The 57,671-nt window shown below is 48.1% G+C and carries 32 protein-coding genes (2 of these 32 cut by a window edge); 21 read left to right on the top strand and 11 right to left on the bottom strand.

Annotated elements, in window-relative coordinates:
- Window positions 1-4,834: the 5' portion of a hypothetical protein gene (locus GK108_RS26385; RefSeq protein ID WP_246225187.1), read on the bottom strand. It extends 200 nt beyond the left edge of the window; only the first 4,834 of its 5,034 coding nucleotides appear in the window; the start codon lies at window positions 4,832-4,834; its stop codon lies beyond the left edge, outside the window.
- A 39-nt stretch (window positions 4,835-4,873) separates the two neighbouring features.
- Window positions 4,874-5,716: a 50S ribosomal protein L11 methyltransferase gene (gene prmA / locus GK108_RS26380; protein WP_163954583.1), complete on the bottom strand. Its 843-nt coding sequence runs from the start codon at window positions 5,714-5,716 to the stop codon at window positions 4,874-4,876.
- A gap of 150 nt (window positions 5,717-5,866) precedes the next feature.
- Here prmA and GK108_RS26375 point away from each other — a divergent pair, with 150 nt between their 5' ends.
- The 3 genes from GK108_RS26375 (at window position 5,867) to GK108_RS26365 (ending at window position 8,563) form a co-directional block, all read left to right on the top strand.
- A complete protein-coding gene (locus GK108_RS26375; protein WP_163954582.1) occupies window positions 5,867-6,319 on the top strand; it encodes an ABA4-like family protein in 453 nt (150 codons plus the stop codon).
- A 106-nt stretch (window positions 6,320-6,425) separates the two neighbouring features.
- Window positions 6,426-7,937 (top strand): S41 family peptidase, encoded by a 1,512-nt coding sequence (locus GK108_RS26370; protein WP_163954581.1) that lies wholly within the window; start codon window positions 6,426-6,428, stop codon window positions 7,935-7,937.
- Window positions 7,938-8,020: 83 nt separating this feature from the next.
- Window positions 8,021-8,563 (top strand): 3'-5' exonuclease, encoded by a 543-nt coding sequence (locus GK108_RS26365; protein WP_163954580.1) that lies wholly within the window; start codon window positions 8,021-8,023, stop codon window positions 8,561-8,563.
- 61 nt (window positions 8,564-8,624) lie between these two features.
- Here the strand turns inward: GK108_RS26365 and GK108_RS26360 are convergent, their stop codons facing one another.
- A complete protein-coding gene (locus GK108_RS26360) occupies window positions 8,625-10,928 on the bottom strand; it encodes a PQQ-dependent sugar dehydrogenase (RefSeq protein ID WP_163954579.1) in 2,304 nt (767 codons plus the stop codon).
- A gap of 307 nt (window positions 10,929-11,235) precedes the next feature.
- Between GK108_RS26360 and GK108_RS26355 the strand changes: the two genes are divergently transcribed.
- The 4 genes from GK108_RS26355 to GK108_RS26340 are packed head-to-tail and all read left to right on the top strand — an operon-like array spanning window position 11,236 to window position 14,315.
- Entirely contained in the window at window positions 11,236-11,781 is a 546-nt protein-coding gene (locus GK108_RS26355) for an RNA polymerase sigma factor (RefSeq protein WP_163954578.1), read from the top strand.
- On the top strand, window positions 11,771-12,592 hold the full coding sequence (locus tag GK108_RS26350; RefSeq protein WP_163954577.1) for a HEAT repeat domain-containing protein: 822 nt from the start codon (window positions 11,771-11,773) through the stop codon (window positions 12,590-12,592). The genes GK108_RS26355 and GK108_RS26350 overlap by 11 nt, the downstream gene beginning before the upstream one ends.
- Window positions 12,593-12,624: 32 nt before the next feature.
- Window positions 12,625-13,473 carry a DUF4097 family beta strand repeat-containing protein gene (locus GK108_RS26345; protein ID WP_163954576.1) on the top strand — a complete coding sequence of 283 codons (849 nt, stop codon included), beginning with the start codon at window positions 12,625-12,627 and terminating at the stop codon, window positions 13,471-13,473.
- Window positions 13,474-13,478: 5 nt separating this feature from the next.
- On the top strand, window positions 13,479-14,315 hold the full coding sequence (locus GK108_RS26340) for a DUF4097 family beta strand repeat-containing protein (RefSeq protein WP_163954575.1): 837 nt from the start codon (window positions 13,479-13,481) through the stop codon (window positions 14,313-14,315).
- Between the two features lie 211 nt (window positions 14,316-14,526).
- Here GK108_RS26340 and GK108_RS26335 read toward each other — a convergent pair whose 3' ends face one another.
- Complete coding sequence (locus GK108_RS26335; RefSeq protein ID WP_163954574.1) at window positions 14,527-15,342, bottom strand: sialate O-acetylesterase; 816 nt, start codon at window positions 15,340-15,342, stop codon at window positions 14,527-14,529.
- A gap of 52 nt (window positions 15,343-15,394) precedes the next feature.
- Window positions 15,395-16,276, bottom strand: coding sequence for a PPK2 family polyphosphate kinase (locus GK108_RS26330; protein WP_163954573.1), 882 nt, complete (start codon window positions 16,274-16,276; stop codon window positions 15,395-15,397).
- A gap of 179 nt (window positions 16,277-16,455) precedes the next feature.
- On the opposite strand from GK108_RS26330, the gene msrA reads away from it, so the two are divergent.
- Window positions 16,456-17,025 (top strand): peptide-methionine (S)-S-oxide reductase MsrA, encoded by a 570-nt coding sequence (gene msrA / locus GK108_RS26325; RefSeq protein WP_163954572.1) that lies wholly within the window; start codon window positions 16,456-16,458, stop codon window positions 17,023-17,025.
- 240 nt (window positions 17,026-17,265) lie between these two features.
- Here msrA and GK108_RS26320 read toward each other — a convergent pair whose 3' ends face one another.
- From GK108_RS26320 to GK108_RS26310, 3 genes are all read right to left on the bottom strand, one after another.
- Window positions 17,266-29,931: a putative Ig domain-containing protein gene (locus GK108_RS26320; protein WP_163954571.1), complete on the bottom strand. Its 12,666-nt coding sequence runs from the start codon at window positions 29,929-29,931 to the stop codon at window positions 17,266-17,268.
- 112 nt (window positions 29,932-30,043) lie between these two features.
- A complete protein-coding gene (locus GK108_RS26315) occupies window positions 30,044-30,799 on the bottom strand; it encodes a DUF5602 domain-containing protein (protein WP_163954570.1) in 756 nt (251 codons plus the stop codon).
- A 205-nt stretch (window positions 30,800-31,004) separates the two neighbouring features.
- Entirely contained in the window at window positions 31,005-35,141 is a 4,137-nt protein-coding gene (locus GK108_RS26310) for a hybrid sensor histidine kinase/response regulator transcription factor (protein ID WP_163954569.1), read from the bottom strand.
- A gap of 470 nt (window positions 35,142-35,611) precedes the next feature.
- Between GK108_RS26310 and GK108_RS26305 the strand changes: the two genes are divergently transcribed.
- From GK108_RS26305 to GK108_RS26295, 3 genes are all read left to right on the top strand, one after another.
- The gene (locus tag GK108_RS26305; RefSeq protein WP_163954568.1) at window positions 35,612-36,583 is read left to right on the top strand and encodes an aldo/keto reductase; all 972 of its coding nucleotides are present in this window, start codon (window positions 35,612-35,614) and stop codon (window positions 36,581-36,583) included.
- On the top strand, window positions 36,584-37,411 hold the full coding sequence (locus GK108_RS26300; protein ID WP_163954567.1) for a helix-turn-helix domain-containing protein: 828 nt from the start codon (window positions 36,584-36,586) through the stop codon (window positions 37,409-37,411). It abuts the gene before it with no gap.
- Between the two features lie 415 nt (window positions 37,412-37,826).
- On the top strand, window positions 37,827-42,128 hold the full coding sequence (locus GK108_RS26295) for a T9SS type A sorting domain-containing protein (protein ID WP_163954566.1): 4,302 nt from the start codon (window positions 37,827-37,829) through the stop codon (window positions 42,126-42,128).
- A gap of 128 nt (window positions 42,129-42,256) precedes the next feature.
- On the opposite strand, the gene GK108_RS26290 is transcribed toward GK108_RS26295, so the two are convergent.
- Window positions 42,257-42,448 carry a cold-shock protein gene (locus tag GK108_RS26290; RefSeq protein WP_163954565.1) on the bottom strand — a complete coding sequence of 64 codons (192 nt, stop codon included), beginning with the start codon at window positions 42,446-42,448 and terminating at the stop codon, window positions 42,257-42,259.
- A gap of 322 nt (window positions 42,449-42,770) precedes the next feature.
- On the opposite strand from GK108_RS26290, the gene GK108_RS26285 reads away from it, so the two are divergent.
- The 5 genes from GK108_RS26285 (at window position 42,771) to GK108_RS26265 (ending at window position 46,398) form a co-directional block, all read left to right on the top strand.
- Window positions 42,771-43,223: a cold-shock protein gene (locus tag GK108_RS26285; protein WP_163954564.1), complete on the top strand. Its 453-nt coding sequence runs from the start codon at window positions 42,771-42,773 to the stop codon at window positions 43,221-43,223.
- A 453-nt stretch (window positions 43,224-43,676) separates the two neighbouring features.
- Window positions 43,677-43,856, top strand: a complete 180-nt coding sequence (locus tag GK108_RS26280; RefSeq protein ID WP_163954563.1) for a hypothetical protein — start codon at window positions 43,677-43,679, stop codon at window positions 43,854-43,856.
- Between the two features lie 50 nt (window positions 43,857-43,906).
- A complete protein-coding gene (locus tag GK108_RS26275; RefSeq protein ID WP_212592890.1) occupies window positions 43,907-44,281 on the top strand; it encodes a hypothetical protein in 375 nt (124 codons plus the stop codon).
- 43 nt (window positions 44,282-44,324) lie between these two features.
- On the top strand, window positions 44,325-45,347 hold the full coding sequence (locus GK108_RS26270) for a fatty acid desaturase (RefSeq protein WP_163954562.1): 1,023 nt from the start codon (window positions 44,325-44,327) through the stop codon (window positions 45,345-45,347).
- Between the two features lie 847 nt (window positions 45,348-46,194).
- Entirely contained in the window at window positions 46,195-46,398 is a 204-nt protein-coding gene (locus tag GK108_RS26265) for a hypothetical protein (RefSeq protein WP_163954561.1), read from the top strand.
- A 385-nt stretch (window positions 46,399-46,783) separates the two neighbouring features.
- Here the strand turns inward: GK108_RS26265 and GK108_RS26260 are convergent, their stop codons facing one another.
- The gene (locus GK108_RS26260; RefSeq protein WP_163954560.1) at window positions 46,784-48,184 is read right to left on the bottom strand and encodes an alpha/beta hydrolase family protein; all 1,401 of its coding nucleotides are present in this window, start codon (window positions 48,182-48,184) and stop codon (window positions 46,784-46,786) included.
- 278 nt (window positions 48,185-48,462) lie between these two features.
- Between GK108_RS26260 and GK108_RS26255 the strand changes: the two genes are divergently transcribed.
- From GK108_RS26255 to GK108_RS26245, 3 genes are all read left to right on the top strand, one after another.
- The gene (locus GK108_RS26255; RefSeq protein ID WP_163954559.1) at window positions 48,463-49,038 is read left to right on the top strand and encodes a DUF4468 domain-containing protein; all 576 of its coding nucleotides are present in this window, start codon (window positions 48,463-48,465) and stop codon (window positions 49,036-49,038) included.
- A 203-nt stretch (window positions 49,039-49,241) separates the two neighbouring features.
- Window positions 49,242-49,787, top strand: coding sequence for an RNA polymerase sigma factor (locus tag GK108_RS26250; RefSeq protein WP_163954558.1), 546 nt, complete (start codon window positions 49,242-49,244; stop codon window positions 49,785-49,787).
- A gap of 514 nt (window positions 49,788-50,301) precedes the next feature.
- Window positions 50,302-50,811: a hypothetical protein gene (locus GK108_RS26245; RefSeq protein WP_163954557.1), complete on the top strand. Its 510-nt coding sequence runs from the start codon at window positions 50,302-50,304 to the stop codon at window positions 50,809-50,811.
- A gap of 67 nt (window positions 50,812-50,878) precedes the next feature.
- Here GK108_RS26245 and GK108_RS26240 read toward each other — a convergent pair whose 3' ends face one another.
- Window positions 50,879-52,984 (bottom strand): prolyl oligopeptidase family serine peptidase, encoded by a 2,106-nt coding sequence (locus tag GK108_RS26240; RefSeq protein WP_246225185.1) that lies wholly within the window; start codon window positions 52,982-52,984, stop codon window positions 50,879-50,881.
- Between the two features lie 273 nt (window positions 52,985-53,257).
- On the opposite strand from GK108_RS26240, the gene GK108_RS26235 reads away from it, so the two are divergent.
- Entirely contained in the window at window positions 53,258-56,530 is a 3,273-nt protein-coding gene (locus GK108_RS26235; protein WP_163954555.1) for a ligand-binding sensor domain-containing protein, read from the top strand.
- Between the two features lie 78 nt (window positions 56,531-56,608).
- On the top strand, window positions 56,609-57,671 hold the 5' portion of the coding sequence (locus GK108_RS26230; RefSeq protein WP_163954554.1) for a sialate O-acetylesterase. It continues 1,325 nt past the right edge of the window; only the first 1,063 of its 2,388 coding nucleotides appear in the window; its start codon is at window positions 56,609-56,611; the stop codon falls past the right edge of the window.

Below are 57,671 nucleotides of genomic sequence, written 5' to 3'. Positions count from 1 at the left end.
TCGAACCTGCCAGTAGCCGATCATTAATGTCCTGATCGGACGTAATAATAGCGAGCTGCCCTATCGCACCGGGTGAATTACCAGGTTTGTAATCGTAAAACGCCCATACATCGGATGAGGCCTCCAGATAGATAGTAACTTCATCACCGTTTGTTGTTTTACGAATCTCGACGAAGCCATCCATTTGCGCATTAACATCCGTTGCGGCAATATTGGAGACGCCCAACTGCCCCGTACTGTAGAAGGAGCTGAATTTTTCAGACCAGCGCAGGTTCGCATTGGCCAAAACAAGCATTGCGTTTAATTTCGGCGATGCCTGATTTAACGGTACGTGCTGGTTTTGTGCTTTTATTCGATACGCATCAACTGCTTGTTGACCAATCAGAGGCAGTAATTTGTCCGATAGCCGATTTAGATCATCGTCTGCGGCTTCGTCATTTTTCTCTTCCAGATTCGTCTTAACAATTTTGTCGGCAATGATACTGTTAATCTGATCGGGGACGGGGAAAGTAAAGGCCAGCAGGGTATTAAGTCGATACTGGCTGCTGTCAATATTGATTCGGGCTGCCCCTGATGCCAGCAGATACTCATTGGGGGCTGAATTTAACAGGTTCAACTTGCCTTTGAAGGTCATCAGACCCCGCGTATCGTTAAATGTAAATGCATTTTCAACCTCATCCGTGCTGGCTATGGCCGTACTATCTGATCGACCTGAGCTATCTGCGGTTGCAACGATGGCTGGATCGGCGGGTAACTCTCCGCTTTTCGAGGCAATTCGGTACACTTTATCCTTTTCATCGTAGCTCATAATGCCGGTAGCCGAAAAAAGATCTTCGTCTTTGGGATCTTCTTTAGGAGAAAGGAAAGTCGGATATAAACCGGCATTGCCAAGTCGGAAATGAATACCGGCAACTAATGGTTGCCCCCCCTCATTTTTCAGATTCTTGTCTACTTTTATTTCAAGTCGTTCCGCAATTTTTTCCTTGAACGGTATCCAGCCACTTATCAGGTCAGGCCGCTTTTTGAGCGCTGGTTTAATGGCACCATCCAGCGCTAAGTCACGATCGGGCGCCTGCATCGATATAGAACCCTTAAAGAGCATTTTAGGAGCCAGCTGAAGATTGTCATCTTCGTCGACCTCAGCGCGCGCAACCGTGAAATACGTAGTGACGGGCTTGTTCGACGAGCCGCGACGACTCCTGGACGATTTTTTAGCATCGGCCGTCAGGTTAGCGGCTGCAACTGCAGGGGCTTCTTTCAGCTCAAAACTGCCCATTTTAATGCTGGCTGTATCGCCTTTGGCCGTAGCAAACTGATACGTAGCGTCGCCCGCAAACTTGGTTCTGGAGAGAACCTGTATATTTCCGTTTTTGAGTCGGTGGAATAAATTGATCGTATCTAGTTCCAGTTTGGCATTTTTCAGCGGAAGCATTTCGCCATTCCGCCGAACCGCAACCAGACCTTTATCGGGATAGATACGCGCATCGGCCGACGTAACGTAAGGTACTCCGCTAATGTTAAGCATCATTTTCTCTACGTCATACACAGCCGCCGATCCGTTAAACGTCAGCCCTTCCTGCTCTTCGGCCGTGGCTGTAAACGTAGAGCTTTTAACATCACCTTTCATGGCGATTGTTTTTGCATTGATGTTCCACTGCGCCCGGTTGATATTTGTCTTATAGGCTGCAAATGGAAACTCCATATTGGCTCCCCCCAACGTATCGTCGATGGTCGTATTCTGATTGATAGCTAGCCCAACAATACCTTTTGTCTGGTTAAAATCAACTGTAAGGCCTTTTCCGAGCAACATCGGGCGGTTAGCGTCTTTGTCGGATATGACCTTAAACTGAGCATTGTCGGCAACGAAGCCTTCTTTATTAAACTTGATACTTTTCGAGATGGCTTCTGAATCGCGCCGACGTAGCGTACCGTTCCCAAACAGGCCTGCTGAACGTAGCACCAGGCTACCTTCCAGGTTGGCCGTCGCATTATAAAAATTGAAATTGTTTTTCGACGTAGTGATGACCATACTGTCGGCTTTGGGCCACCATTTCAGGCTGTAGTTATTCAGTTGAACCTGTGGGAAATAGCCTTTGCCAACGAGCCCTTCTTTAATTTCGCCTTTATCGCCCGAGGCCAGTAACGAATCGGTCATGAATAGGATGCCTTTCGTATCGAGGCTGGCTGTTAAATGATTTAGAACGCCCTCTGCCCGTAAACCCGTTTTATCCATTGTCAGCTCGCCCGTAAATTTTACGTTCGATGGCGAGCTGCCTTTTTTATTACTGTAAATAGGATAACCGGTGGCGGGCGCTTTATGAACAAAACCTAACGTATTGTCGGGCATGGTTTTTAGCTCCGCTTTAAACGGCGGGAAAATACCGTCGGAGTGGAACGTACCAATAAACGAAATATCGCCTTTGCCTAAGCTGTCGTTGTCAATAGCCGGTATCTTGAAGTAAACTTTCTGATTATAGGTAATATTCCCGCGAATAGGCTGGTTAAAATAAACCGTCATTCCTTCCGGCATAACTAGTCGCTGAGTGGTTTTCTTACCCGCAATTCGGCCGGATTTGTTGTCGGCACTGCCAAAATAAACTGTTCCCGGATTCTCGTATTTTATATCGCCCCCAACTTCACCTTCCTTCCCCTGCGAGGCCAGTTTAGAGGATGAAAAGGTAATCGAGTCGATCTTGTTCAGGTTCATCGAAAACTTATCGTAATCGAACTTAAGATCGCGCCCAGCGTAACGTAGCGTTCCGGCTTTAAACTGACCATTCAACGTAAAGGCTCTTCCCTTACCGATACGTAGCGTTTTGTCGGAAGGAACGCCGAAAATCTTCAGCGAATCGGAAAGGGTAAACCGATCTACGCCCCGAATGGTCAGCATTTTATCGTCCAGATTAATGCTTGCATTCTTAATGCTGTCGTTGGAAGCAAAAAGTGATTGAACCTGGAAGTTATCGTAGTCGCGTTTGCCCGTATATGCCAGCACATACAAATAGCCTTTCCGGCTTAAACGCATAACGGCTGTGTTTACATCCCGGTCGAGGTAGCCTTCTACCACCATTCGGTTGAGCGCACCACGTAGTGCTGCCGGATTAACTTTACTGGCGAACTGGGTTATATCGTCGTCCAGAAACGTTTGCTGCTTTTTAGTCGCAATGTAGTTAGCAACGATCTGGAGCGGATGAAAACCGTAATCGAGCGTTAAATCTGAATAGCGTTGTGGCTGAAAATAATCGAACGATTCAAACCGGACGGGAACCTCGCGCTTAGCGCCTACCTGATAGAAATCGATCTTGCGACGGGGAAGGTCCCAGCGTACTATTTCGGGCTGGATGTAAAACTTATGATACGAGTCGGCATACGGAACGCGGGCGTATTCGGTGCGGAGTTCGCGATCAAGCCAGGCGATACGTTGTTTTTTGTCGTACCTGAACTTTACGTAAGGGTGCGAGATGGAATCCGTATCGATATAACCAACAAAAGCCGCTGAACCTGCCGAAATCAACTGCTTCGATGAGGTTGCCGCCACACTATCGAAACCGAAACCGGTTGTGTCGCTGACGCTGAAATCGAATCGGCGGCTACTGACTTTGAACGCTGTTTTGCCGTTATATTTTACGGTCAGTAGCGATGGCCGGCCACTGGCCGATGCACCAACCATTTGCGTTCCTGATAAGGCAATGCCACCCAAATATTCTATATCAGGGCCTAAGTCGATTAACTTCACATCGTTTTGCCAGGACATGAAACGCGGATACGTAACGGGGCCACCTTTTTTCTTGCTGACATACTCAAAAACACCTTTTATGGTTTTCGTTTTGTCGTACGTGAGCGTTACGTCGTCAGCCATCAGTTTCGGGCTCATTGTGGCTAACGAATAGTCCGTCAACGTAACGAAAATGTCGGGTCTACCAGCGGTTTCCCAGGTAAATTTGCCCCCTTGCCCAACCCAGGTCCCGTCTTTTAGCATCAAATCACCGTTCGTATTGCTCAGCAGGGCCGAATCGCCATTGGCGACCATAGCTAACGATACATCTTTCAACGTAAGTACAGCCCCTGAAACAGACGGTATGGGCCGACGTTGGGGAATAAATTTAGGCCCAAGCGGGCGGGTCGGTGCCGAATCCGATGAAGCAGGGGTGTCCCAGCCGTCAAAGCGAGAACGGTCTGCCGACGCTTTGGCTGATGCCGCCGAGTCCTGCGCAGTCTGGTTACTGCCAGACGTAGCAACCGGACCACTGTCTACGTAACGAAATTGAAAAGAACCGCCCTGAGCGTACAGTTTATTATAGTTGCTGGTATACAGTTCTCGTCGTTCGAGAAACCGCCGGGCTGTTTCCAGACTACGAGCAAAGGCTTTAGGGTCGTTGGCGTCGAACAGTTTCTCGGCTACCGTCAAAATACCATCTACGTCGGCCGATGCTGTTGCCTGCTTCTGCGTATTAACAGCATGATATATGGATTCGTAGAACGGAACGAAATACGTAGCCGGTTGCCAGCGCTTCTGGTTCATCTTCCGGCTCAGTGTCATAATACGTTCCTGCTGCTGAGGACTTAGCCTATTTTCTGACCATAACGACTGCAGGTTGGTTCCTGCCCGAACCGCCACTCCGCCACCCGTGGCCATGAGCTTTTGCACATCAGCTACAAACTGATCTGGTTTATCGGATATTCTGACGGCCTGGCCAAATGTGTTCGATAGGGTAAGAACAGACAGAAGTATAGCTAAAGCCTGAGCAGTCTTTAATTGCCCCAAAAACCACGTAGCGTAAAAATGGGTGCCATCCGACAAACCATATCGATAGCTGGAGTAGATGCGGTTCATGTAGTTGTTGCGAAAAGTATAACCTAACGTTTGATCGTCTTATTTCTTAAATGCGAGCGAAGTCCAGTCCCGTAACGACATTGTTTTAGCTGGGAAAAGCCCGGAATCAATGGCTTTTTGCTGAATATCAGTAGCATCGTGATCATAAAAACCACTCACCAGCAAATGGCCTCCTTCGTTTAGTAAATGTGTATAGATGGGAATTTCTGCCAGTAATACGTTGCGATTTATATTGGCCAGAATAATATCGTATTGAATCGGGTTCAGTTCATGCCGAGAACTAATATCATTAATCGTGCCCTGAAATACCGAAATCTGAGGACAATCATTCAGGGCTGCATTTTCAATAGCATTTTCGACAGCCCATTCTTCAATATCAAACGCTTCTACTGTTTTTGCGCCCATTTTCGCGGCCAGAATCGCCAAAATGCCGGTTCCGCTACCCACGTCGAGCACAGTTTTACCGTCAAAATCAAGGGCTAATTGCTGTTCCAGCATCATGGCCGTTGTTTCGTGATGGCCCGTACCAAACGACATCTTCGGATTAATGATGATATCGTAACGAAACCGGGCGTCCGGTTGATGAAAGGACGCCCGGACCCGGACACTGTTTGCCACTTCTATCGACTCGTAATCGCGCTCCCACTCGGCGTTCCAGTTTCGTTTTTCTAACGAATTCACCTGGTAGGCTATTGCAGTTTGGGCGTCGTATTTAGCAACAAGTTCGTGTAAAAGCGTTTCGTCGAAGTCCGATTCAATAATGTAAGCGTTCAATCCCTCATCGGTTTCGATAAATGATTCAAAGCCAAGTTCGGCCAGTTCAGCCGTGAGTATGTCTGTGTAATCGGGCGAAATGTGTAGCTGTAGTTCAATATAATTCATACCTCTAAAGTAATGAAAAAGGGGACGCCGTCGTGTAGATCAGATTATGCCAGGCCAGATGCCAGTATTCGGAAATGGATAGATTGCAAAAATAATAGTATCTTAAGTGATTGAAATGAAGTTCTTTGCCTCACCTTTTCATAACCTCTTATGACGCCGGAAACCGCCTTCTCCTACGCTAACCTTCTTGTGTTGCCTCAGTGGATTTTTATGATTGTGGCACCTCGCTGGCGAGTTACTCAAATGCTGGCCGCTATGCTGCCAATTCCCATGATCCTGGGCGGAATGTACATCTACTATCTGTTCGTGGCTCCAGTGCTTCTGGGTGGGCCTGCTGTTGATTTAGCTTCGTTCGGGTCGTTGGCGGGTGTACAGGAATTATTTAAAGGTCCCAAAGAAATTGTGCTTGGTGCGTGGATTCATTATCTGGCGTTCGACCTGGTGGCAGGAAGCTATGTGCTACGTGACGGCCAGACGCGCGGCATAGCCCATGCCTGGCTGATTCCCTGTCTGTTTTTGTGTTTTATGCTTGGGCCTATCGGGCTATTGTTATATGGACTGATACGTTTATTTCTGTCTAACCAATCTGAAACAAAATTTTAATAAGATATTAAACATTTTTGGTTGTTTATAGTTGCGCGAAATCCTATCTTCACGGTAGGATTTATAGTTAGATGCAAGTGCCTGACTGCTACCGTAACTAGTACTGATGACGATTTGCCGAACTCTGTTTTTTCTGGGACTATTGATTGGGCTGGGCCGTTCAATCACAACTGCGCAAAAAATTACTCCCGAACAGGCCCGTACGGATTTTTCTTATTTAAAGCGTAAACTCGATTTGTTGCATCCTGGTATGGGCTACTATACCCCCAAACCTCAGATGGAGCAGCTCTACGATTCGCTTTATAATGGGCTAACGGCATCGATGGACTATCTGACGTTTTTTCGTCATATTAGCCCCCTGGTTACATCCCTCAAGGACGGCCATACCAATCTAAATCATAAGAAGAGCTTTATCGGCAAAAACACTCGATTCATTCCGTTCTATATTCGTCCGGTTGAAGGGCAGTATTACATCAGTCATAACGTATCAGCTGATACGAGTCTGCACCGTGGCACAGAGCTTCTAACAATCAATGGACGTACTGTTTCTGCTCTCCATACCGAATTGATGGAGGCCGATCGGTCGGGTTCTGATGGCGATAACCTGACGGGCCGTCGCCAATGGAGTCTGGTGCAGTTCGCTGATTATTACGCAGCCTGGTACGGCTGGGCCGATTCGATCACCATTACGTACCGTCAGCCTGCCGACACACTTATCCGCCGGGCGAGAGTAGGCTGTCTGACGCTCAATAATTTCCGGGCCAACATGCAGCGCCGATACCGTAACGAAATCGATTACCGCCCGAATCTGTCAGTACGCGTTATTGATACACTCACACACACGGCCATTCTGCGCGTATCCACGTTCATGAGTCATAAAAAGAAAGATCCATTTCAGTGGGCATTCAATCGACGACTCAAGCGGGCTTTTCGGGAAATACGTAACGAAAATGTACAGAATTTGATTGTCGATATGCAGGGTAACGGGGGCGGTGTCGTGCTGAACTCGGCGCATTTGCTTCAGTACTGGATGCCTAAGCCGTTTACCATTATGGAGCAGGAAGAAATGAAGAAGGCTGCCCGGAACGAACTCATTTCTCGCTGGAATCCGTTTTCAGCACTCAATTTTAGCCTGCAATATAAATCGAATGGAAAAGGCGGTTTTGCCAACCGGTCATCCCGCCGTCGCTTTCATCCTCGCAATCGGACCGCATTCAAGGGAAATCTTTATTTTATGATGAACGGCGCTTCGTTTTCGGCAGCTACGTCGGTACTGGCCAAAACGCTGGACGCTGGTTTAGGAACATTTGTCGGGGAAGCCTGCGGAAGTGCTTACTGGGGCGACTTTGCCGGTCATTTTAAAACTATTACGTTGCCTAACTCGCGTATTCAGGTACGTATCCCACTTAAAAAGTTAACGCATGCGGTAGTTGCTGATCGGGCAAACGGATTCACCGTCGAACCAGATTTTACCGTTACGCGTTCTTACGATGATCTGATGACGAATCGGGATTATGTGCTGGAGTATACGCTTCGGCTTATTCGCGAGGGAATCGTGGCACGACCTGGTATCAATTGGCCTGCAACTAAAACCAGACCATTGCAGGCGTCGCGCTAAAGCCGTACTTTTATCGGTGTACAGTTCGTAATTGGCTGACGTGTAGCTATCGCGATCAGCAGAGTACCGTAAATCGCTCGTTTGTGTATTGTATTGTCGACGTTGAAACTACCGGCGGTGTAAATGGCTCCGCTCGCCTTACTGAAATCGCAATCTTTCGCCATGATGGGCGGCAAGTCGTTGACTCCTTTCATTCGCTGGTGAATCCAGAATGTCCTATTCCGCCTTTTATTCGTCATTTAACGGGCATTTCTGACGAAATGGTGCAGGACGCACCCTTGTTTGCTGAAGTCGCTGAGCGCGTTATCGATATTACGCAGGATGCCATTTTTGTAGCGCACAACGTTAGTTTCGACTTTAATTTTATCAAAAAAGAACTGGGCTGGCTTGGGCATGACTACCTGCGCCGAACGGTTTGCACGGTTCGGACGAGCCGAAAGGTTTTTCCTGGGTTTCCTTCGTATAGTTTGGGAAAGCTCTGTAAGTCATTGAATATTCCGCTCAATAATCGTCACCGCGCCCAGGGCGATGCGGCTGCTACCGTCCAGCTCTTCGAAATGCTACTTCAACACGATTCGCATGGCTTAATTCCGCGAGTTGGGGAAGAAGTTGCGTTACGTGCCTAAGACAAGCGCTACGTCGCCATCATTGGAACCTAACAATGGCGACGTAGTGAACTCGATCAGATTAAGGCTTACTAATTTTTACAACCTCCCTTTGGGTTGACGTAGTAGCCTGCAGAAAATACATTCCCGATGATTTTCCTAAGGGCATAGTCAATCGTTCGATTGCGCCCGCTTCCTGAATGTTTCGTTCGCTAACAGGTCTGCCTTGCTGATCCAGCATTTGCAGACGTAGTGATTCGCCTGTTGCTCCCTGAATATCAATCTCTACTGTTTCATTAACAGCGGGATTGCCAAGAACGACAATACGTAGCAAAGAACTGCTTTCGATTCCCTGACGTGCCGCTCCACTACAGGCAGTTAGCCAATTGTAGCTGAAGCTAGCTTCGCCGGGTGTACCCGATTGCACTGCTTTTAGCGTAATAGTAGGATTGTCTGTGTAGAGTGTTAGCGTATAAGGGCCAGGATTCGTTGTTGGCAGCATCTCATTAGTGACGGAGAACGAAATGGGCTGACCCGTGATGCCAGAATATTGCGGGGTTAAGCTCACCGATCGTTTTCCGGGCGAAATGGTAGCACAATTGACCAATGTTGCACCAGTAATAGCAAACGTACCAGGATTAGGAGTCGAGCCAGGATTGACGGTGATTGTAAAGGTTGTGCTGGCCGATAAATTGCCTGGATCTTTGGCCGTGACAGTAACCGTCGACACGCCCGATGCACTTGGCACACCTGTGATGGTTGAGGGAGCGGAGAAAGCCAGTCCAGCCGGGAGCCCACTGACTGAATAGGTTAGATTGTTTGGCGTTTCTGCATCCGTGAACGTACCAGCCGGAATGGAAAAGCTAACGTTTTGCCCAACAGTAGCTGATTGATTGGCTATGGAAGCGGCCACCGTTGGCGGAGTGTTTGGGGTTGACCCGCCTGTACAGGCGGCTAGCCAGTTGTAGGTGAAACTAGCCGTTCCCGACGTACCCCTTTGCGTTGCCTTGAGGGTAATGGTCGGGTTATCTGTATACAGCGTCAGTGTATAAGGCCCTGGATTCGTCGTCGCCGGAAATTCATTGGCTATAGAGAATGAGACAGGTTGCCCGGTTAATCCGGCATATTGCGGGTTCAGGCTTACCGATCGCTGGCCAGCGGATACTGTAGCGCAGTTAACTATTGTTACGCCCGTAATGGCAAACGTTCCCGGATCGGGATTGGGCGAATTATAAATGATTTTGTAAAGCGCTCCTGTTGCAATGCTTAGATAATAGAGATTACCATCGGGCCCGGTCAGGATGCTAAGGGCGTTAGCGGGCAGTCCAGTAGCAAACGAGGCTCTGGTTGCAGGGGTCGTCGATAGATCCAGAACGTTGATCCAGTTACTACAAAAGTCCTGATAAAAATATTTTCCAATGAAACTGGCGGGGTAATTTGTGTTGGCTGGATTGAAAAAGGTTCCTCCCGTTATAGCGCAGCCAATGCCATCGCCACTACCATGTCCATAGGCGTAAACCGGATTGGTAAATGCTGAGTTAGAGCTGTTCCCTTCGGCAGAAGGCCAGCCAAAATTTAAGCCCCCCGTTGTGGCGTCATTGATTTCTTCCCAGGTGCCAGCACCAACATCATTCACAAAAAGCCGACCTGTTCCCGGTTGAACCGTAATTGTATACGGATTACGTAGCCCATAAGCCCATATACTTCTCTTGGCAACTGATCCTGTCTGGAAAGGATTGTCGGCAGGTATGCTTCCATCTGAGTTGATACGTAGTATTTTTCCTAAATAGTTGTCGAGGATCTGAGAATTAGCCGCATTAGCGTTTTCGCCAACTCCAATATATAACTTGCCATCTTTACCGAAGGCCATAGATCCTCCATTATGATTCGTTGCCGAGCTTAGGTTATCAAGTTCTAAAAGGATAGTCTCACTATTGGCCAGTGCTACGTCGCCATTTGCTGTGAGTCGACTAACGCGGTTATGAGCGGGTGTGCCCGGAACCGTATAATACACGTATACGTAGTGGTTGTTGTTAAAATTAGGGTCGAAAACGAAGCCAATTAGCCCACGCTCACCCGATGGGTCTACCGATAGCTGCACGAAAGGTGTAGGAAGCAGATTGCCATTTTTTATGACACGTAGCGCACCAGCCTGTTCGGCTACGAAAATCCGACCATCTGGCGCAAAAGCAGCAACGGTAGGGCTGGAAAGTCCATTGACTACCTGAACCTGGCTGAAACTAGCCGGAAACGTTTGTGCGTAACCAAGTTCACCAATAAGGCTGACCAGGAATAGACAGAACAGAGCCCAGTGTGGAATAGGCTGAGACGTAGCACATCTGTGCTTCTCCGATCTGATCAGAAGAAATCCGTAAAAAGTAGTCATAAAACGTCGATATAAAAGAGAGATAAATACTTAATTGTTAGATCGTTAAACTGTAATTTACCGAGATTGTTTATTCTTATACTATGATGAAGTTTGTGTGTAATAAACGAAAGAATAGTTATACGTAGCGAAATAGATTAACCGACTGAAGAAATAAGCTACCGTCGACAGTAAAGTGCTGATTGCAGCAACGAAACAAAAAAAATTACGTCTTTCTGTAACCTTGCGAAATTCCCGCAGTTTCCAGTCCAAAATACAGTAAATCAACTCCCGTATCTGATTGAACGCGCTAGCCGATAATTCACTCATGCTTCAAGTAAAAGCAGGCAATCTGGATAAGATGGGCTTACTTTTCGAGCGCTATCATCGCCCCTTGTTCGGGTTCCTGTTTCATATGACGGGCCAGACGGAAACAAGTGAAGATATGGTCCAGACGGTGTTTTATCGGATGCTGAAATATCGGCATACATTCACGGGCGATGGTGAGTTCAGAACCTGGATGTATCATCTGGCCCGGAACGTACTGGCTGATGTAGCGAAACAAAACAAGCGCTCAGCTAACCATGCCGACGTAACGGAGTTGGCTGAACGTATCGGTGGAGGGTTGATGGCCGATGAAGAGTTACAGCGGGAACAGGAAAAGGATTTGCTTCGCAAAGCTATGTCGAGATTAAGCGATGATCATCGCGAAGTGTTGATTCTAAGCCGGTTCCAGGAGTTGAAGTACGACGAAATTGCCCAGGTTCTGAACACAACCGAAGGCGCTATAAAAGTTCGGGTTCATCGGGCTATGAACGAATTGAAACGAATCTATACAACCATTGAATCGAGTCGAAAAGCGCATGAACTGTGAAAATGCCAACGAGCAATTTACCGAATGGCTCAGTAACCGCCTTCCCGATGCCGAACGGCTGGAAATGGATGCGCACATGGCCGGGTGCCCTGATTGCCAGCAGGAAGCTGACGATATGGAAAATCTTTGGTTGCGTATGGATACACTGGCAGCACCTGAGCCCAGTAAGATGATGCGCGTCCGTTTCGACGCCATGCTTGATACGTATCAAGAGTCGATTAAAGCGGAAGAAAAGAAAACGGTAGCTGATTTTATCGCGAAAATCAAATCATTCCTGATTCGCCAGCCTGCATTACGTCTGGCTTATAGCCTGGCGCTACTGGTTGCTGGAGTAGGAGTGGGCTACTGGCTACATAACCAGAGTAAGCCCGTGGTGGCCTATCAACAGCAGATTGATACGTTGTCGGCTCAGGTGCAGGAAATGCGGCAGATGATGTTGCTTTCTTTGATTGATAATCCGTCGGCATCCGAACGGCTTCGGGCGGTTAGTTATACCGAAGAGATAGGCAAGGCTAACAATCGCGTGGTCGAAGCATTACTGACAACACTTAACAATGATCCCAACGTAAATGTGCGCCTGGTCACGCTGGAAGCGCTCGCTAAGCTGGCTGATGACCCCAACGTACGCGAGGGATTGGTGCAGGCTCTTGTGTATCAGGATTCGCCCCTGGTGCAGGTTGCGCTGGCCGATCTGATGGTGAAGTTGCAGGAAAAACGATCCATAAAGCCGCTGCGTCAACTGCTTCGGCAGGAAAATCTCAACGATTTAGTAAAGAGTAAAATTCAGGAGAGCCTTAAAGCGCTGTCGTAGAACGAATCAGTAACCCGAAATCAAAACACATTATGAACCGATTAATTATCCCCTGTTTAGTGGGGTTGGTGCTCGCTTGTGCCCAATCGCCAGTCCGGGCTCAGGACTTTAAAGAACATATTGCCAAAGAATTTACAGCAACGAATGGTACACTGGCGATCTATAATATCAACGGCTCTATCAAAGTGGAAGGATATTCGGGCGACAAAGTTGTGCTCAGTGTGGATAAAACCATAACCGCAAAAGATAAAGATGCGCTGGAAACGGGTAAGAAAGAATTCAAGGTTGAGTTTGAGCAGAAAGGGGATAGTATTATCGCTTACATAGCGGAGCCTTTCGACTCGCGGCCGAATCGAAACCAGAAAGAGCGTAATCAAAAAATCCAGTATGACTTCACGCTCGATTTTACCGTCAAAATTCCCTACCAGATGAATCTACAGGCTTCGACCGTAAATCGGGGGAACGTGGAGGTAAAGGATGTAAGCGGTAAATTGAAAACCAATAACGTGAACGGAGCTATAACGATCGTTAACGCAAAGGGCGAAACCAACGCGCATACCATCAATGGCGACGTAGTGATTAATTATTTGACCATTCCTCCCGATAAGTCAGCGTATTATATCCTCAATGGTAATATTCGTATAAGCTACCCCGCCAACTTATCAGCTGATCTGCAGTTTAAGAGCTTCCATGGCGAATTCTACACCGACTTTCCCGATGCGGAAATCCTGCCTGTTCAGGTGACGAAAAACCAGGAGCGCCGGGGAGAAGCCACTGTCTATAAGCTGGATAAAAACACGGCCATACGTATTGGTAAAGGCGGGCGAACATTCCGGTTCGAGACATTCAACGGTAACATTTATATTAAAAAACAATCCTGAAAACAATGAACACGATTCAGTTGATACGTAATACGTTATTGCTTTTGTTGCTTGGCTGGGCAGGTCCACTCGTGGCTCAGAATGACACAAAAGAGCAAATAGTTGTCCCTTTAAGCGATCCCTCTAAACCCGGTTTTGTAACGGTTGCGTTAGTCGGTGGATCAATTAAAGTGGTGGGGTCGAGCGGTAAAGACATTGTAATCGACGCTGTTTCATCGAACCGACGTACTGATCGGGACGATAAAGTTGATCCTAATGCGAGTGGAATGAAACGCATATCGGCTGGCAATGGTATGGAAGTCCGGGCGGAAGAGAAAGATAATAAGGTCAATATCAGCACTGATTCCTGGAAGCGCCCTATCGATCTGACCATCAGGGTTCCACAGCGCTGCTCATTGAAACTGAAGACGGTCAATCATGGTGATGTTACGGTCGAAAACGTTACGGGTACGTTAGAAATATCGAACGTAAATGGCGCGATTCAACTGTCGAATATTTCGGGATCGGCCGTTGCCAATACGGTGAATGGCAATCTGGTTGCTACGTTCAAGGCAATTGACGCTGACGTACCAATGGCGTTTTCTACCCTCAATGGAAATGTCGACGTAACGTTTCCGGGTAACACCAAAGCCGCCGTTAAAATCAAAACCGACCAGGGTGATATTTACAGCGACTTTGATATTGCTGTTGATAAAAGCGAGCCAAAGTCGACCCGGACCGAAAAAAATGGTATGTATAAGGTCAGCGTTGAGGATTGGGTGAAGGGAAAAATCAACGGGGGCGGGCCTGAGGTAATGATGAAAAACATGCACGGAAATATTTATATCCGTAAAGCTAAATAACGTGAATTGTGGACAGAAGCTGAGTTAATAGGCTTATTAACAATTTAGTATAAATACAATTTCTGTCATCCCGACGGCAGGAGGGATCTTCGGTAGAAAAAAGAAGTCTTAGCTACGAAGATCCCTCCTGCCGTCGGGATGACAGAAATTGGTTATTCATAATTCACGCTTACTAATGACGTAGCACGGAATCAGCGTGCTACGTTATTGGTTACTTTTTGCCGGAGGCTTTTTCCAGATTGATCATTGCGTTGGCATACCGGTGGCCCAGCTCGCGGGCCGATGGCGCATCGAAGTGTGTTTTGTCTCCTTTGTCGGTTAAGCCAGCTGCATCAACACAGGTTAGGTTCTGAATATGATTGGGCAGATTCTGTAGGATTGCGTTTATTGTCGAGCCACCGGGGGTACGGGAAACGTAGAAGTCGCCTAACGTACCAACCACAATAGGTAGTTGGGGATTGTGGAACTCTGTTCGGAATCGCTGAATTAATTGCTCCAGATTTTTCTCGTATACCGAGGCTAGTTCTGGTTTGCTATCGCTTTCGCCCTGATGCCAGATTATACCACGTAACGTTCCGGTTTTCTGCGCTAGTTTCGCCCGTATAATGGCATCATCATACGGATGACTTTTGGTTTGATCGTGATAGCCTCCCGGCTGCCAGGAACTAATAGCCGACCCTCCGGCTGCGGTCGGAATAAGGCCAATAAACACCGACGTATCGGCTTCTGCCAGTTGTTTGCCAAACACCAAACCCGGCCCTACGCCCACTACGTCGGGCTTATCGAAATGAAGTGGATCAGTAGCGGGAATCCATTGGCCTTCCTTGTTCAGTACCCAAACCCGAGGGTGTGGTGTCTTATCAACTGTTTCTACCGTTCCGCGACCTGCCATATTCGACTGGCCTGCCAGCAGATACAAATGAAATTTAGCTGGTGGCAGATTGGCCGGCAATGACGATTGTGCTAATAGTTTCGCCTGAATTGAACCCTGTACTACCAAGGCTAGTATCAACAAGACTTTACGCATGAGTCGAACAGTAAAATTTCATTGATAATACGTAGCGTCGCTACTTATACTGCTATTGTCCGCGAATTACTGGAATTAGCTTTTGCAGTTCCTTAAATCGGTCATCATCGGGCTTGGGTTCCGCAATCGGTAGTTTTTTCAACTCGTCAATAATAACGCGGCCTACCAGTAACCGCATGTTTTTCTTATCATCGGCTGGTATGACGTACCAGGGGGCGTTTTTCGTAGCTGTTTCGTTGACACATGTTTCATAGGCATCCTGATATTCATCCCAGAATTCACGTTCTTTAACATCCCCTTCTTCAAATTTCCAGTTTTTGTCGGGGTCTTCGATACGGGCAATGAGCCGGTCGGCCTGTTCCTTTTTTGATACGTGCAGATAGAATTTAATTGTCAGAAAACCATTCTGGTAGAGATATTTCTCCATATCCCGGATAATATCAAATCGCTGCTTGAATAGTTTGTCGAGATCTTCCGTTGCTTTTTCGGGTAACCGCTGGCTATCCGTTAGAATTTCCGGATGAACTTTAGTGACCAACACTTCTTCGTAATACGATCGGTTAAAAATGCCGATCGTTCCGCGTTCGGGCAATTCGCGCCAGCTACGCCATAGGAAATCGTGATCCAGTTCCTGTTCGGTCGGTCGTTTGAACGAATACACACGTACGCCTGCCGGGTTTGTTCCCGTAAACACATGCTGGATGGTGCCGTCTTTACCGGCCGCATCCAACGCCTGGAAAACCACTACCAGCCCATAGCGATTATGGGAATACATACGTTCCTGCCACTTATCAATTTCAGCAGCCTGCTGACGTAGTAAAGCTTCATAATGAGTGTCATCTTCATAGAGATCGTCCACTTTAGTCGGAGCTTTTTTGATTTTTAACGACTTGTCGCCGTCGTAGCGGAAGCGATTGGTTTCGAATTCTTTCACGGGAATACTGTGTAAACTTTACGTGGGTCTGTTACGTTAACAATACAGCTAATAACCAGAATCTGATGTAATGGTTAGTAGATCTTTCCTCAATAGGCGTTATGTTGTTCAAATTACTACGTCAATTTGGCGTCGGAATCGTGAATGAGTAGCTGAACGTCGTTGATAATAAACCTTATATGAACGCGAATCAATCAGTAAATTTCGAAAAAGCTACATTTGGGACCGGTTGTTTCTGGTGTACCGAAGCCATGTATAATTCACTGGATGGTGTTATTTCTGCTATCTCTGGCTATGAGGGAGGGCAGAATCCTAATCCAACCTATAAAGAAGTATGTACCGGAACGACCGGTCATGCGGAGTGCGTCGAAGTGACGTATGATCCGGCAAAGATTACGTATCAGGAGTTGCTTCAGGCTTTCTTTCGGAGTCATGATCCAACTACATTAAACCGGCAGGGGGCTGATGTAGGGACCCAGTATCGTTCGGTTATTTTTTATCATAACGACGAACAGAAGCAACTAGCCGAAACCGCGAAAGCAGAGCTAAATAAAGCAGGGGCGTATGATCGACCAATCGTAACGGAAATTAGCCCAGCCAGCACGTTTTACGAAGCCGAAGCGTATCATCAGAACTATTTTGCCAAGAACCCAGATCAAGGCTATTGTGCATTCGTTATTGCGCCAAAACTGGACAAGTTTAGAAAGGTTTTTAAGGAGAAATTGAAACCGCAGACTACCGAAGCCTAGCACCTGTAGTGAATCCCTCTCTAAGCCCCGTAATGGGGCTTTTTTGTTGGCTCTAATGGATTGTCAGTTAGCTAATTGATGGCTGTCCCCATTTCTAAGTATGTTGTTGAACCATCTGTATAAAATCGTGCAGATCATGCTGTCATGATTGCTTTCTTGTCATCATCACGTTCCCTAGAACCACAGCGCCCACTCTCCGGCTGAAAGTAGGCGCTGTAATTAGTTTGGGCATCGTTACGTTTACTTGACGACAACTTTCAGTTGCTGGTGTTGATTAGCCGTCTGAACATGGAGTAGCAACAGGCCCCGGCTGGTACCCACCGGCAAACTCAATCGCTCCAAGGTGCTAGCCTGTTCAATAAACTTCTGAGACACCGACTTGCCCTGCTGATCTACCAATTCAGCCGATACTGATTGCCGGTCAGCGCCCCGAATCTCGATCTCCACAAACTCGCCTTCCACCGGGTTGCCCAATACGGTTACCTCGAGCCGAGTCTCGGCCTCTGGTATGCCAACCCGCGCGGGAGCTGAACAAGCCACCAGCCAGTTGTAGCGGTAGCTAACCTCACCACCACTGCCCGCCTGCTGAGCCTTCAAGGTAATGGCCGGATTATCCGTGTACAGATTCAGCGTGTAGGGACCTGACGCGGTGGTGGCCGCCAGCTCATTCTCCACCCGGAAACTGATGGCCTGGCCGGTAACACCTGCATACTGGGGCTGGAAGGTTACTGATCGCAAGCCTCCACTCACCGCTACACAACTCAGTGTCTGCACACCCGTGATGGCAAAACCAGTCGGGGGTGTCGTAGTCGTGGATTGAGCTGGGCTCACCGTCAGCTCGAAACTGGTCGTGTTGCTCAGACCACCGCCATCGGTCGCCGTCAGGATCACCGTCGATATGCCGCTCACCGACGGCGTACCACTGATGGCTGTTCCCTGCAAGACAAGACCCGCTGGCAGACCTTGCGCCGATAGGGTGAGCTGGTTGGGGGTCTCCTGATCGGCAAACGTGTTGACCAGGTTCAGATTAAACGATTTGCCCACCGTGGCCGTCTGGGAAGCCACCGGACTGTTCAGCCTTGGAGGGGTGTTGTCCTGACCCGCCGTCGAACAGGCCGCCAGCCAGTTGTAGCTGAAACTGGCGACTTCTGCACTGCCGGTCTGACGAGCCCGCAGGGTGATGACGGGATTATCCCGGTAGAGGGTCAGCGAATACGGTGCTGGGTCGGTGGTGGGTGCCCGCTCATTGACGACTTCGAAGGCAATCGGCTGGCCGTTCAGTCCGCTATAGAGCGGAGCAAAGCTGATGTTGATCCGATTGGCGATGGGCGTACAGCTGATGGTGGTCACCCCGGTGATGGCAAAGGGAGCGGTAGGCTCAACGGGACCGGTGGCGGGTAGCACGGCGACCACCAGCGGGGTGCTGACCGAGAGTCCACCCGGATCGGTGGCGGTGATGCTGACGGTGAAGGGGGAGCCCACCGTGGTCGAAGGCGTACCACTCACCGTAGCCCCCGAGAAACTCAGTCCCGTCGGTAAACCTGTGGCTGACAGGCGTAGGCTCAGTGGGGTCTCTGCATCGGTGAAGGTGGCTTCGGGAATGACATAGGTGAAGTAGTCGCCCACCTTAGCCGTCTGGTTCGGTAAGCCACTCACCACCCGGGGTGGGGTGTTGGGATTCTCCGAGGTGCGACAGGCCTCCAGCCAGTTGTAGCCGAAGTTGGTAGTTGCCCCCTGCTGGCGGGCCTGTAGAGTAATGGTAGGGTTATCAGTGTAGAGCTGGACGGTATAGGGTCCCGGCTGGCTGGTAGGCAGTAGCTCATTAGCCACCGAGAAGCTGATGGGTTGCCCGCTCAGACCACTGTAGCGGGGGGTGAAGCTGACACTAAAGCGGTTGGGGGTGATGGGCGAACAGTTGATGGTGGTCACCCCGGTGATGGCAAAGGGAGCCGTTTCGACCGCTGTCACCGTCAGGCTGACCACACTGGTGGCCTGCTGGTTGGTCGGCAGGGCGCTGTCGGAGGCTTTGACAGTGAAGCTATAGACCCCCGCCGACAGCCCTGAAACGGTAGCCGTATTGCCCGTCGGATTGATACTGCCTGGCCCGCTAAAGCTATAGCTGTAGGGGCTGGTGCCGCCCACTACCGCTGCAGTCAGGGTAACCACCTGACCGGCCTGAATCGGGTTGGGGCTCACTGATGCCGTCAGCGAGAGCGATGTAACGGGGTTGGTGACGCTGAGGGTGAAGGCCGTCGAGGTGAGGCTATTGCAGGGACCGGTCACCACCACAAAATAACTCCCTGCGTCACTAAGCTGGACATTGGTGAGTGTGAGTTGGGCCGCGGTCTGACTAGCCAGGGGTTGGCTGAGGTTTTCCTTATACCACTGGTAACTGGTGGGTTGTCCCGAAACCACGACCTGGGTGGTGACTGAGCTACCGACGGTGACCGAGGAGGTGGAGGCTGGTTGCTGGCTGAAGCCGATGGTTTGATCGGCTCCCTGCTCGATGGTGCTACTGGCCGTAGCTTGGCAGCCATTGTCAGCCGTCAGCGTCACCGAGTAAATAGCGGCCGAGCTAGCGTTGATGGTCTGGGAGGTAGCGCCGGTGCTCCACTGATACGTACCGGTTCCGTTGGCCGTTAGCGTTACGCTAGGATTAGCGCAGGTCAAGGTAGCAGAGGTGGGCGAAATGCTCACCGTTGGTACGGTGTTATTCTGCTGAATCTGAACCGAGGTGGTGGCCGTACAGCCGCCCGGTGTTGTGAGCGTTACCGAATAGGTGCCTGCGGTGCTGACCTGAATTTGGGGGTCAGTCGAGCCACTACTCCAGCGGAAGCTGCCCGTGCCCAGCGCAGTTAACGTAGCAGTTGGGTTGGCGCAGGTGAGTGTCGCCGAGCTGGGACTGATGCTGAGCGAAGGCGCGGTTTGGTCCGCCGTTACTGAAATCGATGCGGTATTGCTACAGCCGTTACTGCCTGTCAGCGTCACCGAGTAGGTAGCGGTCGAGCTAGCGGTAATCGTCTGGGAGGTAGCGCCGGTGCTCCACTGATACGTACCTATGCCATTGGCGGTGAGTGTAACGCTTGGATTAGTGCAGGTCAACGTAGCGGAACTAGGACTGATACTGACCGTTGGCAGGTCAATATCCTGACTAATGGTAATGGATGTCGAGGTTGTACAACCGCTGGGGGCTGTCAGTGTCACCGAGTAGGTGCCTCCCGAGTTGACACTGATCTGGGTATCCGTAGAACCGGTTGACCAGCGAAGTGTACCGGTACCGATGGCGGTCAGGCTGGCGGTTGGGCTGATGCAGCTGAGCACTGTGCTGGAGGCTGTAAGGCTCAGGGGTGGGGTCGACTGATCGGCGGCCACCGAAATCGATGCGGTATTGCTACAGCCGTTACTGCCTGTTAGGGTGACCGAATAGGTGCCCGAGCTGCCCACACTGATGGTTTGAGACGTAGCGCCGGTGCTCCACAGATACGTACCGTTTCCATTGGCCGTCAACGTAACGGTTGGATTGGCACAAGTCAAGGTAGCGGAGTTGGGCGAAATGCTCACCGAAGGAATATCCGTATCCTGCTGTACCTGAATAGATGCGCTAGCGAAGCAGCCGTTATCAGCCGTCAGGGTCACCGAATAGGTTCCGGCAGTCATTACACTGATGGAGGACGTAATGGCACCCGTATTCCACCGGTATGTTCCTGCGCCAACCGCGCTCAGACTAACCGTAGGAGTCGCGCAGGTTAACGTAACGCCGGCCGGGGTACCGATGGATGGAGCAATACTCACCAGAGGGATATTCGTATCCTGACTGATTTGTACCGACGTTGTAGCGGAGCACCCAGACGAAGTCGCAACTACGGAGTAGGTGCCACTCGAACTCACGACCGCTGTGCCTGCTGTCGGATCTTGACTCACCACGCCGGGACCGCTAAACGCATACGTAGTGCCTCCACCTGCCGTCAGTGTCAGCGATGTCTGGGCACAGGTCAATGTGCCTCCGAGATTAGCCGACAAGGTCGGTACAGGAATCGGATTGACCGTTACGTTGATGGTCGATGACGCTCGTTGTCCGGCAGCAGAGACGATCAGTGTAAAGGTCTGAACAGCTGAGCCAGCGGCTGTCAGCGTTTGGCTGAAAGCGGTGCTGGTTGTAGTACCGGTTGTCGTGCTTACACCATTCGTTAACGTGTAATCATAACTACCTGTTACGTTGCCTATGGTAGCGGTAAAGGTGATGGTGTTGCCTGCACACACAGAGGCCGATGTAGCCGAAAAGTTAGCAATAGTCGGCGTAGCGTTATTGACATTCAGCGTATACGTAGCACTCTCTCCTGAACAACCCAGCGCGTCAAGGGCAATGACGGTGAGGGAGAAAATACCCGTCTGGGTTGGCGTACCACTCAGCACACCCGTCACATCCAGCGTCAGACCGGTGGGCAACGTACTACCATTAGCCAGGCTGAAGCTATAGGGAGCCGTACCACCCGCTGCGTTGAAGGTGCCACTGAATCCACTGCCTTGCACAGCCGTGGTGATCATTGGATTGGTGAGGGTGACCGTTGCCGTACTGCTGGTAACGGTCGTGGTAGTGGTGCTCACACAACCACTGGCACTGGCGACCGAAACCGAATACGTACCTGCGGTGCTTACCGTGCGCGTATTGCCTGAGCCTGCCAGCACCAGGCCGTCACTGCTGGCAAAGGTGTACGAATTACCCCCTGCCGCCGTTAGCGTCACCGTGCTCAGCGTGCAGCTCAAAGGACCGTTGTTGGTCAGACCCACCGTGGGAGCTGCGTTACCCGTGACGCTGACGGTGGCCGTGCTGCTGCAACTACTGCCACTACTGATCACCACCGTGAAGGTATGCACTCCTGAAGTAGTCAGCGTAGCCGACACGCCCTGAGTGGTGTTGCTACTGAGAACAGTACCCGCTGGCCCGCGCCAGTTATAGCTGTAGCCGCTTCCTCCATTAGCGCTTAGACTCACCACACCGCCGATACAGACCGCAGGCTGGCTGGCCGACGCCTGCGCCAAGAAGCCGTCACTACCAAAGCCTGTGCTGCAGAAGGTGCCAAAGTCTCCTCCTCCGGGCAGGCCGGGATTGATTGAGAAATCAATTGTACGTCCGCCCCCGCAGAGCGCCGTCAACGCGGCTGGAAAACACCCCACCAGTTGATTGTTACGTAAATAAAGTTCCTGCAAATTGGTCAGACTTCCCAGGCTAGTCGGGATGCCGCCCGTCAGTTGATTTTCACTCAGAACAAGTCGCTGCAAATTGGTCAGACTCCCCAGACTAGCCGGGATACCGCCCGTCAAGGCGTTAGCATCCAGCTCAAGCCTTACCAGAGCGGTCAGGTTACCTAGTCCCGCCGGAATGATCCCGCCTAACCCAGGGTTAGCGTTGATCTGAAGCACCTGTAGGCCCGTGAGCGCACTCAGACTTGCGGGCAGGTTGCCCACCAGGTTATTGTTATATAACACAATCTGGTTTACCCGCCCGTTTTGGCAGGTCAGCCCGTACCAGGGTTGCCCCCCATTGCCCGTACAGGGGTCACAACCACTCAGCCAGCCCGTTTTGTTTGTCCAGTTGGCTCCGTTGGTGGCGTTATACAGATCTACTAATGGCTGATAGTCGGGACTGTTAGTGACCGTCACATTTGTTGTCGCCTGAGCACGTTGTCCGTTGGCGCTCACCGTCAGCGTAAAGCTCTGACTTCCCGAACCAGCCGCCGTCAGACTCTGGCTGAAAGCCGTGCCGGACGCAACACTGACTATCGACGTACTATTACCGTTGGTGAGCGTATAGTTGTAGCTGCCTGTTATGTTGCCTACTGTCGCTGTGAAGGCGATGGGGCTACCCACACAAATCGCGGCCGGGTTAGCCGCCAACCCGACAATAGTCGGCGTAGCGGCATTGACAGTGAGTGTATACGGAGCACTGGTTCCTGAACAACCCAGCGCGTCAAAGGCAATGACGGTAAGAGAGAAAGCCCCCGATTGGGTAGGCGTACCACTCAACACACCCGTGGCATCCAGCGCTAGGCCTGCTGGCAACGTAGCACCATTAGCCAGACTGAAGCTGTACGGTTCCGCACCGCCCGAAACCCTAAAAGTACCTGTGAACAAGCTGCCCAGGGTAGCGGTAGTGGTGCCTGGATTGGTGACGGTCAGCCCAGGGTTTGGGGCAGCCTGGTACTCATAAGCGCCCATGTCGATGCTACCACCAAACACCCGTGTATTGCCCGCCAGATCGGTGCCAGGACCATTGGCTGAAGTATAGTCCGCGTTGCTGCCGGTATTGATGGCTGGCGCACAGCCGTTTAGCTGGGTAGACGTAGTAGAAGCAAACGGCGAGACTGTCGTGATCAGGTTATTCGTACCTGCATAATCTGTTTCTGAGGCCTCGAACAAACTATAACTAGCCGACACCATACCTGAAATTGTATTCGCTCCACCATTTCCGAAGAACACGCAGTTTACCAAAATCGGGCTACTGCTCTGGTTGTTCATGGCTCCACCATCATCCCCCGTGTTAGCCTGAAATGAGCAATTCGTCAGTACTGGATTGCTGCTGCTATTGTAGATGGCTCCCCCACCTATAAGACCGCCTGAGTTGGTTTGAAACGAGCAGTTTGTCAGTACCGGATTGCTACTCTCATTATTGATTCCTCCGCCGTAAAAACCACCCGAATTGTCCTGAAACAGGCAGTTAATCAAGGTCGGATTACTGGTATTGAAATTATTCATCCCGCCACCATACGAATCGCTCTGATTATTCCGGAACGAACATCCGGTCAGCGTTGGACTACTATTGTCGTTGCTCATTCCACCGCCGACAGACGCCGTATTGGTCTGAAATACGCAATTGTTTAGCGTAGGACTGCTGCTGGTGTTGTATAGGCCGCCCCCTTCGCTGGCGGTGTTACCCTGAAATACGCAGTTGGCTACACTCGGACTACTCCCCGAGTTGTACATCCCTCCGCCATAATCACCGCCATTGCCGCCCGTTACGACAAACCCATCCAGCACCGCCGTGGCGTTCAGTTCATTTCCATCATTACTAATTACGTGATAGCTATTATCGCCATTGTTGTTAGGTTCACCAATATCTCCGCTCAGCACCGTAGCAAACGTAGTGGGGTTACGTTCCGCCAGAACAGGGCTACCCGAATTCGCAAAGCCCCCGTAAATAGCCACCCCATTCTTCATCGAGAAGCTTACTGACTGGTCGGTGTTGGCATCGCCACCGGGCTTATACGTACCAGCCGCTACCCATACCTGTGTTACGCCCGCCAGATTGATCTGACTTTGCAGATCGGCCGACGCATCGGCCCAACTGTTACCGCTACCCGTACCCGTTCCGCCTTGCCTGACGTAGCGAATGGGGGAAAAGGCTTCCAGCACGCTTAGCGTATACGTAGCACTCTCGCCAAAACACCCATTGATATCGGTGGCCCGTACCGTGATCGGAAAGTTACCTAACGTAGTGGGCGTTCCACTGAGCACACCCGTATTAGCCAGTGTAAGCCCGGCCGGTAGAGTACTGTTGACCAGACTATAATTGTAAGCGCCAACACCCCCCAGCGCTGTGAAACTTTGACTGAAAGGCGTATTCAGGATCACGGTGGTCATAGCGGGTTTACTCACTGTCACCGTAGCCGTCGTGCTGATCACGGTGGTGGTGGTCGTGCTCACGCAGCCGCTGGCGTTGGTCACAATGACCGAATACAGCCCTGGGCTATTGATCACGAGGGTACTGGCTGGCCCCGGTGTACCGAGTGTAGTTCCGGCGCTGTTAACAAAAGTGTACGAGCTGCCTCCCGATGCTGTCAGGGTGACGCCAGGCTGAGCACAGGTCAGTGGACCGTTGTTGGTGAGACCAGCTATAGGCAAGCTATTCACAGTGAGCGTAGTGCTCGCTGTCGCCGACTGTCCATTGGCGTTTACCGTCAGGGTGAAGCTCTGCGCTCCCGAACCACTGGCGGTCAGCCCCTGACTGAAGGCAGTACTGGCCGTTGTGCCCGTGGTAGAGCTGGTGCCGTTAGTCAGCGTGTAGCTATAACTACCTGTTAGGTTGCCCACTGTGGCAATAAACGTAACGGGTCTACCCACACAGACCGTAGCCGGACTAACCGCAAAACCAGTCACGGTTGGGATAGGATAATTCACCACCAGCGTATACGTAGCACTCTCCCCAAAACAACCGTTGGCATTGGTAGCCCGCACCCTGATCGGAAAACTACCTGACGTAGTGGGCGTTCCGCTCAAGACACCCGTACTGGCCAGCGTCAATCCCGTTGGTAACGTACTATTGACCAGGCTGAAACTGGCTCCTCCGGTACCGCCCACGGCCGTGAAACTCTGACTGAATGGGGCGCCAACCGTAGCCGTGGTGACGGTGGGATTCGTTACCGACGGTGGCGTAGGCACCGCATTGATGGGAATGTTGGTTAGATTACTCTCGCAGATGGGGGAACTCGCCAAACGAGCCCGAACCGTGTACAACTGACCAGCGGCCAGTCCGCTGAACAGCCCGCTGGATTGCCAGGGGCCTCCGTTAAGGTTATACTCGACCCCACTCAACCCGGTCACGCTCGCGTTGATCGTACCCGTAACCGTAGCGCAGGTAGGCTGCGTTACTTCAAGACCAATGATAAGGTTGTCCACGATAGTGATAGCAGCTGTGGCCGTTACGTTCGTACAGGTCGACGATACGTAACTGACCGTATAACTGCCCGGCACACTCTGGTTTGGATTGATGGTACCGGCAGCATCAATACTCAATCCAGCCGGACTGCTGGTGAAGGTACCTTGCCCTCCGGTGCTTGTTACGCTGGCCGTATAAGTAGTCGACGCGTTTCGGCAATACGGCCCCGTCGGGTAGCTGATACGTACTGTATTCTGAAGCGAATTGATGGAGATAAGAGATACATTACTCACGCAGCCTGTCTCGCTTTGCGAACGCGCCAGAATATCGTATGACCCAGGTGCCAGACCACTGAATACGTTGCTGGTTTGCCAGGTAGAGCCATTGTTAATGGAATACTCAAGTGTACCATTGCCCGTAAACGTAACACTGATGGTTCCCGTGGGCGTAGCACAGCTAGGCTGAATGCGACTCAGGTTAACAAACTGAGGTGCGCCTACAATGGTCATTGCTGTGGTGGCCGTCACCACCGAACACACCGCCGTACTGGTGTAGGTGTAGGTAACGGTATAAGAACCGGGAGAACTCGCTCGCGTGTCCACTCGCCCCGTGGCGGCTTCAATGGAAAGCCCGGCCGGACTGCTGGTATAGGTTCCCGAACCCATCGGAAAATCAGCCGTTATCGTTCTGGTTGGGTCTATTAGTTGCGGATTACTTCTATTACAATATCTTGTTCCGGGATAGGCAATGGTGAGAATCGGCGGTTGAACCACTGTTACGTTCGTAACCGCCCGGGCACTCAGTCCGTTAACGCTGACAATTAGCGTAAAGCTCTGGCTACCCGAACCAACTTCCGTCAGATTCTGACGAAAGGCCGTGCTGGACGTAGTACTGGCTATCGACGTACTACTGCCGTTAGTGAGCGTATAGTTGTAGCTGCCCGTTACGTTGCCCACCGTGGCCGTAAAAGTGATCGGGCTGCCCACACAGACGGACGTATTCAACGTAGCGAATCCCGTAACAGTTGGGGTTGCAGACGAATTTGTTAGACTAAAATTGATGGTCGGCGATGCGCCTTTGGCCGTGGCTGCTACGTTATAAGTCCCCGCTGTGGTGTTGGCCGTGACGGAAGTAGAAGCCGTATTATTGCCAATACTGGTCGTGACTGATATTGGATTGATACCTGCTCCCGAAGCAGGCCCCGTATACGTAACAACGCCACCATTTACTGGCTCATTGTTATCACTGCTCACCGTTGTCCGTAACGGATTGGCAAAGGCCGTTCCAGCGGTGGCCGTTTGCGAGCTACCACTACTGAACGCCAGCGTGAAGCCTCGCGACTCAAACGAACCAATGTCGGTTGTGCTTACCCGGCTAATACCCCGCTGGTCGGTGCTGGGTACGCCACTGGCCGTACCGGCGTTGATGGCTGGACTGCCTGGCAGCAGCGCGTGCGTTTGGGTAGTTCCCCCGTAGTTGGCTAAGGGAGCCAGTAGCGGATTGCTTGCACCGATAATATTTCCATTGGAACCGTTCGTTAATCCGCCAGATCCGTTGGCGCCGATAAAATTATACGAAGACGCTGCCGCAGCCGTACCATCTAAATTAGCATCAGAGTCACCCGTATTACCGACTAGAATACAGTTCTTTAGGGTCGCATTTACGTCAGGAGCAGAAATTCCGCCCCCAATGCTTGCGCTATTATTCGTAATGGTGCAGTTTACCAGGGTTCCGCCACCTCGTATCCACAGACCTCCTCCGTACACGGTAGCCGTATTGGCGCTAAATGTGCAATTGGTAAATATAGGCGTTGGCGCGCCCACGTCATTGAAGAAGGCTCCCCCACCACTGGCCTGATTACCCATGAACGTACTGTTAGTGATGGCACAAGAGCCACCGGCCTGAGAAATAGCTCCCCCCGTGGTCTGGACTCCCGAACCCCTGTTATTGACAAACTGACAGTTTGTTACGACTAAATTTCCCCCACTCCGTATAGCTCCAGCAATCAAACCGGCCTGGTTATCAACAAATACACAATTGGCGACGGTCAACGATCCGCTGGAAAAGTAAATCGCCCCACCCTGATCAGACGCGCTCCCATTGGCTAGTGTAAAGCCATCAAAGCGGACCGTTCTGTCGGGAATAATGTTGAAAAGCCGGTAGCTACCGCCCGAATTTCTGCGGATGGTCAGATTGCTGGCACCCGGCCCGATGAAGGTTATGTTTTTATCAACATCGGGCAGCGCGCTGGCCAGATTGATCGTACCACTTACACCGACCGTAATGGTAAAAGGTCCACCGCATGTCGTTGCGGCCACATTGAGCATAGCCTGGCGCAAACTGCCGGCTCCGGCATCGTTGGTATTCGTAACCTGTAAGTCTGGCGGGCAGGGTTCGGGGTTCACGGTCAACGTGTACGCAGCACTCATCCTTGAACAGCCGTTGGCATCGGCGGCCCAGACGGCAATCGAAAAACTACCGGTCTGCGTGAGGAATCCGCTCAACCCACCCGTAGTGGACAGGCTCAGACTTGTCGGCAACGTACCACTGGCCAGACTAAAACTATACGGAGACGTACCCCCTGATGCATTAAACGCACTACTGAACGAACTCCCCTGGGTAGTGACTGTGGTAGCTGGATTGATTATAGTCAAACCAGCGCTGGGCGCGGCCTGATACTCATAAGCTCCCATGTCGATCGTGCCGCCAAACACGCGGGTGTTTCCGGCCAGATCATTGGCAGGTCCATTGGCGGTGGTATAAGCGGAATTGCTGCCCGCATTGATGGCTGGGGCACAGCCTTTGAGCTGGTTAGAGCTGGTGGAGACGAAAGGCGAGGTGGGTGTACGGCTGTTGTTACCTCCGTCGGTGAATCCTGTTTCAGCAGCCTCAATCAGGCTATAAAGGAGCGTTATCGCCACATTACTACGAACGGTAGCCAGCGTATTGGCGGCCCCATTGCCAAATAATACACAGTTAGTCAGTGTACAAGCTCTCTCCGTATAGATAGCTCCCCCGTTAGCGATCGCCGAGTTGCCCTGGAAGGAGCCGTTAGTTACGTTGACAACACTACTGGAATTGTTGTAGATGCCCCCCCCGCTAGTGAGCGCCGAGTTATTTAGGAAGGAGCAGTTGATCGGGCTGTACGTACTGTTAACATTATTTATCCCTCCGCCACTGGTAGCGGTATTGCTTTGGAAAGAACAGTTAGTCAGGCTGGGATTGCTGCGATCATTGTATACCCCGCCCCCAGCACTGGTAGCGCTATTGCTTTGGAAGGAGCAGTTGGTCAGGATAGCACTGCTGTTGGTTATGTTGTACATTCCTCCGCCAGTGCTGGAAGCGGTATTACTCTGGAAGGAGCAGTTGGTCAAACCAGGATTACTACTATAATTGTATAGTCCTGCGCCATCGTTAGCGGTATTACTCAGGAAGGAGCAGCTGATCAGACTGGGACTGTTGCTGGATTCGTTGTACATCCCCCCGCCACTACCAGAAGCGGAATTGGTCTGGAAGGAGCAGTTGGTCAGGCTTGGATTGCTGGTAACATTGTACATTCCCCCGCCATTTCCAGACGTAGTATTGCCCTGGAAGGAGCAGTTGGTCAGGCTTGGATTGCCGCTGAGATTGTACATTCCCCCGCCCCCATAATCAGAAGCTGAATTGCTAAGAAAACTACAGTTGCGTACTGTTGGGCTGGTCGATACATTAAGCATGCCACCACCTGTACCATCGTTACCGTTGTTCATATCATTGGCATTGCCCCCCCTGATGATAAAGCCATCCAGAATAGCCGTATTATCAATGCCCGTCTGGTCGTTGTTAACCACGTGAAAGCTATTGTCGGCGCTACCGGAGTTGCCAATTTCACCGGAGAGGATACTGTTGGAGGACTGGCCAGTGGTAGGGTTGATCGCCGGACGTTGATTGAGGGCCGTTTCGTTGCCTGCGAAGCCCCCGTAGATCGCTACCCCGTTCTTCATTGAAAAGCTGATGGTACGGTTAGTGTTAGCGTTGCCCCCCGGCTTGTAGGTACCGGCCGCCACCCACACCTGCTGCACTCCACTGGCGTTGATCATAGCCTGCAAATCGCCACTGGCGTTGGTCCAACTGCTGCCGTTGCCCGCTCCCCCTTGCTTAACGTAACGAATGGTCTGAGCCTGAGTCGTTAGGCTTAGCGTGCATAAGCCAATGAACAGCATCCATAACCGCAGGTTAGTGACATGTTGCTTATAACGTAGAAAAGTATTCATAAACGAGATTGGTAAAAAGTTCACGTAGTGACGCAGGTGTAGCGACAGGCTGTCGCTACACCTGATTGGTTGAACAGGAAGAATGTGGAGGTAGGGATGAAGCGGAAAGCGGTTATCGCTTGGTGAATCCATCAAGCGCTACGTCCTGACTGCCGTCGGCATTGGTACGTATGCTATAGCGGGTGGGGTAGTAGCCCGGCGTTTCGTACTGAGCCGGTAGTTTGATGGCTTTGTCGAAGCTAGGATTCGTTTTGAGGTAACTCATGGCTACCATCTGCTCCCAGAACGTAACGCGCCCATCGTAGCTCCCATACACGAACGTCTCGGTAAACGGACTTCCTTTAAACTCCGGGCTGGTCATATCCGACCAGTGGGCGCCCATCATGGGTACGCCACCGGGCCCCTTCGCAAAATCGGTCGGCAAATAGACCGAAGCGGGTACTTTATCGAACCTGGCGGCCGTGGCAGCGGTATAAACGGGTATCGCCATCACCTCATTCATCGGCTGCATGTAAAAATGAAAATCGAAGTGAGGTACCGTATAAATACCCGCCGGTTCATGACCCTGAGGATTCCAGTTGATCATGACATGTTTGTAAGGCGTTTTGCTGGTGGCTTCGTCGGGTAGAGCCAGCATATAACTGGTTTCGGGCAACGTAGCGGGCAGATTGTCGTACGCGCCTTTACTGAGTGTGAAACCAATAGACGTTGGGTTACCCTGAGCATCGGGCATGAACCAGGTTTTGGCCGTACCATTACCCATTGTTACGGTTGGTCCGTACAAACGCTGGGGTTGATTGGCAGTATCAGGAGTTGAGCAGGAATAAAGAAAGATAGATAGGATGAGCAGGTAAAGGTAGTTTTTCATAGCTGAACGGCAATTGAAAGAGGAGATCATCAACTGATAATACGATCAGATTGATAAGGGTAAAATTGCCCGATTCCAGTCAGCCTGTGTTAGCTCATTTTCGTCAATCTTTTGCTCATTTTCGATAGTTACTCGTTTTTAAGTACGTCAATGTGCAGAAAAATGACTCATAGTTCCCTGTAAATGGTGAGATGTGTGAGTTTGGTTACTTGTCTTGGCGTTTATCCAGGTAAGTTGGGGGTTCATACGAAGAAGGTGTAACACCAAATTTTTCCTGAAAAACGCGGCTGAAATAAGACAGGCTTTCGAAGCCGACCTGATAGGCTACCACTGAAACGCCCTCTCCCTGGCGCAATAACTCGGCTGCCGCTTCCAGGCGAATCGTACGTATATATTCAACGGCAGTCTGACCGGTCAGAGCTTTCAGTTTACGTACCAGCTGGCTCTGGCTCATGGTCATCAGCTGGCTAAACGTTTCTACCCCGAAGCTACTATCCGCCATTTGTGATCTCACGACAGTAAGCGCCTTGGTCAAAAATAGTTCCTCTTTCGCGGAGTGCCCTGGCTCATTCGGTACCTTGCTCTCAGCGTTGATTTTACTACCGTAGTATTGCTGCAGTCGGACCTGCTTCTGCACTAGATTTCGCACACGGATCTTGAGTTCGGCCTGATTGAAGGGCTTGGTCAGGTAATCATCGGCCCCTAGCTCCAGACCTTCGATGCGATCTTCCACGGTTGATCTGGCGGTTAGCATAATGACCGGAATGTGACTGGTTGTTTCCTGCTGTTTAAGCTGCCGGCAAAAACCTAACCCATCGAGCCGGGGCATCATCAAATCACAGATAATGACGGTTGGTAAGCTGGCTGTAGCTTTCTCCAGCCCATCCTGTCCATCATTGGCTTCGATGATGTGATAATCCGACTCGAACACGCTACGTACATAAGCCCGAATATCCGCGTTATCGTCAATAATGAGTAGTACGTTATCCGTTGTCGGAGCTGTCGAGGACGTATCACTCAGATCAGACGGGGACGTAGTGCTACGTTCTATAGGCTCAGGCAATTCGGAGTTATCACTACGTATCTGCTGCTCAAGACGAACCAGCGGCAAACGAACCGTAAAACTCGTACCAATACCCTCGGTGCTGGCAACGTCGATGGTGCCTCCCAGTACTTTAACCAGTTCATTGACTAGCGATAGTCCGATACCCGTGCCTTCATACATCCGATTAGCTTTACTATCGACCTGATAAAAGCGCTCGAATATGGCTGCCAGATTAGCCGGAGCAATGCCAATACCCGTGTCTTCTACGGTAATAACCAACTCATCGGTGGTTTCTGAGCTAGGATAGTCGATACGTAGCAGAACCTGTTTACCGACGGGTGTGAACTTGAAGGCATTCGAAAGCAGATTGGTTATTATTTTTTCGATTTTATCACGATCAAAACTCGCCTGGACATGGTCTTGCGTTTGTGCGAACGAGAAGCTGATCTGCCGACTCTCGGCCAGCGAATTGAATGAACGCGCCAATGTGCGAATGAAAACGGCAATATCACCCGGTTGTGGCGCTGCCTTGAGCTGATTGGCTTCCAGCTTACTCAGGTCGAGCAGTTGGTTGATCAGGCTAAGTAGCCGATTGCTATTCTGCTCCATCAACGTTACCACTGGCTCGGTCAACGTAACGACCTTTTCAGTCTGAAAACGTCGCTTCAAATCCGTCAGTGGCCCTAAAATTAAGGTCAGTGGTGTGCGGAATTCATGGGAAATATTCGTGAAAAACTGTGTTTTTAACGTATCAAGCTCCGCCAGTCTATTGGTCTCATTCTGCTCAAACACCACCTGTTGTTGGAGTAACCACCGTTGTTTCTGAAATTGATATAGCTGCCAAATGACAAGCAGTACGATACAGAAATACAGCATGTATGCCCACCAGGTTCGGTAAAAAGGAGGGTGGATACGTATGACCAACGGGGCGGATTTGCTCCAGACATCGCCGTTCGTTGACCCTTGCAGCTCAAACGTATACGTACCGCTGGGTAGTTGTGCGTAGTTAGCGAACCGATTGGTACCAGCCTCTACCCAATCCTGATCAATACCATCCAGCCGGTATCGAAACTGATTTTTGGCTGAATTGGTGTAATCCATGACGGTAAATTCCAGCGTCAGTAAGTTTTGGGTATGCGACAAATCGAGCCGATTCGTCTGTTCGATGCTTGCCGGCAGAATACCGTCGGGTGCTCCCACAACTACGGCTTCATTATTAATTTTTAACCCGATAATGTGCACCAGAGGTGCAGAGCCGGACGCAGTGGTTGCTATATCTTTGGATTGGAAGGCAGTTAGTCCATTTACGCCCCCAAAAAGTAGTTCGCCGGATACCGTTTTAAGAAAGGAACCCGTATTAAATTCATCGTCCTGAAGCCCGTCGGTTTTCGTATAATTTCGAAACTTGAGCGTTCTGGGATTAAACTGAGCCAGCCCCCGATTCGTACTCATCCAAAGATTTTTAAACTCGTCTGTCAGAATACCATACACCACTTTATTGGGCAAGCCCTGGGCTTCGGTGAAATGCTGAAACTGACCCGTTTGTTTATCGAGCCTGTCCAGGCCTCCCCCTTTCGTGCTCACCCAGAGGTATTTTTCCGGCTGATCGGGATCGTCGACGGTACTCGACACAAAATCGTTACTCAGACTTTCACGCCTGGAAACATCATTTTTGTATACCGAAAAAGCGGGCTTTGTTTCTGGATGATCAACCCGAACAAGGCCACTCTGCGTACCAATCCAGCACGTACCGCTGCCATCAAAATACAGAGAGTACGTTTCAACTTCTGCGGCTTGCCTGGGCAATAGATGCTGGTAAGAAAATACAGTGAAGGTTTCAGTGGTCGGGTCAAATCGAAGGAGCTTTCCATTCATCGCCCCGATCCAGAGATACCCCGCTTTATCTTCCCGGGTTTGGTTGCCATACCGACCAAAAGCAGTTCCGGATGGCATCGAATACGTTTTCAGCCGTTGCCAATTCTCCGAAAACTTAACGAACTGATGAGTAGTAGCAATGGGTTGGGTACTATTTACGGATGCCCAGAAAAAACCTTGCCGGTCCTGCATTAAATACTTTGACTGCTCGTACAGAATACTGCTGGTATTATCCCGAAAAGGGATCTTTATCCGACGATTACCGGACTGAACTAACTGCCTATAGTCGAACTGATCCCGAACATAGAGTTGCCCCTGTCTATCCTGGAATAGATACGTGAGTGAAGCACTTGGGAGGTACGTCTTAAATTGCTTGATACGTGGACTGAATCGTCGTAGACCATACCCACCCGTACCCACCCAGATATTACCGGTCTTATCGATGAGCAGTTTGGACACCGCAAATACATTCGGGGGCATAACGGCAAATGCATTACGAGCCGACAAGCTATCCTGGGCATAGAGCTGCTCAGGCGACATGAGCCACAAAAAATCGGGCGTTGCCACGGCTATTGTATGGTCGTCCATCGCAACCAGATACACATTGTAGTTTTTGATGGGTGGCAGCCGGATAATCTTGCGTTTGGTCTTCTGCCAGCCAATGAGCGAATTGGCAATGAACCCAAACCAGTAATCGGATCGGTTTTTTTTCGGCGTGACCTGGACTAGGGAAGCCATACTCCCAAATTGGGGAACTTGAGTAACGCCTTCGGGATACTGCCAGTTAATCGTAAACAGTCCTCTGGCGGCACTAACCATCGCTTGTCCGTCGGCATGAAAGACAATATGCGTAGGGGAATCTCGATTGTCGGCGCCAAATAACGGAAATGAGAACCGGCTGAATCGAACCTGTCCGGTGGCATTAGCCTGAGCAGGGAAACCGGTTTTAAGCGAATCGGACAGGGTGATTTTGACGAGTTTATTCTGACTGGTTCCCACCCAGATATTGCCTTCAGGATCTTCATGGAGTGAGACAATTTCGAAATTACCGGCATCGGGCGATGCCGGATCGCTCATATCGATGTAGTAAAACCGCTGCGTTCGGTCATCGTAAAGGTTCAGGCCATTCGTAAGCGTTCCTACCCACAAACGGCCCCGATGATCAACCAGTAGCGTTGAACACGCATTAGACGACAGGCTGTATTTGTTATAGGCATCGTGGGTGAAAACGGTAAAGTTGTAGCCGTCGTACCGATTCAAGCCGTCTTTGGTTGCTGCCCAGATAAAACCCTTCTGATCTTGTTTCAGATCATAGATCATTCCTTGCGACAAACCTTCGGATATGGTAATCTCCTGCCAACCTTTGAGCTGAGCATAGAGTGAGAGAGGCAGTAAGCAAAAAAATAAGAAAAGAAGGCGCATCAACTCATTTGGGCTGGGAAAGCACAAAAAATAGTACTAGTCCATTTTAGTTAAAGCAATTATGATCTCTGTTCTACGTGATGCAGGCGAAAATGGATTTATAGTTAATTGTATTTACGCCAATCAATAACGCTGTGGTATAAACCACTCAGCCTTTACCTCAACCTGATAAACAGGTTGAGATTTTTTACCGTCAGCTAGGTAGGCCAAAAATAGGATGGCCGAAAATGGAGTACTGCTACGTCGATACGACTTAATAAAACACCCTGGACAGTAGAACCCATTCGCCTGAGGTGCAAGTGTTTGGGTGAGACGAATGCAATTCAGAGATAGGCAATCGGCAATTCTTATGTCTGTGGGTTGGCACCACAAAATCATCTTCTCACGGCTTAACTTAAATGAGCCGTAGAGGTAAATTATTTGAGCCGTGGAAGAAAACGGCTTTGTGTTGGGGCCGTGATATTTGCAGTATGAAAAACATTACAAAAATTCAATTAGGCCACAATGGCCCGCTCGTATCCAAACTTGGTTTAGGCTGTATGCGTATGTCTTCCGTCTGGGGTGGCGCTACACCGGACGAAGCAGAAAGTATAGCCACAATCCACGAAGCCTTGGATAACGGTATTAACTTTTTAAATATGGGAGATTTTTACGGTGCTGGCCACAATGAGATGCTGGTAGGTAGAGCGATTAAAGGCAGGCGCGACGATGCTTTCATTAGCGTAAAATTCGGCGCCATCTTTCACAACGGTCAATGGCTGGGGATGGATCTGCGCCCTATCGCGATCAAGAATTTTGTAAACTACTCGCTGACCCGTTTGGGTGTTGAAACCATTGACCTTTACCAGCCCAGCCGGATGGATGGCAGCGTACCAGTAGAAGACATCATTGGAACGGTTGCCGACCTGATCAAAGAGGGGAAAGTGCGTCACATTGGCGTATCAGAAATTACGGCTGACCAGCTTCGTATAGCCAACAGTATTTACCCTATCAGTGCGTTGGAGATTGGCTATTCGTTGGCCGACCGTCAAATAGAAAGCGAACTCCTGCCAACAGCTAAGGAATTAGGCATTGGCGTTGTGGCTTTTGCCAATACGGCCGAAGGCTTACTAACCGGTGAGTTAAAAGCCCCGCTGTCCGAACATGATCATCGGAATCATTTCTCTCGTTTTCAGGGTGAAAACTTACTACATAACTTGGGGAAAGTTGACGTATTAAAGCAAATAGCCAAACATAAAGGGTACACGCCAACGCAGGTAGCCATCGCCTGGGTAAACCAGCAGGGCGATCATATTATGCCGTTAGTCAGTATGAGCCGTCGGTCTCGCTTGCCGGAAAATATCGCAGCGATGGATATTGTATTCACGGCAGAAGAAATGAACCGCTTAAACACGACCTTTGCACAAGGTGCCATACTCGGTGGCACTTATTTACAACGGTAAATGACCAATCCAGCCGACATTCTCCCGGGCGTAATCTTCTATTCTTACCACTCTGCTGAGCGGAAAGAAAAGGTATGTTTCTGGAATCATCATACTTTGATATGCCAGGTTTCAGGACAGTTTACGCTAGAAACATCCGGACAAACCGTTTCGATGAGCGGTGGAGGAATATTGTTGATCGGCAAAAACCAGCTGGGCACGCTCACTAAAACACCGTTGCCCGGTGGGAATTATGAAACCATCGTGATATCCCTGCAGGAAGACCTGTTGCGCAAGATCGCATTAGAAGAAAAGCCCGAAGTAGACCAGAAATACATGGGGCCACCCAATATTCTGATTCCTGCCAACGAATTTCTGCAGGGGTATTTTCAATCTATAATTCCTTACGCACATAGCTCAGGGGCGGCAATGACCGAGGAAATGGGTATCCTGAAAATAAAAGAAGGCGTAAAATTATTATTACTTGCTCTGCCTGGGCTACGTAATTTCCTGTTCGACTTTTCCGCCCCTTATAAGATCGACCTGGAAAAGTTTATGATTAGTAACTTCCATTTCAATGTTCCCATTGAAAAATTTGCTCAGCTCACTGGCCGCAGCCTGGCCTCCTTCAAACGTGATTTCCTGAAAATATTCGGTGCTCCGCCCCGCCAGTGGCTGCAGGATAAACGGTTACTTGAAGCCAGGCACCTCATCGAAACCAAACATCAGAAGCCCTCCGCTATTTACCTCGAATTAGGATTTGAAAGTCTTTCTCACTTCTCTTATTCATTCAAGAAAAAGTTTGGTATAGCGCCTACTTCACTGAATTACGATCATTCTCCAACGTAATGAGTGTATCCATTGGAGACTGGATCTTAATCGGCAAAAAGTGACGTCTGCAAAACAGAGTTATTTCTCTACTGGACTATGTTGTTGCCTGAGTAAGCTAGTAAAGCATTTGACAGCCTTACTTTGTGATTTCATAAGCACAATAATTATGCCTGATCAAGAGGAATTGCCTGGATTAAGTCCCTATCAGGTTATTGTTGATAAAAACTTGAAGAAATTAGTCGAACGAGTCAATCAAGAAATTAAGCGTGGGTATGTATCCGTAGGCGGTATGCAGAGAATTAGCACCTGATGGGGCAAAGTAAGGGCAGGCATTGTGTGATTGATTAAACTGGCAGAATACATGTTGATACCTTGTTTTAAGTAGGATTCTACACGTTATTTGTGGGACTGTTCCTACCGTTTCTTCACTACAATGCGCTGGCTTTTTGCTATTTTTCTATTGGTCCTGGCCACTAGTCAATTAATTTTTGCTCAATACACCTCACTACGTTTATCAACACCTGCTCTACAGATCTGTAAAGGGGCAGACTTTACGTTTAATTTTTTCATTTCAGGAAATAGTGAACCAGCAACTTCATATCGCTTACAGATTAGGTCAGCTAATGCAAATGCATTTCAGGACATTCCTGGAGCCATTACCGCAAGCCCGGCAACTATACGGCTGCCCGATGATTTGGTAATTGGACAATCCTATTCTATTCGGCTGGTATCATCCACACAGGTGTATAGCGATGTGATTGGGCCCTTAGTAGTTAAGGCTGCGCCAACTGCTCAGCTTATTGGAAGTACAGCCGATACCACTATTATTGTACGAGGGGAGTCGACCCAATTAAAAATACTGCTTACGGGCGGAGAGCCTTACGTACTTCGCATAAATGATAGCCTTCGTTTTGAGCAAGTCTATGCATTCAATACCGATAATTCATTTCGGGTTCTTCCCGAAAAAACGACCACCTATCGACTAACGAGTGTACAAAATGCATGTGGTTCCGGGGAAATATCGGGTTCGACCACTGTAAACGTTAGTGCTTTGGGGTTCCGGTTTATGGGCTATCAGTCGTTTAATTTTTGTCCAGGCGATACAATTTATCCAGAGTTCTCAACAAGTACATCGTTAGATCCCTCGACACAATTTTCGGTCGACTGGATACAGAATGATGGTAAAGTCGTAAACACTACTCAGGCCAGTTTTCGTGAACATTCATTGATTATACCTACGCCTAAATCACTCATAAACAGTTATACCAATGGGTTGTCGGCACCTTACCGATTAGTCGTTCGAAATACAACCTTAGCTATTCGGGCCACGTTGCCTAATGTTAATCTCAAGCCAACTCCAACTCTACAATTAATCACCACTTCTTTGTCTGTTCCATTTGGGCACAGAGCCGTTCTATATGCACAGGCCACGAATGCTTCAGGAGCTACGCTGATCATGCAAGACAGCACAACTGTCCCATTAATTGAATCACTTACAACAGGTTCTCACCGCTTCTTTCTACAACCCACAAAAACGGCAGAGTATTCTGTAAAACAGATTTATACGGGGTACTGCCCGGCTTCTGTCCAGTCAGTAGGCAAGATCAATATCTCTGTAACGCCGGGTATTCGACTTGATTCTGTATCGAGAAACCACGTCTGTGCTGGCGATGAGATCTCTCTATTTTACACGTCCAATTTTACGGTCTCGCAACCAGCCAGTGCATTTGTGGTGGAAGCTGGTACTGTTGGGGGAGATGGGAAATTGAGTGTGAACGCTACGTTTCAGGTTTTGCGTATTGAAGCCAATCGATTTGTACTAAAAATTCCCAATGAAACGGCTCCTGCGATTTACTCACTGCAGATAAGGCGTTTGGCCGATACGTTACTCAGTTCAATAGTCAATGGTGTCTATGTGAACACACTACCTACTGCCTCTCATTATTCAGGTTCGCAGAATCTGGCAAAACCAGGTCTGTATAGTATGTATGTCACTACCACAGGCGGTACGGATGGATTGGAGATAACCTTGTCCGACGGTACGTGGCTGGCTGTAAATTCAGGGCTTTGGTCTAATAAATATGATTATACCTTTTCCATTCAAGTTCCGTCAACTAATGTTTATGCAGTAAAATCTGTTCGTAATCAATGTGGCGTCGGGAAGGCGACGGGGAGTGTTAACCTGGCGGTTACTTCGCCTGTTACACCTATTTTGCAGCTAACAAGTGTTGGCCCACGTTTGGAAATACCTAGTCAGGCTGTCCTATGCGCTTCTCAACTTAGTACTGTCCAGTTCGCCAATACAGGCCCTTGGGCAAGTAACGTAACGTATAAAGTTGAAATAAGTGAGAGTAACTCCCAATGGTCTGGGTGGTATGTGGGCAGTGGCAGTACGTCTCCAATTTCTATTCAATTACCGAGTTTCTCAGGATATTTCCGGCTACGGGTCGTAGCCGATAATGGTATTATCAGTAATGAGGTAACCGTTTCTGTATCGCCTACTTTTGCTTCTGGCCAGTTGAGTTTATATTATACTCCGCCTTTAATCGGTTCACAGCAAGGAAGTTCGGTCGTTATTTCGTCTTATCCTAAGTCAGAGGTTTATCTCAATAGCTCGGTTTATTCTGTTCTGATTGGGGCTAGCTCAGGAGCGCTGAATAATAAATGGCTTAGTTATAACTATTCCCTGGGTGAACCCGACCGCCCTGTCATTCCTACGAACTATACCATTAAAGCGGTCTCTAAGTCGTGTATACAGCAGTTCTCGACAAACACCGCTTCTGTCCAGATTGCTCCGTTTCTATTCGGGCAGAGAACTGTAAGCACAAGTTATTGCCCTGGAAATAAGATCGTAACAATACCTTACGTAGCGATTGGCATAATTCCGGCTACTACTCGATTTGTTATTGATGTTGTTGACGAAAGAAATACAACTCGATCATTTCCGGCAACAGGGGGGCCTAACTACGTTCAGGCTTTGATTGATAATCTCATACCCGAAAAGGAATATACGTTTCAGCTAAAGGCTATTCTGGCTAATCAACAAACCATATTGGCTAGAAAAGACCCATCGCCCTATTCCGATAAACTTCGCATTAGTTCGCCTTCAAGCGTTTCTCTTACCGGCGAACGAAAACAGACAGTAGTAGAAATCCAGGCTGATCAATCGACTCTGCTTTACTTTAACGCCAGCAGGAATGTATCGGCTGTTTTATCGGACGGACGGTTTTTTGATAATACGTCAGGAAGTGGCTTTTCTGTTCAGCCAACACGCACGACGAACTATCGAATTCATTCTGCATGGAATGAGTGTGGCTTTATTGAAGCCGCTACGTCGGTTACGGTACGTGTACTGCCTGGTCTACGGTCTTTTGCTCTTTCTTCCGGCAATATCTGCCGAGGCCAAACCATGCCGATCTCATTCCATGCCGTTGGTGATTTTGAGGCTGGCCACAAATTGGGTATTTTTCTACAGCTATCGGGTAGTGATTACTGGCTAAAAATTGCGGAGACAACAGCGCTTGATTTTAACCAGTCCGTTACGTTGCCTAATTCCTTACAAAGTGGACGATATAAAGTTAAGGTCGAAAGTATCTCCTTATCATCAGTTCGTTTGTCGAAAGAAATAGGGTTTGTTTCTATCACAAGCAGGCCTGCTGTGGCTTTATCTGGTACGGTAACGGCTTATGCGAATGATTTTGTTCGATTTTCAATACCTAATTCGGGCGGGGATGCCGGAACTGTAGTGCTGCTGGGAGGAAGTAGGCCTATAACAGCGCAGATAGCCGATAATCAGCTTCAATTTAATGCTGTGGAGTCGGCTACCTATCGAATTACTGAAATCGCAAATAGTTGTGGTGTAGGAGAAGCCACTGGTTCAATTACGGTTAAATTACTCTCGAACGCCAATCAAACACTACGTATCGTTTCCGCACCGTCTATTCTCTGCGCAGGACAAACCGCTCCGATACGTATGTCAAAAACTGGGTCATACGGCAGCACTAATCGGTTTACGGTTCAGTTATCAGATTCAACGGGGAATCAATTTAAGCCCCTTCTAACAACTGCTAATGGCGAATCTCTGACGGTTGTTATTCCTGCCGACATGCCTTCAGGGACGGACTATCGTCTTCGGGTCGTTAGCAGTGATCCAGTTATCGAAGGAGCTTCCAGCCAGCAGTTCATACAACTATCATCGCTGGTCAGCGGTACGTTAACGGGCTCAAATTCGGTTCTGAAAGGCGATACCAGTGTTTTGACGCTTCGATTTAATGGGTTACCTCCCTGGCAGTATGAATTGCAAAATGAATTTGGGTCTCTAGTTGGTCAGGCCCTGAGTTCTCCGCACTATATACGTTTGCCGGTAGATACAAGCAGTATATATAAGTTGGTTGGGGTTAGTACACAACGTTGTGGTGTAGGGCAAGCTTACGGTGAAGCCGTATTAACAGTGTCTCCATTGACAGTCGCAGAGCCATTGTCTTCTGCATCCCTGGAAATCTACCCTAATCCAACGGTAAGTTCTTTATCAATCCGATTGAAAGTGCTTAAAACGATTCCTGTTATGCTTACAGTCAGAGATGTGACAGGTAAGACTAAACTGGTGCGAGAATGGCCTAAAGTTAGTGACGTATTAGAGGACGTTTTATCAATGAACGACTATCCTTCCGGTATATACTTTATAGAATTGGTCAGCGGAGCAACGCGATCAACTTACAAGGTTATCAAAAATTAACGCATCCAAACGTATCGGATATGCCTGGTTTTGTTTGTTTTAGGAATGGAAAGGTGTAAAATAGCTACAAAAAAAGAAGCATGTCTTTTCAGACATGCTTCCGATAATTGACCTGCTATATTTTACAATTAAGCTTTCTCTACGTCAACGGCATTTAAGCCTTTTTTGCCTTGCTCGACATTGAATTTCACTTTGTCCAGCTCGCGGATCTGATCAATCAGACCTGAAGCGTGTACAAAGATATCAGCTCCACCGTTACTGGGGCTAATGAAGCCAAATCCTTTGGTCTCATTGAAAAATTTTACAGTTCCTTCTTGCATTTTCTTATTATTTGAAACGAAGTACGATACTAAAAATGGCAATTCCTAACCCGTGGAATATAATTGCCATTTTTGGTCTATGGATTTTTTCTGTATCTAATCAGAAGAAAATCAACGAACAACGCCGTCAATCAGCTATAAACCGGCCGATAAGCTGAGTTACTGGCTAATGTAGCTCAGTAGGCAACTTATTTTCGATTACTGTGGTTAGCTAATTAGATGTGGCCCGAATCAATCGAAACAGGTAACCAGGTTTCGATTAATTTGGGCTATTAGTTTTTCACCAGTAGTATAATCTAAATAGACGACCAAGAAGGAACCTATGGGCAGATCGCAGGAGACATTTTCAAAGAAAGAAAAAGAGAAAGCCAGACAAAAAAAGCGGAAAGATAAAGAGCAGAAAAAGGAAGATCGTAAAGCCAATCCCAGTAGAGGTACGGATCTGGATACGATGATGGCCTATGTTGATGAAAATGGTAATCTGACCTCTACTCCTCCAGACCCAAGTAGAAAGAAAGCTATAGATCTTGACGATATCGTAATCGGTGTTAGCCGACAAGAAGATATGGCAGAAGTTGCGCCCCGTGAAGGCATTGTAAGTTCGTATACTGAATCAAAAGGATATGGATTTATTAGAGACCTAAAATCGCAGCAAACGGTTTTTTTTCACAAAAATGGGCTTATCGATCCCGTCAGTTTACAGGATAAAGTAAGCTTCCAGATTGAAGCGACACCTAAGGGCCCTAGTGCCATAGAGGTTCGAAAACTAGCCTAGCTTTAACACTCGCTGAGTGCATGATTAGCTAAATAGCAATAGCTGACGCATTTATGCGTTAGTTTAGTAGGGGATAATTTTATCCGGATACGCTCTCCACTTGCATAAACTGGCGGTTGTATTCATTTGACCGTCACGTATATAGCCTTCGTGCTGCCGTTTTTATTTATCAATGCCATTATCTGAGCGTTTTGTGTTCTTTTCCTATATAGCTGTTCGGACTATAGATAGTCTCTGTTACCAGGTTAGCCATAGTCGCTTGGATAATCCGTTACCTGATACGTATTGATCTATAATCTGTCAGGGTATTTTGGTAAGCAGGATATGGTCTGGTTATGAGTGAGTTATTTGATTTATTTATGGCTATGTACTGTCGTTGTTTTTAATAGATAGCCCTAGACTGTTCAGTAACTACAAAAAAGTTGCTCTTGTACCATTCAAAAAGATTAATCTATGAAACAGTCGCTAAAAGCAACCGCTAAAGAAAATCAGCGAGTAGCTCACCAGTTAATCGAGGCCAGTAAGAAGCCATATATGGTGCGTGATATGCCTAAAACGGTGCTTTATTTAACACCAGAGCAGGCCGCAAAACGTACCGATTTGATTCCTCAGTTTATAACTTCTACCTATTAATCGTCGGAAACCGACAAGTAATTGATTAATCTTTCTAACCATGTTTGATTATGAATAAACAAGTATATGTTCAGCAGGTAGCTGACTGGGCCAGAATACGTGGCTATACTGATATATTGGCTAATGTTGATGGCTACGCCAAACCAAAAGCGTACGGGCGTCAGCAGGACGGAGAGTCATTTGTGCCGGATGTAACGGGCAAACAGTTTGACCAAAAGTCCTATTTCGAAGTCGTTCTCAAAACCAATGATACTGACTATCTGATCGCTAAACTAAAGCTGCTGTATCAACTGGCTACGCGGAATGGCGGACAGCTCTTTTTGATGGTACCCAAAGGCCATTCGCTGTTTGCCAAAGCAATTGCCAGCAACAGCCGCGTACCGGCCGAAATAATTGTTCTGCCTGAACGCAAAAAAATCAGCTAATACGTATCCCAATCGCCAGAGTTGTTGGCCTAAACATTACCCTATGGCATTTATTGATAAAGTACTTCAAAAACCATCTTACGGGTGGTCCCATGAAAATGGTGATTTGATTATTCCAACCACAAGTGAGTTGTATGCTGAAGCATTTTCGAGAATAAATGTATTTGCTACGCGAAAGAACTGGATTTCGGGTATTAGCTGGCTAATGGCTGTTTGTCTGATTCCTTTCGCTGTAATGGCTTTTGTTTACTTTTTTTCAGTACCCTTACTGGTGATTGGCCTGCTCTATGGGATGATTATCATGAGTACTCATGGCACCATCTGGTTTCATCGGTATAGTACGCATAAAGCTTACACATTCAGTCATCCAATCTGGCGATTTATTACTCAAAATCTGGTCATCAAAACGTTTCCGGAAGAGATCTACGTGGTTTCTCACCATGTTCATCATGCGAAATCCGACCAGCCGGGAGATCCCTACAATGCTAAGGGTGGCCTTATGTATTGTATGCTATCCGATGTTAATCACCAAAGTATAGCCAAGGATCTAACGGAGGAGGAGTATGGCAAAGTGGCTGGTTTTTTAAAGCATACGGGCGTATGGATGAATAGTTATAAGACATATCTGAAATGGGGCTCAGTTGCTTCGCCTTACTATACAATTGGGCTATGGGCTGTAAACTGGGCATTCTGGTACATGGCTTTCTTTATGATAGGTGGTCATGCGCTGGCTTGTGCCTTATTTACAGGAGCCATGTTTTGGTTTGTTTTGGTACGAGCCTTTAACTACACTGGGCATGGTAAAGGCGAAATAAAACACGTAGAAGGTGTTGATTTCGATAGAAGGAATTTATCTGTTAATCAATTCAGACCGGGTCTTTTTTCCGGTGAATGGCATAATAATCATCATCTGTATCCGAGTAGTGCTCGTGCTGGCTTTCTGCCGTTTCAGTTAGATTTTGCCTGGATCTATATATTTAGTTTATACAAGCTGGGGGCTGTTTCTTCCTATAGAGATAGCAAAGAAGACTTTTTGAAAAAGTATGTCACTCAAAACCAGGAATAGCTTTCGCTTCTGATATCTGGTTGACTGGAATCCAGCCATAGTATATATTGTCGTAATTGATTTTGCTTTGAGCCCCATCATGGGGCTTTTTGCTGTCTTCTACTTCAGATGGCAGTATTGGTGGTTCGTGAAAATAGTGCTTAAAATGCCAGCTACGTAGTAAATAGGGCTCATTCCCGGCTTGTCTATAAACGATCTGATATCAGGATGATTGGTGAGTAATTAATCTTATATTAAAAATAAGTAATAATACTTATTTTTGTTGCGCGTTTTATTACATTTGTAGCCATGACGCAAAACGACAATTTTGAGTAAATAGGGATAGAAACCGGGCTGCTCATAGTGACCCGGTTCTTTGTAAAGAAACGACACACAAGTAAATTATAAGAGGTAAATTGAGCGGGATAAGGCAGGTCTGATTAGACCTGCCTTATTTTTTTGCCTATGGAGACGGTTAAAAACTGCCGTAACTCTATGCCATATCTCACTGTCAGTTAATAGGTCTCTTCGTAAAAGTCAGTGGAAGGCAAGGACAGCTGACGTTACGTATACATAGATCGTTGACTCAATACGTAATGAATAGTTAATGACATGGCCCAATAATTTCCGTGGAAAAAGTTTTTAGGCTGGGGGTAGCTCTATTGTTATGATGATTTATGTATGGTTGGCTTGGCAGTTTATCCACAATTCTGGGTATGTAATCACGAATAAATGTGGAAAAAGTGCCTTATTGCCTTAGCCTCGAACAACTAATACGCCCCAAAGAGCTATATAATGGCAGATTTTCAGGGTTTTCTATTTCTGGTTGTCTTTTTGCTATATCAATACGTAGCAAATAAGGACGTTTATGAAAAAGCAAAATGGAAAATGGGCGGAACAGGTAAAAAAATACCGTTCCCGAATGACCAAAGCAAAAACAGCGGGGCCTAACTATCCTGCGCCCCGTGACGGAATCGTTATGCATATCGACGAATTGAAAGAGAAACTAATGGCTATTCAGGCCAAATTTGGCGTCGACCCCAGCTTGCTCCCGGAAGTTATCCGTGGCTAGCTAATCAGCGCAAAAAAACCGGCTTGACTACCTGTCAGGCCGGTTTTTTTTATGTCTGTACGTGTGGTTAGACGGTAGGTTAGTAAACCAATTATTATGAAGATCAATAAAAAGCCTGGGATTAACTCCCAGGCTTCTTTCATGTCTTAACGTTGAGTATAAAAAGTAATCTATCTATAGCTAAGCTACCACTGTAGCGAACAACTGAAGTTTGATAACTTTCTATAAGCCTAAATCGTACCACTCTTTTGATTGATATGTAATTGCTTGATTATGAGCATTGATCTTGGTAGTTTTGGCAAGGTTTTGCTAAATTATTGTGGGTGATTTTCCCCACTTTTGTATATAGTGCTCGCAACTGTGGTGGAGGTAAAGTTTTATTGAATTAGCCGATCTGCCGAATCCACTTACCAATATCATCGAACATCCCGGTATTAAATGGATATTGCTGACCAGCTTCGTGTCTATGCTGTAAATACGCGGCCATGGTGCCTGCGAGCTGCATACTGTGATTTGTTTTTGCAACAAGCTGGTACGTTGCTAAACCCGGATGCTGACGATTCACAATAGCTGCAATCTGAATATGATCATCTGGCTTAAGGGCATTGCTATCGGCTTCCCCATAAAGAGCCAGCACCGGTGTATGAATAGTTTGCCAAGCGGCATATAAGTTGTGCGCATTCAATTCTTGCCAGAACGTATAGTGTCGACCGAAGATCAGACTGTCTGCTTCATAATCAAGTAGTCGACGTACTAATGGTTCGATAATCGGGTTGGCCGAAACCAACTCTTTGGGTGACTGTTTCTGATAGAAATAACTGTATAAAAAAGGACGTAGTGCCTGCAAGTCAGCTTCCGCCTGCGCTGGTTCTGCTCCTTCCAATATTTTTTGATCACGTATTACGTCCACCATATAATCGTGCCAGGTCCGTAGTACGCCACCAAATACGATTATGCCCCGAGGGCGATACGTTTGTGCAAGAAGCGGAGCCGTAATGCCACCCAGCGAATGACCAAACAGAAAGATACGGCTGGTATCGACCCAATCATAGGTTAACAATCGCTTGTAACCCTGTGTAAAAGCCGCCAATTCGGTATTAAAGCCGGTTGATTGACAAGACGCCGTACCTGTATTATCGCCCATGCCCGGCTTTTCGATCATGAACACGGCAAAGCCCCGTCGAGCCAATTCATCGGTAGCCAGTTTATAGGGATCGCCATCGGGTAAGTAAGCCATAGACAGGCAGGATGTTCCCTGAATAAAGTAGACTACAGGTAATTTTTGGCCAGCAAACGTCTTGGCGCGTTTGACAATGGTTCTTATCTGGCCTGCCTGTTTACCGTTATCTGTAAACGAAAAATGATCGTACGTAAGCGCCAGATCAGCCGATAACGGTATCGGGCGTGGTTTGGCCAGGCCACGTAGCGTTTGAGGATTGCCACCTCGAAGTAGTGTTATACGTAGTGAATCGCCCTCAACAACCTGTTGCGCAAAGGCCATTAGATCGGTGGGAGCTGTGATTGCCTGTTGGTTGATCTGGATCACTACGTCTCCTGGCCGAATCCCGATCTGTTCGGCGGTGGAGCCTGCTAGTACCTGACGTACCCAAACTCCCTGTTTTTTTTTGAGACCACTTATCTGAGCCAGCGAATCGGTTAAGGCAACAGCCGCTACACCCAGTTGGCCGCGCTTCTTTAAAACCTGGCCCGAACTGGTAAACTGGGCTAGTAGGAAAACAGAAAAAAGAATAAAACGGAATGGGGTTAATGATGTCGACAAGGGCATGGGTCCAATTGGCTAATACATTCTTACGTTCTTGTCTATCAAAAATGTAGAGCGTTTTCGGCAAGATCAATGTAGATGAGGGTCAACTGATTGAGCTGCCAGTCGAAGTGAGGGTTTTTCTGGCTGAACAGTAAATGAGTTCGTGTAGACTATGTTTGACGGGCAAATTCAGTCGTTATAGAATCAATAGCTGGCCTACCGGTTAAAAGGAGTTTTTGGCCTACAGGTTTGTTCCTGTTTTCTTTATGGCTGAATACAACTCTTGAAGAACGTAGTAAATGAATAAAATCCTCTGGTTTAGCCTGTGCATGGGTACTGGTTTTTGTCAAGCTCAGCAACGGACATATACGTTGGCCGATATGCCGTTTCAAATAGATTCAACAACTAGTGGCGTTGTGTATAAGGGTACAATCGATGTTCCGGGGGCTTCCGCCGATCAGCTATATACCAGAGCCAAGGCTTTCTTCTGGAGTGCATTTTCGCACGATAACCAGGTTATTAAGGTTGATGATCAGTTAAAAGGAGTTGTTTCCGGTAGAGGAAGGCTCTTTCTGCCAATGACCAGTACACAAGCGGAGTCTTCTTCACGGAGCATTTATTACGAAGTACCTGTTGAGATACGGGTAAACGATGCTCAGTACAGCTACCGTATTGCGGATATATACATCATTGAGAACGGAAAAAGAACCAGACTCGACAACGACATTCGGGCAGACTTGACTACTATTCGGCAGCAGGTGCTGATCGAAGAAGAGTATAACCGGTCGATACGTAGCGTCAGCCCTTTTATTTCCCTGATCAACCAGCTGAAACGGCGGATGAAAAGTCGATCCAAAGTACCATTCCATTCTTAAATAATTGGCTACACGAGTCTGAATCGTACGTCGATTGGCCTCTTGAGCAGCCAATTAGCACGTTGTTGCGATTATGGAGTAACTACATTTAATGTAATGACAAATTTTGCAATCTGTTTATTAGTTAAATAGTATAATATAGGTTACTTTTGTTTGTAGTGCGTTCCGAAATTTGTATCTGATAAGTTATCGACCTGAGAGCTATGAAAAGAGTCAGGCTAGCCGATGAACAATTAGTCAATCTGTTTAAAGACACGAATGACGATGAACCGTTTAAAGCACTCTATGACCGCTACGTAGGCAAGGTCTACAAAACGTGTTTATCTATTACAAAAGACTCCGAAGAAGCTCAGGATTACACGCAGGAGATTTTTATTAGAGTCTTAAGTAAGCTGGATACGTTTCAAAATCGATCGACTTTCTCGACCTGGTTATATGCTATATCGCAGCATTATTGCCTGGACCAATTGAGAATGAAAAAGAAAATGTCTACAGAAACGATTTCGGATGAACTTGATATTTCGGAACCGGATACGGCCGAGTCGGTAGAGAATCGGATGTATGAACTGGAAATTGTTATGAATCAATTACCAGCAGAAGATATAAAATTGCTACGGCTAAAGCACGAGCACGGCATGTCGATTAAAGATATAAGCCAGCAATATCAGATATCGGAAAGTGCCGTTAAAATGCGTTTGAAACGAACGCGGGATAAGTTGCTGAATCTGTATATAGATTATAACCAGTAGAAAAAGAGTAATCTCATAATCAAAAAAATAGCGGCTGGATTTATTGGATTCTTCAGTAAAACAAAACACTACAGAGCAAAATAGATATAAATATTTACGGTATAAGATGCTGCTGTATAATACAAGTTATTTATATAATTTTTGACTGATACGACAAAGAAATAAATAGTGTTGAGAGCTAATTAAAGCAATTAAAACCTTCGGAAAGCTTTAAATCTCTATTGGTTTTGTAGGTAAATAAGATGTGCTTTTATTAGTTAATTGGGTATGACCGCTTGCTCAAACGTATAATTAGACAAACCGGCCAGTATAGCTGTATAAATTGAGCTATATAGAACCAGTGATGGCGTTAATCAATTGATTTGCAGAGGATTTTTGGGGATTGGGACTTGAAATACAGTGTCGAGGTAATTTATCGACTTTACCGATTAATAAGTGGGTAAATTGGTGGATTTGCGAAGCGAAACGAATATACTTTAATTTGTCCCAGTTTTACATTAATCAGTTTTACCACATGAAAAAGTTTCACTTTGCAATTTTACTAGTAATTGGATTACTAGCGAGTAGCCAGTCATTCGCCCAAATGGCTATCGATAAAGGTACCAAATTCATAAACTTGGGTATTGGCGTAGGGGGCTACGGCTATTATACCGGTGGCGGAGTTGGTTTTAACGCATCTGCTGACTTCGGTGTTACGAAGAACATCACCGTTGGTGCTGTAGCAGGTTATAAAAGCTATGGTAGCGTAGCATCCTATAACTACAACTCGTTTGATGTGGGTGCTCGTGGATCTTACCACTTTAACGAACTGCTTAGTTTAGCTACCGATAAAGCTGATTTATATGCTGGTTTAGGTATTTCGTACTATTCTTTTTCGTACGGTGGTTTCTTAGATAATTATGGAACTGTTTACGTTCCTATTCACATTGGTGGCCGTTATTTCTTTAGCGATAACGTTGGTGGTTTTGCTGAATTAGGCTCTAGCCTGGCTACGCTTAAACTAGGTGTTACGTTTAAGTTTTAAGCACAACGTTACTGCACATAAAAAGCGGCTCGTACTTAGTACGAGCCGCTTTTTATGTGCCTAACTTTTATTTGCTGGCTATTTCTTTTAGGGTTTTTATGCCCATATTCCAGAAAATAAACGAATAAATATCAGCGGTTGTTTCGATGTTCTTTTTGGTATTACTGGCTCCATGTCCGGAATTGGTATCGATTCGAATCAGTACCGGATTGTTGCCTTTATAAACCTCCTGCAACGTAGCCGTATATTTGAACGAGTGAGCCGGAACAACGCGATCGTCGTGGTCGGCAGTGGTAATTAACGTAGCCGGATAAGCAACACCCGCTTTTATGTTGTGTATTGGCGAATACGCATACAGTGCCTTGAATTCGTCGGCATTGTCGCTACTACCATAATCGGCAATCCAGTTCCAGCCAATCGTAAATTTGTGGAAACGTAGCATATCCATAACGCCTACCTGCGGAATGGCTACCCGAAATAAATCGGGACGTTGATTCATAACGGCCCCAACGAGCAACCCGCCATTAGACCCTCCCTGAACCGCTAACTTAGCAGGACTCGTGTATTTCTGGGCAATCAGGTATTCGGCAGCTGCAATGAAATCATCGAATACATTCTGCTTTTTTAACTTCATTCCCTGTTCGTGCCATTTTTCACCGTATTCGCTGCCTCCGCGCAGATTGGCCTGTGCATAAATACCTCCTTGTTCCAGAAACGGGATACGTAGTGGATTAAACGATGGCGGAAGACTAATATTGAAACCACCGTAGCCATAGAGCAACGTAGGGTTGCTGCCGTCAAGTTTTATGCCCTTGCGATACGTTAGGAACATAGGCACTTTGGTACCGTCTTTACTGGTATAAAATACCTGTTTGGTTTCGTAATCCGTCGGGGTGAAATCTACTTCCGGGGCACGAAAGACCGTACTCGTATGCGTAGCAATATCGTACCGGTAAATGGTTGGTGGGAACGTAAAAGACGTAAATGTATAGAAAACAAACTTGTCATCTTTTTCGCCACCAAAGCCGCCCGCCGATCCAATGGCTGGAAGTTTTATTTCAGTTTCCTGTTTACCCGCATAATTGAAGACCAGAACCGAAGACGTTACGTCCTTCGAATATTCAACAAATAGCTTGCCCCCGGCAGCACTGACGCTGCTTTCTGCAATGGGCTCTGGCTTTTCGGCAATGAGGGTTGAAAAAGTTTTGGTTTTTGTGTCGAATGCAACGACTTTGCTATTGGGTGCTTTTTCGTTCGTCAGGATCAATAAGCGATCGCCGTCGTTGTCAACAACGCCATAGCTAAAGTCGGTAACTTCGTTGATAACGGGCGAAAAATCCTTTTTCCCCGATTTTGCATCCATATAAAATAGGGCGTTTCCATCTTTCCCTTTCCCCCGGTCACTAACGGTCAGGAGCAAAAAACGCTCGTCATCGGTAGTGCTGGCGATATGGAATCGCTGGGGATTTTTAGGATCTTCGTAGATAAGCCGGTCGGTCGACTGTGGCGTATGTAAAGCGTGGTAAAAAACCTGGTGATTTTCGTTTTTGGCGGCCAGCGCACTGCCTTCTGGTTTGGGATAACGGCTATAGTAAAAACCATTTCCCTGCCAGGCAATGCCCGACACTTTCACCCATTCTATTTTCTCCGGCAGATATTGTTTGGTTGCCAGATCCATAATCTGGTATTCCTGCCAATCGGAGCCGCCTTTCGATAAGCCAACAACAGCATAGTTACCATCTTTTGACAGCGAAAACGCACCTAATCGTGTTGTGCCATCGGTCGACAGTTTGTTTGGGTCGATCACCAATTCAGGTTTACCATCCAGTCCTTTTTGGCGATACAGAACCGACTGATTTTGCAGGCCATCGTTTTTAGAAAAATAGAACCAGTCGCCTTTGCGGCTGGGAGCCGAGTATTTCGGGTAATTATAGATGTGTTCCAGCCTGTCCTGAAGTTGCCTTCTGTACGGAATTTGCGACAAATAATCGAACGTAACCTTATTTTCGGCCTTGACCCAGTCGGCCGTTTCTGCCGAACGATCATCTTCGAGCCAGCGATAGGGGTCGGCTACGGTAGTGCCATGATACGTATCGGTTTGATCCGTTTTACGGGCTTTAGGATACTCCAGCGAGCTATTCGACTGGGCTAACGCCACTGAAGAACTTAGCATAAGTAGTAATCGAATGGAATTTTTAACATGCATCAGTAAAAAACGAGTAGTTGATGAAAGCTGGCATACGTAAATTCTTACGAAGAACGCTTTGGAAGGGCGTAAATACAAGCAAAAGAATATAATCTGCACCTAGCATACTCACAACGTAATGACAGCAGAAAGAGACAGGGTCGCTACGTATCTATTCCAGATTATCTAACTGACCCATTTGGAAATTAAGGAAAGAGTTGACTCATTTACAGATATTTGTCTTAACCTCTTTACGAACGAATGATTCGACCGCTACTCAGCAAAGCCATCTATCTGGTGTGCCTTTTAGGCGCGTTGAATCAGTTGGTATGGTCTCAGTCGACGTATCGGTCTGCTACGTCGAACTTTCGAACTTCGCATATCAGCGTCGATAATGGACTGACTCAGGGGTCGGTTTACTATATGTTCAAAGACAGCCGAAGCTTTCTGTGGTTCGGCACCCAGGACGGTTTAAATCGCTACGACGGCCATCATTTTCATACGTACCGCCCTGCCATTGGCGAGCGTGGATTACCAAAGCCAGGTGCCATCAGAGGCATTAATATTTCGGGCATTATTGAGGATCCAAACGGTAATCTTTGGATAGGTACTGAAGAGGGGCTTAATCGCTACGATCGGCAGCGCGATCAATTTGATTGCTTTCTGGCAACAGGAGCCGATAAAAAAGAACGAACGAGCCGTACGCTTCCTTTTTTTGTCGATAAAACGGAACTGCTCTATCTCAGCGATGTGGAAGGGTTGGTTCGATTTGATTACCATAACCAGCGAAAAACTAGTCTGAACGCCAGCCTTCGCCCTTCCAAAGAGTATGATCTTTCCAGTTCTACTACCCGAACGGCACAGGGCGATGTATGGGTACATGCACCAAAAGGCTTAGCGCGTTACAATATTCAGAGCCGTACGCTGTCTTATTATTTCAGCGGTCGTCCTGATAATCGCTTTGGACCTGTTCACACTGTTTTTTCTTTTTTTATTGATTCCGACAATATTGCCTGGCTCGGTACGGCTAACAGCTTAATTCGGTTTGATTATCAAAATAATACGTTTGATACGTACAGTCAGACCGGCAACCAGCCTATCAGTAATATCTACAGTATCGCTCCCGACCAGCGCGGTCGTTTATGGCTGGGAACGCAACGCAATGGGGTTTTATATTTCGATAAACGCTCCCGATTGTTCGGGCAGGCTAACTGCTTTATCGATGATACGCGCCGACTGAGCGAATTTGAAATCCGAAAGGTCTTTGCCGATAATCTGGGAATAATCTGGGCCAATGTAGATCCGGATGGAATTGCCTGTATTACACCCGACGCTTTTCTATTTGATGGAGTCATGAAACGGCAATTCTCCGACGATTTGCCTGCCGAGCAGAAGCTTAGCAATTACGCCATTCGCGGTTTTCTGGAGGAGCGATTCGATCGGCTATGGATTGTAACCGAGGAGGGGATTAATATTCTTGATCCGCGAACCAATCGCGTTGTGCAACGCTACTTTAATAGTCCAGCCTCAGGCTCAATCACCACCCATAAATTCGTTCGCTGCTTATATCGTGATACATTGCGACGTATCTGGGTTGGCGTACGGGGGGGAGTACTTGCCTTTAAGTCCAAAGAACAATCGTTTGAATCGATTCCTTTTCCCGCCGGAATGAGCGAGGTGGTTGATAATTACGCCCGAAACCTGACCAGTATAAACGACAGTACGCTCATTGCGGCTACTGAGGATGGGTTATACTCGCTGAATACAAGCCGTCGAATCTGGAAAAAGCTACCCGAACTATCTGGCCAGAACATATTCAGTGTTTGGTATGATACGTCGTTACGGCAGCTTTGGATCGGAACGTATTTGAATGGCTACTATCGCTACCAGTTGCCCGCCAGCCCAGGCGCTCCCTGGCAACTGATCCGGTCGGGTTTAAAAGGAAATATGGTGTTGCACATACGGCCCGATACGGTTCGGCGAACCATGTGGCTGGCAACTGACCGGGGGTTGGCTGCCTTAAAACCCGCAACGGGTAAAATCAGACTGTATGCCGAGCAGCAGGGTCTGGCGAATTCATTTGTTTATGGTTCACTAGCTGATGTGAAAGGCCATGTTTGGATGAGTACCAATCGGGGATTGTCGCGGCTGGATCTGACAACCGGAACGATTAAGAATTTTACCCCCAGCGATGGCCTTCAGGGGAATGAGTTTAACGGTAACGCCTTTGTTCGATTGGCAAACGGCGAGCTGCTATTTGGTGGTGTAAAAGGATTTAACCGCTTTCGGCCAGATGTATACCGAAATTCGTCATTTGGGCCTAATGTCCACATATACTCGCTGACGGTTAATGAAGAACCATTTGTTTCAGATCGTTACGTTGGCGAAACGGAAAAAATAGCGCTGAATCATAATCAGAATACGCTGTCGATGGAATTCGCAGCACTCGATTACTACAGCGATGGGCAAAATAATTACCAGTATCAGCTAACCAACTACGACGATCATTGGGTGTCGGCCGGTGAACGGAACTACGTTCGTTACGCTAATCTGCCGCCTGGCGACTACGTGTTTCAGGTTAAGGCGGCCAATCGGGATGGGCACTGGAGTAGCCGGATTCGGAAGTTGGCGATTCATATTGAACCACCTTTCTGGCAGACATTTCCCTTCTATTTAGTCAGTATGCTGGCAATTGGTCTCCTGACCCTGGCCTGGGTTCGGCAGCGTGAGCATGCCATTCGGATGCAGGAAACGGAACGGTTACGACTGGCCTATGATATTCAGGAACAGGTTAAAAAAGATATTGCCCGCGATTTGCACGACGAGATCGGAACGCGGTTAGCGACGCTTAAGCTATACACAACCCGTTTGGTCCAGTACATCAACGAAAGTCCCGCCGAAGTGGCTCCTTCTGGTCGGTCCGCACGCGTGATGGATCGGGCGGGCGTTACGTTGTTGAAAGACAATATTTTTACATTGATCAACAACATCATTGGCGATGTCCGAAACCTACTTCGTAAACTGAACCCGCAGACGCTGGAAAAGTATGGCTACGTAGCGGCTGTTGAAGAATTATTCTCCCGTATTAACGCCACAGGCAGTATGAATATGCACCTCACGCTGGCCAATGCTCCCGGCGAGTCGACGTTACTAAATGCTGATCCATCAGAAGGCGATTCGAAAAATACCGCCGACCGTTTACCGGCCGATACGGAAGTAATGCTCTACCGAATAACGCAGGAACTGGTTAGCAATTCCCTTAAACATGCCAACGCCCGTCAGATAGATTTAGTGGTCCAGGGTACTGCGGATCGATTAATGCTAACCTATTCGGATGATGGGCAAGGGTTTGATTATGAGCGCATCCGTCAGAAAACACCGGGACTAGGAATTGGAAGCGTTGAGTCGAGAGTGGCCATTTTAAACGGCAAGATTACCTGGCATACGCAGCAAGGCGTACAGGTGCAAATCGAAATCCCACTTGGTCCGCTTCCTCCCAAAAATTTTTATGATTTTCTCGCCCGCTTAGTTTGATACGTAGCACAGAACAGTCTGTGTTACATTCACTCTGAAGATTCCTACGTATTTTCGCGGGATCTTAGATCCCCTTTCATGTCTACACGTCTACTATGGGTTTTGCTGTTTATTAGCGGCCCTTTTTTTGCCACTGCGCAGCTTCAGATTTCACACCCAATGACGCGCCTTGTTGTGCAGCGCGGAGCCGATGGTAATGGCCGAATCTACGTATCTGGCCGGATAACCGGCATGGTCGATCGTGTAGAAGCTCAACTGGTTCCCGTAACAAGCGGGCAAGGTACGGCTACGGGTTGGCAAGTTGTGCAGACGAACCCCACCAGCAACATCTTCCTGGGATACGTAACAGGATCTGGCGGATGGTACGTATTAACTGTCAGGACGATAGTGGGCGGAGCTGTATCAGGACAAGCATCAGTTCAGCCCGTTGGTATTGGCGAAGTGTTTGTAACGGCAGGCCAGTCGAATTCGCGCGGACTGGGATCGGGGGATAACGATTTAGGTACGTTTACGGATCGGGTCAATGCAATCGATTCGATCAACCATTATTATCCACCGAACTTTCCGGCTCTGGTATCGTCGGGGTTACCCATGCCTGTTCCTGTATTTAAACCGCTTACGGCTGGTCGACGTATTTTCCCGATGGCTGAGAGTTCGTGGGGGTGGGGCGAGTTAGGAGACTATATCGTTAATCGGTATAATGTTCCGGTCGCGTTTTACGTAGCGGGTTGGGATGGATCGACGGCTGAGAACTGGTACAAAACGGCGAATGGTATACCAACCTGTAATCGGTATTACTGCGTTACCGATTGGCCCAATCTTCAGCCCTATACCAATCTGAAAAATGTTCTGCAATATTACAATTCCGTAGCTGGTATCCGTGCGGTACTTTGGCATCAGGGTGAAGCAGAGTATAATTCTAATGGTAATACGAGTATACCAGAATACTACAATCGATTGGTAAATGTTATTCAAAAATCGAGGCAGGATTTTGGCAATCGGAATATGCCCTGGGTCGTGGCGCGGGCGTCATTCGATGGGAGCGTATCCCGGCCAGAAGTCGTTACCGAGCAACAGCGTGTTATCGATACACCGGGACTGAACGTATATCAGGGGCCTTATAATGATACCATTATCAATC

The organism is Spirosoma terrae (assembly GCF_010435915.1).
Lineage (GTDB): Bacteria > Bacteroidota > Bacteroidia > Cytophagales > Spirosomataceae > Spirosoma > Spirosoma terrae.
This window is presented reverse-complemented; position numbering and strand designations above follow the sequence as displayed.

Excerpts from the sequence above, each read along its gene's own strand:
- prmA (WP_163954583.1), bottom strand. The coding sequence starts at position 5,716 with ATGAATTATATTGAACTACAGCTACACATTTCGCCCGATTACACAGAC.
- GK108_RS26375 (WP_163954582.1), top strand. The coding sequence starts at position 5,867 with ATGACGCCGGAAACCGCCTTCTCCTACGCTAACCTTCTTGTGTTGCCT.
- GK108_RS26370 (WP_163954581.1), top strand. The coding sequence starts at position 6,426 with ATGACGATTTGCCGAACTCTGTTTTTTCTGGGACTATTGATTGGGCTG.
- GK108_RS26360 (WP_163954579.1), bottom strand. The coding sequence starts at position 10,928 with ATGACTACTTTTTACGGATTTCTTCTGATCAGATCGGAGAAGCACAGA.
- GK108_RS26355 (WP_163954578.1), top strand. The coding sequence starts at position 11,236 with ATGCTTCAAGTAAAAGCAGGCAATCTGGATAAGATGGGCTTACTTTTC.
- GK108_RS26350 (WP_163954577.1), top strand. The coding sequence starts at position 11,771 with ATGAACTGTGAAAATGCCAACGAGCAATTTACCGAATGGCTCAGTAAC.
- GK108_RS26345 (WP_163954576.1), top strand. The coding sequence starts at position 12,625 with ATGAACCGATTAATTATCCCCTGTTTAGTGGGGTTGGTGCTCGCTTGT.
- GK108_RS26340 (WP_163954575.1), top strand. The coding sequence starts at position 13,479 with ATGAACACGATTCAGTTGATACGTAATACGTTATTGCTTTTGTTGCTT.
- GK108_RS26335 (WP_163954574.1), bottom strand. The coding sequence starts at position 15,342 with ATGCGTAAAGTCTTGTTGATACTAGCCTTGGTAGTACAGGGTTCAATT.
- msrA (WP_163954572.1), top strand. The coding sequence starts at position 16,456 with ATGAACGCGAATCAATCAGTAAATTTCGAAAAAGCTACATTTGGGACC.
- GK108_RS26320 (WP_163954571.1), bottom strand. The coding sequence starts at position 29,931 with ATGAATACTTTTCTACGTTATAAGCAACATGTCACTAACCTGCGGTTA.
- GK108_RS26315 (WP_163954570.1), bottom strand. The coding sequence starts at position 30,799 with ATGAAAAACTACCTTTACCTGCTCATCCTATCTATCTTTCTTTATTCC.
- GK108_RS26310 (WP_163954569.1), bottom strand. The coding sequence starts at position 35,141 with ATGCGCCTTCTTTTCTTATTTTTTTGCTTACTGCCTCTCTCACTCTAT.
- GK108_RS26305 (WP_163954568.1), top strand. The coding sequence starts at position 35,612 with ATGAAAAACATTACAAAAATTCAATTAGGCCACAATGGCCCGCTCGTA.
- GK108_RS26300 (WP_163954567.1), top strand. The coding sequence starts at position 36,584 with ATGACCAATCCAGCCGACATTCTCCCGGGCGTAATCTTCTATTCTTAC.
- GK108_RS26295 (WP_163954566.1), top strand. The coding sequence starts at position 37,827 with ATGCGCTGGCTTTTTGCTATTTTTCTATTGGTCCTGGCCACTAGTCAA.
- GK108_RS26290 (WP_163954565.1), bottom strand. The coding sequence starts at position 42,448 with ATGCAAGAAGGAACTGTAAAATTTTTCAATGAGACCAAAGGATTTGGC.
- GK108_RS26285 (WP_163954564.1), top strand. The coding sequence starts at position 42,771 with ATGGGCAGATCGCAGGAGACATTTTCAAAGAAAGAAAAAGAGAAAGCC.
- GK108_RS26280 (WP_163954563.1), top strand. The coding sequence starts at position 43,677 with ATGAAACAGTCGCTAAAAGCAACCGCTAAAGAAAATCAGCGAGTAGCT.
- GK108_RS26275 (WP_212592890.1), top strand. The coding sequence starts at position 43,907 with ATGAATAAACAAGTATATGTTCAGCAGGTAGCTGACTGGGCCAGAATA.
- GK108_RS26270 (WP_163954562.1), top strand. The coding sequence starts at position 44,325 with ATGGCATTTATTGATAAAGTACTTCAAAAACCATCTTACGGGTGGTCC.
- GK108_RS26265 (WP_163954561.1), top strand. The coding sequence starts at position 46,195 with ATGAAAAAGCAAAATGGAAAATGGGCGGAACAGGTAAAAAAATACCGT.
- GK108_RS26260 (WP_163954560.1), bottom strand. The coding sequence starts at position 48,184 with ATGCCCTTGTCGACATCATTAACCCCATTCCGTTTTATTCTTTTTTCT.
- GK108_RS26255 (WP_163954559.1), top strand. The coding sequence starts at position 48,463 with ATGAATAAAATCCTCTGGTTTAGCCTGTGCATGGGTACTGGTTTTTGT.
- GK108_RS26250 (WP_163954558.1), top strand. The coding sequence starts at position 49,242 with ATGAAAAGAGTCAGGCTAGCCGATGAACAATTAGTCAATCTGTTTAAA.
- GK108_RS26245 (WP_163954557.1), top strand. The coding sequence starts at position 50,302 with ATGAAAAAGTTTCACTTTGCAATTTTACTAGTAATTGGATTACTAGCG.
- GK108_RS26240 (WP_246225185.1), bottom strand. The coding sequence starts at position 52,984 with ATGCTAAGTTCTTCAGTGGCGTTAGCCCAGTCGAATAGCTCGCTGGAG.
- GK108_RS26235 (WP_163954555.1), top strand. The coding sequence starts at position 53,258 with ATGATTCGACCGCTACTCAGCAAAGCCATCTATCTGGTGTGCCTTTTA.